General features: G+C 58.9%; 56 protein-coding genes and 1 tRNA gene (1 of these 57 running past the window's edge). 36 read left to right on the top strand and 21 right to left on the bottom strand.

The genetic code is table 11. The annotated features are described in order from the left end of the window. Positions 1 to 214, bottom strand: partial view of a DNA-3-methyladenine glycosylase I gene (locus GR198_RS31000; RefSeq protein ID WP_164070193.1) — the start only. 416 nt of this gene lie to the left of the window's left edge; only the first 214 of its 630 coding nucleotides appear in the window; it begins with the start codon at positions 212 to 214; its stop codon lies off the left edge, out of view. 248 nt (positions 215 to 462) lie between these two features. Between GR198_RS31000 and GR198_RS30995 the strand changes: the two genes are divergently transcribed. From GR198_RS30995 to GR198_RS30985, 3 genes are all read left to right on the top strand, one after another. Then, on the top strand, positions 463 to 1,212 hold the full coding sequence (locus tag GR198_RS30995) for a L,D-transpeptidase (RefSeq protein ID WP_164055480.1): 750 nt from the start codon (positions 463 to 465) through the stop codon (positions 1,210 to 1,212). 239 nt (positions 1,213 to 1,451) lie between these two features. Further along, positions 1,452 to 2,144: a L,D-transpeptidase gene (locus GR198_RS30990; RefSeq protein ID WP_164070191.1), complete on the top strand. Its 693-nt coding sequence runs from the start codon at positions 1,452 to 1,454 to the stop codon at positions 2,142 to 2,144. A 120-nt stretch (positions 2,145 to 2,264) separates the two neighbouring features. Next, a complete protein-coding gene (locus GR198_RS30985) occupies positions 2,265 to 2,939 on the top strand; it encodes an outer membrane protein (RefSeq protein ID WP_164070190.1) in 675 nt (224 codons plus the stop codon). Positions 2,940 to 2,957: 18 nt separating this feature from the next. Here the strand turns inward: GR198_RS30985 and GR198_RS30980 are convergent, their stop codons facing one another. The 4 genes from GR198_RS30980 to GR198_RS30965 all read right to left on the bottom strand — a co-directional run bounded on the left by GR198_RS30980 (position 2,958) and on the right by GR198_RS30965 (position 7,661). After that, a complete protein-coding gene (locus GR198_RS30980; protein ID WP_164070188.1) occupies positions 2,958 to 3,398 on the bottom strand; it encodes a hypothetical protein in 441 nt (146 codons plus the stop codon). Between the two features lie 65 nt (positions 3,399 to 3,463). Continuing rightward, positions 3,464 to 4,774: a glycolate oxidase subunit GlcF gene (glcF, locus tag GR198_RS30975; protein ID WP_164070186.1), complete on the bottom strand. Its 1,311-nt coding sequence runs from the start codon at positions 4,772 to 4,774 to the stop codon at positions 3,464 to 3,466. A 251-nt stretch (positions 4,775 to 5,025) separates the two neighbouring features. Continuing rightward, positions 5,026 to 6,225: a glycolate oxidase subunit GlcE gene (glcE, locus tag GR198_RS30970; RefSeq protein ID WP_164070184.1), complete on the bottom strand. Its 1,200-nt coding sequence runs from the start codon at positions 6,223 to 6,225 to the stop codon at positions 5,026 to 5,028. Then, the gene (locus GR198_RS30965) at positions 6,222 to 7,661 is read right to left on the bottom strand and encodes an FAD-linked oxidase C-terminal domain-containing protein (protein ID WP_164070182.1); all 1,440 of its coding nucleotides are present in this window, start codon (positions 7,659 to 7,661) and stop codon (positions 6,222 to 6,224) included. The genes glcE and GR198_RS30965 overlap by 4 nt, the downstream gene beginning before the upstream one ends. 161 nt (positions 7,662 to 7,822) lie before the next feature. Between GR198_RS30965 and GR198_RS30960 the strand changes: the two genes are divergently transcribed. Beyond that, on the top strand, positions 7,823 to 8,719 hold the full coding sequence (locus GR198_RS30960) for a LysR family transcriptional regulator (protein WP_029872573.1): 897 nt from the start codon (positions 7,823 to 7,825) through the stop codon (positions 8,717 to 8,719). A 13-nt stretch (positions 8,720 to 8,732) separates the two neighbouring features. Here GR198_RS30960 and GR198_RS30955 read toward each other — a convergent pair whose 3' ends face one another. Beyond that, the gene (locus tag GR198_RS30955; RefSeq protein ID WP_029872572.1) at positions 8,733 to 9,584 is read right to left on the bottom strand and encodes a LysR family transcriptional regulator; all 852 of its coding nucleotides are present in this window, start codon (positions 9,582 to 9,584) and stop codon (positions 8,733 to 8,735) included. Between the two features lie 143 nt (positions 9,585 to 9,727). Between GR198_RS30955 and GR198_RS30950 the strand changes: the two genes are divergently transcribed. After that, on the top strand, positions 9,728 to 10,723 hold the full coding sequence (locus tag GR198_RS30950) for a zinc-dependent alcohol dehydrogenase family protein (protein WP_029872571.1): 996 nt from the start codon (positions 9,728 to 9,730) through the stop codon (positions 10,721 to 10,723). Positions 10,724 to 10,757: 34 nt separating this feature from the next. On the opposite strand, the gene GR198_RS30945 is transcribed toward GR198_RS30950, so the two are convergent. Both GR198_RS30945 and GR198_RS30940 read right to left on the bottom strand, forming a co-directional pair. After that, positions 10,758 to 11,915, bottom strand: coding sequence for an adenosylhomocysteinase (locus GR198_RS30945; RefSeq protein ID WP_029872570.1), 1,158 nt, complete (start codon positions 11,913 to 11,915; stop codon positions 10,758 to 10,760). A gap of 100 nt (positions 11,916 to 12,015) precedes the next feature. Further along, positions 12,016 to 12,924 carry a LysR substrate-binding domain-containing protein gene (locus tag GR198_RS30940; protein ID WP_029872569.1) on the bottom strand — a complete coding sequence of 303 codons (909 nt, stop codon included), beginning with the start codon at positions 12,922 to 12,924 and terminating at the stop codon, positions 12,016 to 12,018. A 232-nt stretch (positions 12,925 to 13,156) separates the two neighbouring features. Between GR198_RS30940 and GR198_RS30935 the strand changes: the two genes are divergently transcribed. The 4 genes from GR198_RS30935 to GR198_RS30920 all read left to right on the top strand — a co-directional run bounded on the left by GR198_RS30935 (position 13,157) and on the right by GR198_RS30920 (position 17,524). Beyond that, the gene (locus GR198_RS30935; RefSeq protein WP_029872568.1) at positions 13,157 to 13,687 is read left to right on the top strand and encodes an NUDIX hydrolase; all 531 of its coding nucleotides are present in this window, start codon (positions 13,157 to 13,159) and stop codon (positions 13,685 to 13,687) included. A 62-nt stretch (positions 13,688 to 13,749) separates the two neighbouring features. Further along, positions 13,750 to 15,249, top strand: a complete 1,500-nt coding sequence (locus GR198_RS30930) for an inorganic phosphate transporter (RefSeq protein ID WP_029872567.1) — start codon at positions 13,750 to 13,752, stop codon at positions 15,247 to 15,249. 16 nt (positions 15,250 to 15,265) lie between these two features. Next, the gene (locus tag GR198_RS30925) at positions 15,266 to 16,003 is read left to right on the top strand and encodes a 16S rRNA (uracil(1498)-N(3))-methyltransferase (protein ID WP_164070181.1); all 738 of its coding nucleotides are present in this window, start codon (positions 15,266 to 15,268) and stop codon (positions 16,001 to 16,003) included. A gap of 147 nt (positions 16,004 to 16,150) precedes the next feature. Further along, positions 16,151 to 17,524, top strand: coding sequence for a glutamate--cysteine ligase (locus tag GR198_RS30920; protein ID WP_029872565.1), 1,374 nt, complete (start codon positions 16,151 to 16,153; stop codon positions 17,522 to 17,524). A 65-nt stretch (positions 17,525 to 17,589) separates the two neighbouring features. On the opposite strand, the gene GR198_RS30915 is transcribed toward GR198_RS30920, so the two are convergent. Then, positions 17,590 to 18,474, bottom strand: a complete 885-nt coding sequence (locus GR198_RS30915; protein WP_029872564.1) for a hypothetical protein — start codon at positions 18,472 to 18,474, stop codon at positions 17,590 to 17,592. 197 nt (positions 18,475 to 18,671) lie between these two features. Between GR198_RS30915 and GR198_RS30910 the strand changes: the two genes are divergently transcribed. Continuing rightward, the gene (locus tag GR198_RS30910; protein WP_164026713.1) at positions 18,672 to 19,538 is read left to right on the top strand and encodes a DUF937 domain-containing protein; all 867 of its coding nucleotides are present in this window, start codon (positions 18,672 to 18,674) and stop codon (positions 19,536 to 19,538) included. A 190-nt stretch (positions 19,539 to 19,728) separates the two neighbouring features. On the opposite strand, the gene GR198_RS30905 is transcribed toward GR198_RS30910, so the two are convergent. Next, positions 19,729 to 20,028: a DUF1127 domain-containing protein gene (locus GR198_RS30905; RefSeq protein WP_164070179.1), complete on the bottom strand. Its 300-nt coding sequence runs from the start codon at positions 20,026 to 20,028 to the stop codon at positions 19,729 to 19,731. A gap of 215 nt (positions 20,029 to 20,243) precedes the next feature. Here GR198_RS30905 and GR198_RS30900 point away from each other — a divergent pair, with 215 nt between their 5' ends. Continuing rightward, positions 20,244 to 21,200, top strand: a complete 957-nt coding sequence (locus GR198_RS30900) for a LysR substrate-binding domain-containing protein (protein WP_032986695.1) — start codon at positions 20,244 to 20,246, stop codon at positions 21,198 to 21,200. Between the two features lie 4 nt (positions 21,201 to 21,204). Here the strand turns inward: GR198_RS30900 and GR198_RS30895 are convergent, their stop codons facing one another. From GR198_RS30895 to GR198_RS30875, 5 genes are all read right to left on the bottom strand, one after another. Then, positions 21,205 to 21,846 carry a TetR family transcriptional regulator gene (locus tag GR198_RS30895; RefSeq protein ID WP_032986694.1) on the bottom strand — a complete coding sequence of 214 codons (642 nt, stop codon included), beginning with the start codon at positions 21,844 to 21,846 and terminating at the stop codon, positions 21,205 to 21,207. Positions 21,847 to 22,123: 277 nt separating this feature from the next. Further along, a complete protein-coding gene (locus GR198_RS30890; protein ID WP_164070177.1) occupies positions 22,124 to 22,540 on the bottom strand; it encodes an MAPEG family protein in 417 nt (138 codons plus the stop codon). A gap of 191 nt (positions 22,541 to 22,731) precedes the next feature. Further along, positions 22,732 to 23,286, bottom strand: coding sequence for a hypothetical protein (locus GR198_RS30885; protein WP_164051092.1), 555 nt, complete (start codon positions 23,284 to 23,286; stop codon positions 22,732 to 22,734). 2 nt (positions 23,287 to 23,288) lie between these two features. After that, positions 23,289 to 24,773 carry an IMP dehydrogenase gene (gene guaB / locus GR198_RS30880; RefSeq protein ID WP_012756170.1) on the bottom strand — a complete coding sequence of 495 codons (1,485 nt, stop codon included), beginning with the start codon at positions 24,771 to 24,773 and terminating at the stop codon, positions 23,289 to 23,291. 279 nt (positions 24,774 to 25,052) lie between these two features. Next, on the bottom strand, positions 25,053 to 26,045 hold the full coding sequence (locus GR198_RS30875) for an MBL fold metallo-hydrolase (RefSeq protein ID WP_164070175.1): 993 nt from the start codon (positions 26,043 to 26,045) through the stop codon (positions 25,053 to 25,055). A gap of 251 nt (positions 26,046 to 26,296) precedes the next feature. Between GR198_RS30875 and GR198_RS30870 the strand changes: the two genes are divergently transcribed. Further along, the gene (locus GR198_RS30870) at positions 26,297 to 27,721 is read left to right on the top strand and encodes a DHA2 family efflux MFS transporter permease subunit (protein WP_029872553.1); all 1,425 of its coding nucleotides are present in this window, start codon (positions 26,297 to 26,299) and stop codon (positions 27,719 to 27,721) included. Positions 27,722 to 27,831: 110 nt separating this feature from the next. Here the strand turns inward: GR198_RS30870 and GR198_RS30865 are convergent, their stop codons facing one another. The 3 genes from GR198_RS30865 to GR198_RS30855 form a co-directional block, all read right to left on the bottom strand. Then, a complete protein-coding gene (locus GR198_RS30865) occupies positions 27,832 to 28,215 on the bottom strand; it encodes a VOC family protein (protein WP_029872552.1) in 384 nt (127 codons plus the stop codon). Between the two features lie 159 nt (positions 28,216 to 28,374). Then, positions 28,375 to 29,094, bottom strand: coding sequence for an RlmE family RNA methyltransferase (locus GR198_RS30860; RefSeq protein WP_029872551.1), 720 nt, complete (start codon positions 29,092 to 29,094; stop codon positions 28,375 to 28,377). Between the two features lie 14 nt (positions 29,095 to 29,108). Further along, complete coding sequence (locus tag GR198_RS30855) at positions 29,109 to 30,680, bottom strand: Ppx/GppA phosphatase family protein (RefSeq protein ID WP_164070174.1); 1,572 nt, start codon at positions 30,678 to 30,680, stop codon at positions 29,109 to 29,111. Between the two features lie 242 nt (positions 30,681 to 30,922). Here GR198_RS30855 and GR198_RS30850 point away from each other — a divergent pair. Both GR198_RS30850 and GR198_RS30845 read left to right on the top strand, forming a co-directional pair. Next, positions 30,923 to 30,996, top strand: a tRNA-Gln gene (locus GR198_RS30850). Positions 30,997 to 31,495: 499 nt separating this feature from the next. After that, positions 31,496 to 33,472, top strand: coding sequence for an acyltransferase family protein (locus GR198_RS30845; protein WP_029872549.1), 1,977 nt, complete (start codon positions 31,496 to 31,498; stop codon positions 33,470 to 33,472). Between the two features lie 163 nt (positions 33,473 to 33,635). Here the strand turns inward: GR198_RS30845 and fcl are convergent, their stop codons facing one another. Then, positions 33,636 to 34,589: a GDP-L-fucose synthase gene (gene fcl / locus GR198_RS30840; protein ID WP_029872548.1), complete on the bottom strand. Its 954-nt coding sequence runs from the start codon at positions 34,587 to 34,589 to the stop codon at positions 33,636 to 33,638. Further along, complete coding sequence (gene gmd, locus GR198_RS30835; protein WP_029872547.1) at positions 34,590 to 35,651, bottom strand: GDP-mannose 4,6-dehydratase; 1,062 nt, start codon at positions 35,649 to 35,651, stop codon at positions 34,590 to 34,592. Between the two features lie 95 nt (positions 35,652 to 35,746). Between gmd and GR198_RS30830 the strand changes: the two genes are divergently transcribed. From GR198_RS30830 to GR198_RS30725, 22 genes are all read left to right on the top strand, one after another. After that, positions 35,747 to 35,932 (top strand): hypothetical protein, encoded by a 186-nt coding sequence (locus tag GR198_RS30830; RefSeq protein ID WP_131645418.1) that lies wholly within the window; start codon positions 35,747 to 35,749, stop codon positions 35,930 to 35,932. Between the two features lie 397 nt (positions 35,933 to 36,329). Further along, a complete protein-coding gene (locus GR198_RS30825; RefSeq protein WP_029872546.1) occupies positions 36,330 to 37,526 on the top strand; it encodes a glycosyltransferase family 4 protein in 1,197 nt (398 codons plus the stop codon). A 2-nt stretch (positions 37,527 to 37,528) separates the two neighbouring features. Then, positions 37,529 to 38,464, top strand: a complete 936-nt coding sequence (locus GR198_RS30820) for a glycosyl transferase (protein WP_029872545.1) — start codon at positions 37,529 to 37,531, stop codon at positions 38,462 to 38,464. A gap of 28 nt (positions 38,465 to 38,492) precedes the next feature. After that, entirely contained in the window at positions 38,493 to 38,927 is a 435-nt protein-coding gene (locus tag GR198_RS30815; RefSeq protein WP_017967130.1) for a hypothetical protein, read from the top strand. Then, positions 38,924 to 40,033: a DegT/DnrJ/EryC1/StrS family aminotransferase gene (locus GR198_RS30810; protein WP_029872544.1), complete on the top strand. Its 1,110-nt coding sequence runs from the start codon at positions 38,924 to 38,926 to the stop codon at positions 40,031 to 40,033. Before GR198_RS30815 ends, GR198_RS30810 begins: the two co-directional genes overlap by 4 nt. After that, positions 40,030 to 40,800, top strand: coding sequence for a class I SAM-dependent DNA methyltransferase (locus tag GR198_RS30805; RefSeq protein WP_029872543.1), 771 nt, complete (start codon positions 40,030 to 40,032; stop codon positions 40,798 to 40,800). The genes GR198_RS30810 and GR198_RS30805 overlap by 4 nt, the downstream gene beginning before the upstream one ends. Positions 40,801 to 40,815: 15 nt before the next feature. Next, on the top strand, positions 40,816 to 42,015 hold the full coding sequence (locus tag GR198_RS30800; protein WP_245279659.1) for a glycosyltransferase family 4 protein: 1,200 nt from the start codon (positions 40,816 to 40,818) through the stop codon (positions 42,013 to 42,015). Positions 42,016 to 42,100: 85 nt separating this feature from the next. Next, the gene (locus tag GR198_RS30795) at positions 42,101 to 42,979 is read left to right on the top strand and encodes an ABC transporter permease (RefSeq protein WP_029872541.1); all 879 of its coding nucleotides are present in this window, start codon (positions 42,101 to 42,103) and stop codon (positions 42,977 to 42,979) included. Then, positions 42,979 to 44,298: an ABC transporter ATP-binding protein gene (locus GR198_RS30790; RefSeq protein ID WP_164070172.1), complete on the top strand. Its 1,320-nt coding sequence runs from the start codon at positions 42,979 to 42,981 to the stop codon at positions 44,296 to 44,298. Before GR198_RS30795 ends, GR198_RS30790 begins: the two co-directional genes overlap by 1 nt. Continuing rightward, the gene (locus GR198_RS30785) at positions 44,295 to 45,275 is read left to right on the top strand and encodes an NAD-dependent 4,6-dehydratase LegB (protein ID WP_029872539.1); all 981 of its coding nucleotides are present in this window, start codon (positions 44,295 to 44,297) and stop codon (positions 45,273 to 45,275) included. Before GR198_RS30790 ends, GR198_RS30785 begins: the two co-directional genes overlap by 4 nt. Next, positions 45,268 to 45,981: a nucleotidyltransferase family protein gene (locus tag GR198_RS30780; RefSeq protein WP_018497436.1), complete on the top strand. Its 714-nt coding sequence runs from the start codon at positions 45,268 to 45,270 to the stop codon at positions 45,979 to 45,981. Before GR198_RS30785 ends, GR198_RS30780 begins: the two co-directional genes overlap by 8 nt. After that, a complete protein-coding gene (locus tag GR198_RS30775; RefSeq protein WP_029872538.1) occupies positions 45,974 to 46,819 on the top strand; it encodes an NAD-dependent epimerase/dehydratase family protein in 846 nt (281 codons plus the stop codon). Before GR198_RS30780 ends, GR198_RS30775 begins: the two co-directional genes overlap by 8 nt. A 1-nt stretch (position 46,820) precedes the next feature. Continuing rightward, positions 46,821 to 47,891 carry a radical SAM/SPASM domain-containing protein gene (locus GR198_RS30770; RefSeq protein WP_003545680.1) on the top strand — a complete coding sequence of 357 codons (1,071 nt, stop codon included), beginning with the start codon at positions 46,821 to 46,823 and terminating at the stop codon, positions 47,889 to 47,891. 97 nt (positions 47,892 to 47,988) lie between these two features. Next, on the top strand, positions 47,989 to 49,005 hold the full coding sequence (locus tag GR198_RS30765) for an N-acetylneuraminate synthase family protein (RefSeq protein WP_029872537.1): 1,017 nt from the start codon (positions 47,989 to 47,991) through the stop codon (positions 49,003 to 49,005). Then, entirely contained in the window at positions 49,002 to 49,679 is a 678-nt protein-coding gene (locus GR198_RS30760) for a cytidylyltransferase domain-containing protein (protein WP_029872536.1), read from the top strand. Before GR198_RS30765 ends, GR198_RS30760 begins: the two co-directional genes overlap by 4 nt. Beyond that, on the top strand, positions 49,661 to 50,626 hold the full coding sequence (locus GR198_RS30755) for a PseG/SpsG family protein (protein WP_029872535.1): 966 nt from the start codon (positions 49,661 to 49,663) through the stop codon (positions 50,624 to 50,626). The genes GR198_RS30760 and GR198_RS30755 overlap by 19 nt, the downstream gene beginning before the upstream one ends. Next, positions 50,623 to 51,324, top strand: coding sequence for a WbqC family protein (locus GR198_RS30750; RefSeq protein WP_029872534.1), 702 nt, complete (start codon positions 50,623 to 50,625; stop codon positions 51,322 to 51,324). Before GR198_RS30755 ends, GR198_RS30750 begins: the two co-directional genes overlap by 4 nt. Beyond that, positions 51,321 to 51,953, top strand: coding sequence for a PIG-L deacetylase family protein (locus GR198_RS30745; protein WP_029872533.1), 633 nt, complete (start codon positions 51,321 to 51,323; stop codon positions 51,951 to 51,953). The genes GR198_RS30750 and GR198_RS30745 overlap by 4 nt, the downstream gene beginning before the upstream one ends. Then, the gene (locus tag GR198_RS30740; protein WP_029872532.1) at positions 51,938 to 52,804 is read left to right on the top strand and encodes a hypothetical protein; all 867 of its coding nucleotides are present in this window, start codon (positions 51,938 to 51,940) and stop codon (positions 52,802 to 52,804) included. Before GR198_RS30745 ends, GR198_RS30740 begins: the two co-directional genes overlap by 16 nt. 121 nt (positions 52,805 to 52,925) lie before the next feature. Then, entirely contained in the window at positions 52,926 to 53,783 is an 858-nt protein-coding gene (locus GR198_RS30735) for a glycosyltransferase family 2 protein (RefSeq protein WP_029872531.1), read from the top strand. Further along, positions 53,780 to 54,802, top strand: coding sequence for a class I SAM-dependent methyltransferase (locus GR198_RS30730; RefSeq protein ID WP_050573676.1), 1,023 nt, complete (start codon positions 53,780 to 53,782; stop codon positions 54,800 to 54,802). The genes GR198_RS30735 and GR198_RS30730 overlap by 4 nt, the downstream gene beginning before the upstream one ends. Before the next feature lie 364 nt (positions 54,803 to 55,166). Next, complete coding sequence (locus GR198_RS30725) at positions 55,167 to 55,967, top strand: glycosyltransferase family 2 protein (RefSeq protein WP_164070170.1); 801 nt, start codon at positions 55,167 to 55,169, stop codon at positions 55,965 to 55,967. A 124-nt stretch (positions 55,968 to 56,091) separates the two neighbouring features. Here GR198_RS30725 and GR198_RS30720 read toward each other — a convergent pair. Beyond that, the coding region (locus tag GR198_RS30720; protein WP_164070169.1) for a calcium-binding protein at positions 56,092 to 57,101 on the bottom strand (1,010 nt) is incomplete at its 5' end.

The raw sequence follows: 57,101 nt of genomic DNA, 5'->3' as shown, positions 1-57,101 counted from the left end.
AGGCGGCGCGGAAATTCTCGCGTTTGCGCAGGATCGTCAGCCAGGAAAGACCGGACTGGAAGCCTTCGAGGCAGATCTTCTCGAAGAGGCGGATATCATCGGTGACAGGGCGGCCCCATTCCTCGTCATGATACCGGAGATAGTCGGGCAGATTGGCGTGCCAGTGGCAGCGGCTCCTGCCGTCCTCGCCGATGATGATGCCTGTCGCGCTCATGATCCTTCATTCTGCGGGGATCCGCTTCGTTCTCTGCTCATGATTCCGGCTTTACCATTTGCAAACCGTCTTTCCAAACCGAACGGTAACCCTGACGAAAAGTTTATCCGGTCGGTCGGCTTTTCATGAATCGATCTTTACCATTCGCTGGCGGATTGGGTGGCAGCGTCATTCCCGGGCGGAACATCTCCGCCCGGGCGGACATGTCCCGCCAGCGCATTTTCGGTCATTTGTAGAGAGTTCGTCCGATGATGAAACAGCTTGTTCTTGCCGCAGCCCTCTTCGGCATCTTCTCCACGGCGGCCCTTGCAGACGACCGCTATGCCACCCGCCCGCCCGTCGTGCTCAGCCCCGATCTGACCGCGCCCTGGATCAACCAGCTGGGCGGCGGCAGGGTTCGTCCCGTCGTCTATCAGCGGCCGGTCATTCGCCAGCAGCAGCGCGGCCTTTTCCAGCGCCGCGTGCTGCGCCAGGCGCCGCAGGCCGCACCGCAGACCGTTTCGGCGATCAATCCCGGCATCCCGTCAATCCGCCGTCCGATCGAGCCGCAATACCTGCCGCAGATGGTCGATTACGACACCACGGAAAAGCCCGGCACGATCGTCATCGATACCAACAACCGCTTCCTCTATCTGGTGATGCAAGGCGGCAAGGCGCGACGCTACGGCGTCGGCGTCGGCAAGCCGGGCTTCGAATGGGCAGGCGCCCACAAGATCACCCGCAAGACCGAATGGCCGGATTGGACGCCGCCTTCCGAGATGATCAGCCGCGAAGCCGCCAAGGGCCATTATCTGCCGGCGCGCATGGACGGCGGGGCGGAAAACCCACTCGGCGCCCGCGCCATGTATCTCGGCTCGACGCTTTACCGCATCCACGGCACCAACGCCCCCTGGTCGATCGGCAGCGCCGTTTCCTCCGGTTGTATCCGCCTGCGCAACGAAGACGTCGTCGACCTCTACGATCGCGTCAATGTCGGGACCCGCGTCATCGTCATGTAACGGCGGCGCAATACTTACAGCGCCGCGCGTCTTTTCTGATCCGCAAACAGCGCTGCAACCCTTTAAATTGCTGCATAATTTTTCCTTAAGTCGAGTCCGATTTGAGGATAAATTATGCAGTGGGAGCCGCAAGAACATCCGACTCTCCTTCTCCAAAAATGCTTTATCCGGCCACACCGATCTTGAATCGGGCAGAAGTTCATGTAGCTTCGAGCGGATTTGCTTGAGGGGAATCGATCATGATCAAACTAATGCCGGGTCTGGCTGCTGCCGGACTTGTTCTGTCCTTGATGTCCACATCCGCCTTTGCTGCACCCGCCGGCTCCGCTTCCGACAATGCACGGCGCCCGGCGCAGATCGTGCGCGTCGCGCAGATGCCGAAATATGTGAAGCCGCAGTTCAAGCGCAAGAAAGTGCGCCTGGTAACGACGGAGGCCGCCGGCACCGTCATCATCGATACCAACAACAAGTATCTCTACCTCGTTGAAGGCAACAATCGCGCCACCCGCTATGGCATCGGCGTTGGCCGCGACGGCTTCGGCTGGTCGGGGGTCGTCAAGATCGGCCGCAAGGCCGAATGGCCGAGCTGGACGCCGCCGGCCGAGATGCGCCGCCGCGAAGCCGCCAAAGGACATATTATTCCTGCATTCCAGGAAGGCGGCGAGGACAACCCGCTCGGCGCCCGCGCCATGTATCTCTACCAGGGCGGCCGCGACACGATCTTCCGCATCCACGGCACCAATCAGCCCTGGACGATCGGTCTCAACATGTCTTCCGGCTGCATCCGGATGATGAACGAGGATGTGTCGCATCTCTACGATCGCGCGCCCGTCGGCACCAAGGTGATCGTCATCGGCCCCGGCAACAGGCAGGGCAAGGTGGCATTCGAGGACAGGGGCATCGACGTGCTGCGTACGATGTTCGGCGGCTGAGCAACACTTAGCAAAAAAACGAAAGGCGCAGTCTGATGCGCCTTTCGTTTTGCTTAGACTTTGCGGCCAAAAGCTGGCACACGTGCCTAAGAGTCGACATATTTATTTCGGGGCTATTCAATGACATCTGCGCTGCGTTCTTCCGCTTCCCTGCTTGCGGGCATCGCGTTTTTGACAATCTGTTCGGCAGTTTCCGCCTCGGCGGAAGACTTGCAATTCTCCATCTACGGTGGCTACCAGACCGCCCCGCACAGCGGCGTCGATCTTTCCGACGGAACGAGTTTCACCGCCGGCTGGGAAGGCAAGTCCTTCGGCAGCCCGCCTTATTACGGTGCCCGCGTCACCTGGTGGCTCGAGAACTTCAACAAGCCGAACTGGGGTATCTCGCTCGATTATACCCATGACAAGGTCTATGCGGACGACGATACGCTCGCCAAGGCCGGCTGGTCGCATTTCGAATTCACCGACGGCCTGAACCTGATCACGGTGAACGGTCTCTATCGCTTCCAGGATCCGACCCGCCGCTGGACGCCCTATCTCGGCGCCGGCATCGGCGTGAACATTCCGCATGTCGAAGTGATTCGCCCTGAGGGCAAGACCTGGGCCTATGAATTCGGCGGCGTGACGCTGCAGGCCCAGGCCGGCGTCGACTTCAAGGTGACCGAGCGCTGGTCGACCTTCGTCGAATACAAGGGAACCTATTCGCGCATCGACGTTCCGATCGACAGCGGAGTGGACCTGAAGACCAACATCTTCACGAATGCCGTCAACGTCGGCGTATCGTTCCACTGGTAACAAATTTCAGCTGCGGTGCTATTTGGTGCCGCAGCTGACCTTGCCCTCGACGGCATAGGGTTTTTCACCGCCTTCGATCGTCAGGGAATAGCTGCCGCTGAAATTTGCTGCCGGCTTGCCGCGCTCGCCGGCGACGACCACCAGATCCAGCCTTGCGCCGCCAGTGTCATCTTCGCCGCCGTCGAAGACTTCCATGAGCAGTTCGCCGTCACGCGACCAATGGTTGCTCAGGTGCTGCGATTCGAAAACACGCTTTCCGAACACCGCCTCCTGAGCCGGATCCTTGACGATCAGCGCGCCGCGGAAATGGTTGAGCTTGTGGCCAGCAGCGCTTTCGAAACCGCTTTCCAGCGTGAAGCGCGCTTCCTTGTCATCGGCGGAACAGAAAAAACGACTGTCGGCATGGGCAGTGCCTGCCGCACCGAGCAGTCCCGCAAATACGATCATTCCACGCCACATTGCCCAACCTCCCGAGACAGCGTCCTTTGCGGCTCTCGAAAAGATGCGCGGCGCTGTCATAGGTCTCAGCCTAACGGCAAACCTGTTAATTTTTCCGGCACAGCGCCGCCATAGGCCCAATCGAGAAGCTCGACCGTATGCAGGATCGGCATGCCGGTGCCGGTGGCGATCTGGGTGATGCAGCCGATATTGCCGGTGGCGATGATATCTGCCTTGGTGGCCTCGATGTTCTTGACCTTGCGCGCCTTCAGCACAGCCGAGATCTCCGGCTGCATGATGTTGTAGGTGCCGGCGGAGCCGCAGCAGAGATGGCCTTCCGCCGGATCGCGCACCGTAAAGCCCGCCGCTTTCAGCAATTGCTTCGGCGCCAGCGTGATGCGCTGGCCGTGCTGCATGGAACAGGCGGAATGATAGGCAACCGTGATGCCCCTCGGTATGTGCGCCGGCAGGTCGAGGGTTGCGAGATATTCGGTGACGTCCTTGGCCAGCGCCGAGACCCTGGCCGCCTTTGCGGCATAGGCGGGATCGAGGCGCAGCATGTGGCCGTAATCCTTGATCGTCGTGCCGCAGCCCGAAGCGGTGATGATGATCGCGTCGAGGCCCTGCCCGTCGATCTCGCGCGTCCAGATATCGACATTGGCGCGCGCACTTTCGAGCGCCTGTTCGGCGCGGCCCATGTGATGGACCAGCGAGCCGCAGCAGACCTCGCCCTCCGGCATCACGACCTCGACGCCGAACCGCGTCAGCAGCCGGATCGCCGCCGCGTTGATGCCGGGATCGAGCACCGGCTGGGCGCAGCCGGAAAGGATCGCCACCCGGCCGCGCCTTTCCCTCTCGGGCCGATACGTGCCGGGTTTTGCGAAGTCCGAAGCGGCCGGGATGCGGCGCGGCGCAAGCGCCAGCATGGCAGCAAAGGGTTTCAGCGCGCCACCGAGCATCAGGCCAGCGAAGGGCCGGCCGAGGCGGGCGAGATTGAGCGCCAGGCGGAAACGGCCGGGATAGGGCAGCACGGCGGCAAGGATGGCGCGCGTCAGCCGGTTCATGAACGGGCGTTTATAGGTCTTTTCGATATGGGCGCGAGCGTGATCGACCAGATGCATGTAATCGACGCCGGAGGGACAGGTAGTGACGCAGGCAAGGCAGGAGAGACAGCGGTCGATATGGGTGACGACCTCAGCATCGGCGGGCCGGCCGTTTTCCAGCATGTCCTTGATCAGGTAGATGCGGCCGCGTGGGCTGTCGAGCTCGTTGCCGAGCGTCACATAGGTGGGACAGGTGGCGGTGCAGAATCCGCAATGGACACATTTGCGCAGAATCTGCTCGGATTCGGCGACATCGGGGTCGAGGAGCTGGGTCGGGGTGAAGTTGGTTTGCATCTAGCGGGACCTCGACATTGGGATGATGTCGGCGGTAGTGCGTGGGGTACCCCCCTCTGTCCTGCCGGACATCTCCCCCACACGGGGGGAGATTGGCTGGGGGCTATGACTTCCCCAAACAATTCGGGCACTGCGACTCCGACACGGCAGATAGGAAGCGATGATCCAACCTCTTGCCGATCTCCCCCCTTGTGGGGGAGATGTCCGGCAGGACAGAGGGGGGTACCCAGCGCGCAGACCCATCTTGTTCCTCACCCCATCTTTCCCGGATTAAATATCCCGGCCGGATCAAACTTCTCCTTCACCCGCCGGGACAACATCGCCACTGCCTCGGGCTCCGGATGGAAGGCTGATGTAACCGCCCTCGCCTGACCCGATGCACGGATCAGCGTTGCATGGCCGCCGCCGAGCGCCTTGATGTAGCGACGGACCAGTTCCGCTTCGGGGCCGGCCTCCATGCGCAGCCAGACGAGGCCGCCCTGCCAGTCGTAGAAGGCGTCGACGCCGGCTTCGAGGCGGAGGGCTGCGACCAGCTGATGGCCGGTGCCAGGGGCGACCGAGACGCGCCAGACCGGTCGCACGGTGCCGTCGGCATAGGGCAGCACGTCGCGGATGTCCTGCCAGAGCCTGGAGCTTTCCGGCTGTTCCAGCCGCGTGACCGTGGCGAGGCCCGACATTGCTGCGGCAAGCTTTTCGATGCGCACGTCGACCGAGCCGGCCAAGCCTTCGATGCGCAGAACGGTCGCCTCTCCCTCGGGCAATTTGCCGGCGAGGAATTTCCACGTCACCGTCAGCGGCAGGTGGGCGGCGCCTGAGACTTCGACCGGCAGAGCCATCGCCGCCGCCATGGCGTTTGCTGCCTCGGCGTCATTGAGGCCCGACAGCACCACCGTCCGCTCCGTCTTCGGGCGCGGCGGCACCCGGAAGGTGACTTCGGTGAGGAAGCCAAGCGTGCCATGCGAGCCGGCAATCAGCTTGGCGAGGTCGAGACCAGTGACATTCTTCATCACCCGGCCGCCGGCCTTGATGATCTCGCCCATTCCGTTGACGAAGCGCACACCAAGCAGGCTGTCGCGGGCGGCACCTGCGATCAGGCGGCGCGGACCGGACACATTGGCAGCGAAAACGCCGCCGATGGTCGGCTCGCCCGATGTGCCCATCACAGGGCGATGATCCATCGGCTCGAAGGCGAGCATCTGGCCGCTCTCCGAAAGGGCCGCCTCGACCTCGGCAAGCGGCGTGCCGGATCGGACGGTCATGACCATTTCGCCGGGATTATAGGCGACGATGCCGGAAAGGCCGGTCGAACGCAGCCGGTCTTCGGCGGCAACCGCATTGCCGAAGCCCGAGCGGCTATCGCCGCCGCAGATTGCGAGCGGCCGGCCGCTCTCCGCATGGGCGCGGACGATCGCCGACGCCTCTTCCTCGGTCTTCGGCATCCGATTGATCATGCGGCGGGACGCCCTTCGAGCGGGAAGACCTTCGACGGATTGAGGAGCCAGCCGGGATCGAAGGCGGCGCGCGCCGCCATTTGCTGGGCGAGATCCACCTCGGAATATTGGTGCCGCATCAGGTCGCGCTTCTCGATACCGACGCCATGTTCTCCGGTCAGGCAGCCGCCGGCATCGACACAGAGCCTCAGAATATCGTTGCCGGCCGCCTCGGCGCGGGCGGCATCCTCCGGATCATTGGCATTGAAGAGGATCAGCGGATGCATATTGCCGTCGCCGGCATGGAAGACGTTGGCGACGCGCAGGCCGTAATGATCGACGATCTCGGCGGTCCGCTTCAGCACGTAGGAGAGCTGGCTGAGCGGCACGGTGCCATCCATGCAGATATAGTCGGCGATGCGGCCGGTGGCGCCGAAGGCGGATTTGCGGCCCTTCCAGATCAGCGCCGCCTCGGTCGCCGACTGGCATTCGCGCACGGTCTTGACAGCGTGCCGGCGGGCGATCTCGACAATGTCCTTCAGCGCGGCGTCCATTTCCGCTTCCGATCCCTCGACCTCGACGATCAGTAGCGCCCCGACATCGAGCGGGTATCCGGCATGGGCAAAGGCCTCGCAGATCTCGATCGCCGGCTTGTCCATGAATTCGATCGCCACCGGGATGATGCCGGCGGCGATGACATCGGCAACACAGGCGCCGGCCTCCTCCGAACTTTCGAAGCCGAAGAGCACCGGGCGCGCGCCTTCCGGCTTGGCGATCAACCGCACCGTCGCCTCGGTGACGATGCCAAGCTGGCCTTCGTGGCCGCAGACGAGACCGAGCAGATCGTAGCCTGCCGCATCCAGCGCCTTGCCGCCAAGCTCGATCACCGTGCCGTCGACCAGCACCATCCTGACGCCGAGCAGGTTGTTGGTGGTGACGCCGTATTTCAGGCAGTGAGCGCCACCGGAATTCATGCCGATATTGCCGCCGATGGTACAGGCAAGCTGCGAACTCGGATCGGGCGCATAGAAAAAGCCGTCCGCGGAGACGGATTCGGAAATATTGAGATTGGTGACGCCGGCCTGGACCACGGCGACGCGGTTCGGCAGATCGATTTCGAGAATGCTGTTCATCTTCGACAGGCCGAGCACGACGGCATCCTCCTGCGGAATGGCGCCGCCGGAGAGCGAGGTGCCGGCGCCGCGCGGCACGACGGGAATGCCGTAGCGATTGCAATAACGCATGACCGCCGAAACCTCGGCCGTGGTGCGCGGCAGGGCGACGGCGAGCGGCAGGCGGCGGTAGGACACGAAGGCGTCGGTCTCGAACGGCACCAGCTCGCGCGCCTCATGCACCAGGCATTCCGGCGGCAGAAGATCGGTCAGATCGGCGACGATCTGGGCGCGGCGCGCCAGCACGTCGGCGCGCGGCTCGAGAAACGAAATGGCGTCGGACATGGCGTTCTCCCTGGCCCTGACGACGGGGAATGACAGCGGGAAGATGATAGCGGAAACCGGCCGCGAACCTCCCTGCCGCCGATAAACCGGCTTAGCACTTTCCCGAAAGTGGCGCAAATGCTAAGCACTTATGCCAAAAGGGGAAAAAGTCGCAAAACCTTATGACCAATCTGGGTGATCTCGAAATCTTTGCCAAGGTCGTTTCGACCGGAAGCATGTCGCTCGCCGGGCGGGCGCTCGGCTTTTCGCCGGCCGTCGTCTCCAAACGGATCAAGCGGCTGGAGGACCGGCTCGGCACCCGGCTTCTGCAGCGCACGACGCGGCAGATCTCGCTGACGGAGGCCGGACAGGGCTTCTACGACCGCGTTCTCGGCATTCTCGCCGGGCTCGAAGAGGCAGAATTCTATATTTCCGGCCGTTCGGCGCAGATGCACGGCACGCTGAAGATCTCGGCCCCGACCTCCTTCGGGCGCATGCATATCGCGCCGCATCTGAAGGATTTCATGGAGGCGCATCCGGAGCTTGCGATCAACCTGGTGCTGACAGACGAATTCAGCGACATCGTCGGCGGCGGCTTCGATCTGGCGATCCGCATCGCCGAACTCACCGATTCGAGCCTCGTTGCCCGAAGGCTGGCGCCGGTGCGCCGGCTGCTCTGCGCTTCGCCGGACTACCTTGCAGCGCATGGCGAGCCGAAGCACATCGACGAGCTGAAACACCATCGCTGCCTGCCGGCCCATAATAACGACACCTGGCGGCTGAATGGGCCGGACGGGGCGCTGAGTCTCAGGCCGGAAGGCTTGCTGATCACCAATTCCAGCGAGGTGATCCGCGAGGCTGTCATCGCCGGTCTCGGGATCGCGCTGCGCTCCACCTGGGATATCGGCGAAGAGCTCAAGAGTGGCCGCCTGGTGCAGGTGCTGCCGGCCTATGAGAGCTCGCACAATGTCGCGCTGTCGGCCGTCTATCCCAGCCGGCAGTTCCTGCCGGCCAAGGTGCGGCTGTTCATCGACTATCTGGCAGAGCTCTACGGGCCTGTCCCCTACTGGGAGCTCTGATGGCAGCGCCGGTTCAGCGCGCCAGCCTCTCGATGACGAGATCCAGCAGGGCGCGCAGCCGCGCCAAGCGCTTCATGTCGCGGTGATAGCCGACCCAGGTGTCGCGGCCGGGTGGCGGTTCACCGAGATCGACCAGTTCGATGGCCGCAAGGGAATCGCCGAGCGGCCGCGGCAGGACGGCGAGCCCGGCCCCATTGGCACAGAGCGCCGCCTGCACATCGCGGCTGTTGCTGCGCATAACGATGTCGGCCCGCGGCAACAGGCGCTGCAGCCAGCCGACATCCGGCATGTCGCCGAAAGCCTCGTCCATGGTGATGAGGCGGGCGCCCGCGCCGTCGCCGGCTTCGGGGTGCGGCGCGCCGCGGCTGATGTAAAGGCCGTATTCGATATGGATGAGCTTGCGCGATATGACCTCCGCTTCCACGAAGGGCTGAATGCGGAAGACGAGGTCGGCTTCACGTCGCGACAGACTGAGAAGCCGGCTGTCGGTCAACAATTCGACCACCACTTTCGGATGGACCTGCGAGAATTCCGCCAGCACCGGCGAAAGCACATGCGCGCCGAACCAGTCTGATGAGGACAGCCTGAGAAAACCATCGAGCTGACGGCTGCCGCCGGCAAGGACGCGCTCGACGGCGAGCGCCTCCTCCTCGATCCGTTCGGCGCCGGCGAACACGGCCGCACCTTCATCCGTCAGGACGAAGCCATCGGTCGTGCGCTGAAAAAGCGTCTGGCCGAGAGAGGTTTCAAGGGCACGCAGCCGCCTGCCCATCGTCGGCTGCGTCAGTCCGAGGCTGCGGGCTGCTGCCCCCAGCGTACCGAACCGCGCGATCGCCAGAAACAGCTTGAGGTCGCTCCATTCCATCGTTCGCATCCGCCAAACAAAAATGCATGGAATTCAGTCGTTATCTTTCATTTTCATTCACGTTTCAATGAACCATCTTCTTCCAGAACAAACTCATTGCGGAGGTCTCCACAGACCCCGCGTTGCGAACGAAGGAGAGTTCCATGTCTGCACCATCAACAATGAAAGCGTTGCTGGCGGAAGCGCCGAATTCGCGATTGCGCATCGCCGATATTGCAAAACCGATGCCCGGCGAAGGCCAGATTCTGGTGCGCATCAAGGCAAGCGGCGTCAATCCGCTCGACCTCAAGATCCGGGCCGGCAATGCGGCCCATGCCCGCCATCCGCTTCCCGCCATTGTCGGCATCGATATGGCCGGCATCGTTGAAGAGATCGGGGCCGGCGTCAGCGGTTTCCGCCAGGGCGACGCGGTCTACGGCATGACCGGCGGGGTCGGCGGCATTCAGGGATCGCTTGCCGATTTCGCAGCTGTCGACGCCGCGCTGCTGGCGCCAAAGCCGCAGAATCTGTCGATGCGCGAGGCAGCCGCGCTGCCGCTGATCTCGATCACCGCCTGGGAAGGGCTGGTCGACCGCGCCGGGGTCAAGGCCGGCCAGAAGGTTCTCGTGCTCGGCGGCGGCGGTGTCGGCCATATCGTCGTGCAGATCGCCAAGGCGGTCGGAGCCGAGGTCTATGTGGTCGACGGCGCGTCGAAAGCGGACTATCTCGCCGGCCTTGGCGCAACACCGATCGATCGTGACGCGGAAACGGTGGAAGGCTACGTCGCAAAACACGCTGGCGGCAGGGGGTTCGATCTGGTCTACGATACGGTCGGCGGCCAGGGGCTCGATACGGCATTCCGAGCCGTCAGCCGGTTCGGTCATGTCGTCAGCTGCCTCGGCTGGGGAAGCCACGCGCTGGCGCCGCTCTCCTTCAAGGCCGCCACCTATTCCGGCGTCTTCACGCTGTTGCCGCTTCTGACCGGCGAGGGACGCGCCCATCACGGTGAGATCATGCGAGAGATGACGAAGCTCGTCGAAGCTGGCAAGGTGATGCCGAAGCTCGACCCGCGCCGCTTCACCCTTGCCGATACAGATGAGGCGCATCGGCTGATCGAAGACCGGCAGGCGGACGGAAAGCTCGTCGTCGAGATCGACTGATCTCAATCCGTCGGCTCTTAATGCGTCGGCGGAATCAGCGCGCCAGATCGAGATAGGCGTTCGCCACCATCGCATCGATATCGGAGGGCACAGGCACGAGGCAGGATTGGGGACCGGCTTCGCCTCTGGCGATACGTTCCAGGCAGCGGGCCTGAAGGGTGAAGCCGAGATCCATCGATTCGACGGTATTGCCGAGCGGCCGCGGGCCGGCGAGATTGGCCATGTGACCGCCGCCGAGTACATGGAAGGAGCGGCCGTCGCTGAGATGGAACGTCTCGATATGATCGACCTCATAGCGGTCGGTGCCGACGACATCGGGATGGCGGCGGAAAGCCTCGACATCGATCTCATGCGGGAAATGGCCGCCATTCATCAGGATCGCGCCATCCTTGACCAGCGGCAGGTCGGCCGCCGTCACGATGCCGGCAAAACCGGTGACGGTGACGATTATATCTGCCGAGTGGATCGCTGCGTCGCGCAGCGGCGTGACGAAACCATCGAGATGAGCTTCGAGCGTCGTCACCGGATCGATATCGACGACGCTGACGGTGGAAAAGGCATTGCGGAAACAGGCGGCCGTGCCCTTGCCGCAGGCGCCGTAGCCAAAGACCGTCACGCGTTTGCCGTTGGTGGAGCGGTTGGTGAAGCGCAGGTAGCTTTCGAACAGGCTCTGGCCGACGGCATGCCTGTTTTCGGCGAACTGCTTGATGGGGCTGTCGTTGATGACGAGGATCGGCATGTTCAGGCGCTCGCGCAGCGGCAGCAGCCGGGTGCGGCCGGAGGTGGTTTCCTCGGTGCCGCCGCGGAGATTGGCGTAGGGTTTTTCCGCCGCGATGGCGAAAAGATCGCCGCCATTATCGAGCAGCAGATCCGGCTTTTCGGCGATCACTGCTTCGAGGCTCTGATGATGAGCGGCGGGATCGGTCGTCTGGGTGGCAAAGACCGTGATGCCTTGGGAACGCAGGAACTCGACCGTCGAAGGCTGGGTGCTGTTGAGATTGCCGGTGCAAACGAGACGCGCGCCGCCGGCGCGAAGCGTCATCAGCAGCGCAACCGTCTTCGGCTCGAGATGAATGCCGGTGCCGATCGACAGGCCCTCGAAAGGACGCGTCCGCTCGAATTCGGCCGCCGTCGCCTTAAGCAGCCGACAGCTGTTGCCGATCCAGTCGATGCGGGTTGCGCTCTTTTCCATCATCTCTTCCCTGTTTCCTGTTTTCGTGCCGTTTTCTAGCGGAGTAACGGGGCTGCGAATATGGAAGTAATTCTGGCAAAGGGGCAGAAAATCTGCCCTTTCAGCCTGATGTCCCGCAACGGAGCAACCAGCTGGCCAAGGCCGCAAAGGCCGGCCGTTTCGCATCCGGCGTACGGCAGCAGAGGCTGTAACCCGATGGCCGGGAGATGAAACCGTAGGGCGCGACCAGATGCCCGCGCTTGAGATCGTCCTCGATCGAGGCGCGTGGCGCAAGCGCGATGCCAAGCCCGGAGCGGGCAGCAGCCAGCGCCAGCAGCAGATCCTCGAATTCTTGGGCGCGGGAAAAGACGACCGGCGGTGTGCCGCTTTCGGCAAACCATTCGTCCCAGAGCTTCGGAACGCTGCGGCTGACAAGCATTGTCAGCGCGCCCATCGCCGCCGGGTCGCTCGATGGTGTCGCGGCAAGCGAAGGCGTCGCGACCGGGCCGAATTCGTCTGCCATGAACCGCAGGGCGGTGATGCCCGCGGCCGGCCGGTATTCGCCACCCATGATCACAGCGTCCAATTCGGGGTGCATCTGCAGCGGTTCGGCCACGGTCATCGGCACGATGTCGACGGTATCGCCGAGGCGCGCCTGCATGTCTGCTGCACGCGGCATCAGCCACCAGATCGCGAAGGCGGAGGGGACGCCAAGGCGGATGCGGCCCGGCACGGCGCCTTCGAGTTCCGAAGCGGCGCGGTGCAGAATGTCGAAAGCCACACTCGCGGCGGCTGCTAAAGCGCTGGCCTGCAAGGTCGGGACCAGCCTGCGGCCGTCACGCAGGAAGAGCTTGCTACCGAAGTGATTCTCCAGCGTGTCGATCTGCTGGCGCACGGCGCCGCGCACCACATTCAGCTCTTCGGCGGCCTTCAGAATGCTGCCGTGACGGCAGACGGCCTCGAAGGCGCGGATGGCATTGAGCGGTGGAAGACGCATGAGGACAACATTCACAAAATCATAGTGGATCACTAGATCTCGCCATTGAACGAAAGGCAAGATCACGCCATATTGTACAGCTGTGCAATGTGACGCATTCGAGACAGGATGTGACGGATTTTCCGAACCTGTCCCACCTCGATTTCCCTATGAACGGCGATCAAATCGCGTTTCGAATCGTCACGCCTATTTTGGATTGAGTAAGCTTTCCGTGATATACGTATATGAGTGATTCCTAACGACGACTGCGAAGGTGACCCGACCATTGACTCTTCTCGCCCGACTGGCCTCCGATGTGCAACTGATGTTCCGGCGTCCACCGCGACAGCAATATGGTGCGCTCTGCTATCGGGTAAAGAAGAAGAGTGGCGAGGCCGAGGCGCTGTTGATGACGAGCCGCGACACCGGCCGCTGGGTCATTCCCAAGGGCTGGCCGATGACGCGCAAATGCGCCCATGAGGTCGCGATGCAGGAAGCCTTCGAGGAAGCCGGCGTCCGCGGCGTCGTCGAAACGGAGACGCTCGGCGCCTACACTTATTCGAAGGTGCTGCGCGACGGGGTGCAGGTGATCTGCAAGGTGCAGGTCTATGCGCTCGAAGTCACCGACATGGCGAAGAACTTCAAGGAAAAGGGCGAGCGCACCATCGAATGGGTCTCGTTCGACGAGGCGGCCGGGCGCGTGCGCGAACCGGAGCTCCGCCACCTTTTTCTCGCCTTCAAGCAAAGGATGGCCGACAGGCCTTCGGCCAAGGCGGCAAAACAAATTCCGGCAGTGAAACAAATTCCAGCAGAATGAATCCTGCCATCTTGCGCTGCTAGGAAAGCAGCGTAGAAGCAGATTCATCCTCAGGAAAAAGAATGCCGCCACGTCCCGCAGTCCTCACGAAACGAACGCTCGACAAGGACCTCGACAAGATCACCCATGCCGAGGACGCGGCGAAGCATGTTTTGCGGCGGCTGGTGCCGCCTGGTCTCGGGCTGATCTTCGTCGGTCTGGCCATGCTCTTTGCCGGTGTCTACGTGTTCGACCGGCCAGGAGCGATGCTCGTCATCGCGGCGGCAGCCCTTGCCGGCTACATGGCGATGAACATCGGCGCCAATGACGTGACCAACAATGTCGGCGCCGCCGTCGGCGCGCGCGCCATGACGATGGGCCAGGCACTCATCATCGCCGCGATTTTCGAAGTTCTTGGCGCCACGATCGGCGGCGGCGAAGTCGTCAAGACGATTTCCGCAAACATTGTCGACGCCGTCCAGGTACCGCCGGCGCTGCTCGGCTGGATCATGATGGCGGCCCTGATGGCGGCGGCCCTCTGGATCAACCTCGCAACCTGGATGAACGCGCCGGTGTCCACCACCCATGCGATCGTCGGGGCGGTGATCGGCGCCGGCATCTCAGCCGTCGGGCCGGAGCCGGTGAACTGGCGGGTGATGCTGGAGATCACCTCGAGCTGGATCACCTCGCCGCTGATCGGCGGGCTGATCGCGGCCGGGCTGCTTTATCTCGTCAAGACCCTGATCATCTATCGCGACGACAAAATCGCGGCCGCACAGCGCTGGGTGCCAGTGCTGGTCGCGGTGATGGCCGGCGGCTTCATGGCCTATATGGTGCTGCAGCTGTCGCCCTCTGGCAAATTTCAGTCTTTCACCATCATCCTTATCGGGATCGGCATCGGGCTGGTGAGCTGGCTTGCCGCCCGGCCGCTCATTCTCGCCCAAGCGCGGGATCTCGAAAACCGCAACAGCTCGCTGCGGGTACTGTTTAAGCTGCCGCTCATCGGCTCCGCAGCGCTGCTGTCCTTCGCGCATGGCGCCAACGACGTTTCGAACGCGGTCGGGCCGCTTTCGGCGATCGTCCATTCGGTCGGCATCGGCGGAGACGGTGGCGTCGGGCATCCGCCGCTCTGGGTGATGCTGATCGGCGCCTTCGGCATCTCCGTCGGCCTGCTGCTCTTCGGGCCGCGCCTCATCCGGCTCGTCGGCGAGGAGATCACCAAGCTCAATCCGATGCGGGCCTATTGCGTCGCGCTGTCGACAGCCTTTACCGTCATCGTCGCCTCCTGGCTCGGCCTGCCGGTCAGCACCACGCATATCGCCGTCGGCGCCGTCTTCGGTGTCGGCTTCTTCCGCGAATGGTACACGCGCCATTCGAAGGCCCGCATCGCCTATATCAGGCGCAAGGCCGAGAGCTGGGACATCGACGAGCCGGAAGAGCCGAATATCCACGAGACCCGGCGGCGCTATCTCGTGCGCCGTTCGCATTTCATGACGATCATCGCCGCCTGGATCGTCACCGTGCCGGTTTCGGCAGCGCTTGCGGCAATGATTTATTGGGTTATGTTCGCGCTCTTCGTCTGAGATCCCGAGTTTTTAAATGCGCGCCAATTTCCGTATGCAACGGCTTTTCGTCGACGGGCCGCTTTCCAGCGGCGCCGTCGTGGAGGCGAATGCCGATCAGTTCAACTATCTCGGCAATGTGCTGAGGATGGAGGAAGGTGCGGAGATCCTGCTCTTCAACGGCCGCGACGGCGAGTGGAAGGCGACCCTTACCTTCCCCACGCGCAAACGCATCCTTTTGACGGCAACCGAAGAGACGCGGCCGCAGCCGCTGCCTTGCGATCTGCACTACCTCTTTGCGCCGCTCAAGGTCGGCCGGATGGACTACCTCGTGCAGAAGGCGGTCGAAATGGGAGCCGGCGTGCTGCAGCCGGTCATGACCCAGCACGTGCAGGGCAAGGTCACCAATCTCGACAAGCTGCGCGCCAATGTCGTCGAAGCGGCCGAGCAATGCGGCATCCTCGGCATCCCAGATGTGGCCGAGCCGGTGAGGCTTCTCGAGCTGCTCGACCGCTGGCCGAGCGAGCGCCGCATCATCTATTGCGACGAGGGCGATGCCGGACAAAACCCGCTGCCGGTGCTCTCGGCGATCAGGGAAAGACATCTCGCTCTGCTCGTCGGGCCGGAAGGCGGCTTTTCGGAAGAAGAACGGGCGCGGCTTCGAAGCCTCAATTTCGTCACCGCCATTCCGCTCGGACCGCGCATCCTGCGGGCCGATACGGCAGCCGTTGCGGCACTGGCGGTGGTGCAGGCGGCGATCGGCGACTGGAACTAAGGTCGAAAACGGGTTGACATGGAAATCACTGTTATTTTTTTGATGCGTCATTGAAAGAATTTCACTTGCAACATGGGTGGCTTGGGTCCAAATCACCCTTCCAATTGCCCGGCCCCCTGGGCGCCTTTTTGAATACAGGTATCCCGCATGGCCCGCGACACTACCGACCAGACACCGCTCTCTTCGGTCCAGGATCTGACCGATTATATCGCGGCGGGCAACAAGCCGCGGGAGCGCTTCCGGATCGGCACCGAACACGAGAAATTCGCCTTCTTTCGCGCCGACAACAGCCCGGTTCCCTATTTCGGCGATGCCAGTATTTCGGCCCTCCTGACCGGCCTGCAGAAAAAAAGCGGCTGGGAGCCGATCACCGACGGCGGCAACATCATCGGGCTTGCCGAGCAGAACGGCATGGGCGCGATCTCGATCGAGCCCGGCGGCCAGTTCGAACTCTCCGGCGCACCGCTGGAGACGATCCACGAGACCTGTCGGGAATCCAACCAGCATCTGGCGACGCTGCGCGAAATCGCCGAACCGATGGGCATCCGCTTCCTCGGCATCGGCGGCAGTCCGAAATGGACCTATGCGGAAACCCCGCAGATGCCGAAATCACGCTACGAGATCATGACCCGCTATATGCCGAAGGTCGGCACCCAGGGTCTCGACATGATGTACCGCACCTGCACGATCCAGGTGAATCTCGATTTCTCCTCGGAAGCCGACATGCGCAAGAAAATGCGCGTCTCGATGAAGCTGCAATCGCTGGCGACCGCGCTTTTCGCATCCTCGCCCTTTACCGAGGGCAAGCCGAACGGGCTGCTCTCCTGGCGCGGCGATATCTGGCGCGATGTCGATAACCGGCGCGCCGGCCTGCTCGATTTCACCTTCCGCGACGATTTCGGCTTCCGTGACTATGCCGAATGGGCGCTCGATGCGCCGATGTATTTCATCGTCCGTGACGGCCGTTATCACGACTGCACCCATGTCACTTTCCGCCAGTTCATGAACGGCGCATTGAAGGGTGAGGTCGCCGATCCGGCGCCGACGATGGGCGACTGGACGAACCATCTTTCGACACTCTTTCCCGACGTGCGGCTGAAGCGTTTCCTCGAAATGCGCGGCGCCGACGGCGGCCCATGGCGTCGCATCTGTGCGCTGCCAGCCTTCTGGGTCGGCCTGCTCTACGACGATGCGGCACTCGATGCTGCCGACGAACTGACCAAGGATTGGAGCTTTGCCGAGATCGGTGCGCTGCGCAACGCCGTTCCCGCCGAAGGCTTGAAGGCGCAATTCCGTGGGCACCTGCTCTTCGACATGGCGCGCGAGGTGATCGGCATATCAAGGGCCGGCCTCAAAGCGCGGGGCAGGCTCAACCGGGAAGGCCAGGACGAGAGCATCTTCCTGGCGCCACTCGAAGAAGTGCTCGCCAAGAAGGCGACGCTCGCCGAGGATCTGCTGTCGCTCTATCACGGCCGCTGGCAGGGCTCGGTCGAACCGGTGTTCGAGGACTATCAGTACTGAGCCTGAGCCACTGCACAATTCCTAAATCGGAACCGATTCAAGGAATATGCTGTGGCAAGCTGTGGTCACGGCGCCTGCGCGCGCTTCCTGGCTTCGCGCGATCTTGCCGTGCGGCGGGCGGGCCTCAGTTCCTCGATCGTCGGCAGCCACCACTCGCCCTCGTGAACTGGCGGCGTCTTCGCAGGCCAGGTGCGGACGAGTTCTTCCAATGTGGGGACCCGCCAATATCCCCAGACATGATCCTCGGTCACGCCGGCATAGAAGTCCGTAACGACGTTCGGGTCGACCAGTTCACCGGAGATTTCGGTAAAGACGACGATTCCATAGGCGGTAACCACCGGACGGCCTATCGGCGGCAAGTCGTCGCTCTGAAGCGGGTAGCGATGACGCTTTCGTTCCGCAGAGCGGAGCTTGCTGCGCACATCCTGTTCTGTTCCCTTCCGCTCCTCGGCTCGACGTCGTCTTTCTTCCGGCTCGTTTCTGCGCGCCGCCGCCTCGATCTCCGGCCACCGGCGTCTGAGTTCCTCATAGGACCGGAAGGGAACGTGCCATATTTTGAGATCACCGTCCCATCGCGAGAATGGCACCTCGCGCAATTCGTCGACGACGGTCGTCGAATACGGCGTGCGAATTCGAAAGCCTGCCTTGCCGAGTTCAAGGTAAGGACTGTCGATGGGATCGAAGGCGAAGGCGTCGCGGCCCTTCGCATCGGCATGGGCGTCGGCTTCGGCCTCCATCTCGGCAAGCCATCGCCCGATGCGGCGGGACGCCGTTCGCCCTGGAACGAACCAGGCCTTGCGGGCATCACTCCAGCGGGCACGGGGGAAACGTCTTCGGAATTGTTCGACGGTCATCCTGTCATAGGGGAAGGAAATGTCGGCGCCCGGCTTCGCACCGTCTTCACTCGGCGGCGCCTCGTCGTGACCAGTGGAGGATTTGGTTTCGGCCATGGAAGAAGAACGCCGGCGCGCAGGGATCGGTTTCCGGTGAGGATATCATATAGGCCGACGGAGGGTGACGGCCGGCCGTCGTTATGGCCGCATTCGCCTCATCAGGCTAAGTTCTTATGGCAAAAAGCCGTTTGCGCATTGCCATTTCCGGTTATAGTAGCGTTACAACACGTCACGACCGGGGGAAAGGGACTTCCATGCTGCCACTCTTCGACATGATGATGCAGGCGCAGAACGGCGCGGCGATGGAGGCGATCGCCCGGCAGTTCAACCTTGCGCAGGAACAGGCGACGAAGGCGATGGCGGCGCTGATGCCGGCCTTTTCCGCCGGGCTGAAACGCAGCACCAGCAATCCCTATGATTTCGTCGGGCTGATGCAGGCGGTCTCCTCCGGCAATTATGCGCGATATTTCGAGGATATGAACCGGGCCTTCACGCCGGAGGGCATTTCCGACGGCAACAACATCCTTGCGCAGCTTTTCGGTTCGAAGGAGGTTTCGCGCGCGGTCGCCGCCCAGGCCGCACAGATGACCGGGATCGGCCAGGATATCTACAAACGGATGCTGCCGGTGCTGGCCGATACGCTGATGGGCGGGCTCTTCAAACAGACGACCGGCCAGATGGCCTCGCCGGTCAACCCCTTCGTCAACACCGCGATGAACGAGACCATCCAGAAGTGGCTGGAAAGCACCGGCTTTGCGCCGAAGCCGAAGACGACCCCGGAACCCAGCATCTTCGACAATCCCTTCACCCAGGCGATGCAGCTGATGTTTTCGGTGCCGAAGCCGGAAGCGACATCCCAGCCGAACCCCTTCCTCGACAATCCCTTTGCCAAAGCCTTCCAGGAGATGATGGGCGGGCTCGGCCAGCAGCCGGCGGCCCCGACCAAGAGCAAGACGCCGGAGGCGCCGAAGGAAGAGGCGAAGGTCAATGCCGACAGCTATACCGAGATGCTGAACGCCATGTTCGACAGCGGACTGGAAGTGCAGAAGAACTACCAGCGGAACCTGGAAGCGATCTTCGAAACCTATCGGCCGAAGCCCTCCTCGGAAAAGAGCGAATAGCGCACTAAAGCGCGTCACGATCTTTCAGATTCGCTTGCCACGCTTTATGTCCCGTTGCCGCAAAACCGCGGCACACTTTTGCGCGACATGCTTTAGCGCATAAAAAAACCCGGAGATGGCTTGGGAAAGCCGATCACCGGGTCAAGCGGCAGGGCTATTGGCTATCACCCTGCGGGGAAACTCGACGCTCCTACTGTTCGTAGGAGCGGAAGAACGACAGGCGCCAGCGATTGCGCGCCGAGCGCGTCAGATGTTCCGACGGGTCCTCGAAGAAGGTCGACGCCAGGAACGCAGAGGTCAGGTCGGCCCTGCTAAGGCCGATATCCCTCAGCTGAGCGTCGTTCAGATCGTGCAGCGCGTTGATCTCCATGCGATTGCGGAACCCGCGAAAGAGGGAGGTCAACGGTGCGAGGCCTGCTGCCAGACGCTGGGAAAACGTCGGGGTGAGCTTGCCGCAGTCGAGTTCTATTGTTCTGTCTGTCATCCGCATGGGACTCTCCTTTCTTTCGATTTTCTTTTAGGCACGCAACAACCCACCCCTCCCACGAGGTCGCGCGGGAGGGAGCAAGGCTGAATTGGGCTCGGACAGGCAGGGTGTCTGTCCTTCACTTTGCTTGATTTGCATCCCGAAGATGCCAAAGACCTATTGATCAGTCCAACGAATGTTTCTAATGATTATCATCAGCTATCTTTATGGGTGACAACATGTCCGCGCCTCTTGATCTCGACCAATTGCAGACTTTCATCGCCATCGTCGATTCCGGCAGCTTCACCAAGGCCGCCGACAGGGTCTACAAGACCCAATCGGCTGTCTCCATGCAGATGCGCCGTCTCGAGGAGCGCATCGGCAAGCAGCTGTTCATCAAGGACGGCCGCGGCAACCGGCTGACGGTCGAGGGCGAAAAGCTGCTCAACTATGCCCGGCGCATCATCCGCCTCAACAATGAGGCGATCGCCGCCTTCGACGACAACAGGCTGGAGGGGACGCTGCGCATCGGCACGCCGGACGATTATGCCGACCGCTACATGCCCGAAATCATCGGCCGCTTCGCCAAGACGCATCCGAATGTCGAGCTTTATATCGTCTGCGAGCCCTCGGTGGATCTTGCCGAGCGCATGCATAAGGGCGAGCTCGACATCGCGCTCGTCACCCACAATCCGCGCGAGCGCATGTCCGATGTGGTCAGAACCGAGCCGCTCTGCTGGGTGGGCTCGGCCAACCATCCGATCCGCGACGACGCGCCGGTGCCGCTTGCCGTCGGCCGGCGCGATTGCCAGTGGCGCCAGCTCGCCTGCTCGGCGCTCGATGCTGTGGGACGCGAGCACCAGATCCTGTTCACCAGTTGGTCCTGCACCGTCGTTGCCGCTGCCGTGCTTGCGGGCATGGCGGTTTCGGTGATGCCGGAATCGGCGCTGCGGACGGGCATGAAGGTGTTGAGCCAGGCGGACGGCTTCCCGGCGCTGCCGCCGGTGCAGATCGGCATCATGAAGCGACCGGGCGTTTCGCTCTCGCTGATGAACGCTATCACGGCGCATATCACCGCCTGCCTCGACAATATCACGCCCACTGTCGTCGACGACAGCCTCGAGGCAGACGTCAAATCCGCCCAGGCGCGCCTTTATCCGCGGCTGAAGGCGGCCAATATGGTCCCAAGCTGGTAAGAGTTCAGGCGGCGCGCGGCACGGTCGCGGCGAAAAGGGAGGCGCGGATAACGCGCTTCCACTCATCGAGCATACGCCGCGCCAAGGCCTCTTCGCTGACGGCGGCAAGCCGGATGACGGCGCCGATCAGGTGGCTGAATAGGTAAGTGCGCGCATACATTTCTTCGTCGCAAAGGTCGGGAGCCAGCTGGCGCACGGCGTCACGGAAGATGCCGGCGACGTGACCGCTGTGCTCGATATTCAGCTGCAGCAGATCCTGATCGGTCTCCGTTCCCATCCAGACACCGAGATAGACGGGATCGTTGTGGTAGGAATCGTAATACCAGTCGATGGTGGCGCAGACGACGTCCAGCGCCTGGTCGAGTGACCGTACGTCGGCAAACATCGCCGCCATCTTCGCCTGGATCGCCGAAGCATGCTGGTCGAACAGGGCTTTGACGATCGCCGCCTTCTCCGGGAAATACTGGTAGACCGAACCGATCGGCACCTTGGCAGCGATGGCGAGTTCCGTCATCCGCATGGCGCTGACACCCTTTTCGGCGATGATCTTGGCGGCGGCGGCGAGAATAAGGTCCAGCCTCTGGATGCTGCGCTCCTGCTTCGGCTTCCTGCGCAAGCCGATCCGATCCATGCTTTCCGCGCCCATGTCGTTCCCATTCTTTTTGTCGCGGCGGAGGCATATACCAGCCAGCGCGTCGGGCGGGTATGACATGCAAGCCTTCACCTGCCGTAAATGGAACCGTTCGGATTTTAACGGTCGGCAAAAGCCTGTGAAATCAAGCCCTCACAGCATATCGCGGCGATTGACGGAACATCGAAAAGACCTCGACAGGTTGTGCCATCCTCCCGCAGAGAAGAGAGACAGTCATCGCGTTGTCGAGGACATAGAGCACGGCGTCCTATTGGCTGCGATCGACGCAGGTTCAGCCCATTGCCATCCAAACGGCGAGCCAGATCCACATAGCAGCGAGTACGACATAGCCTGCCGCAAAAAGCGGGCTGCGATAGCGCAATTCGTTGCTGCTGACGTGGATGGCGGCGTGGGCGTAGCGCAGGGCGACGAAGATCCAGGCAAGCCCGACGGTGACGATATTGTCGGCGTCCGCGATATAAAGAAGAATGCAGCAGACATGGAAGAGCACAGGCAGTTCGAACTGGTTGGCGAGGCAGTTCTTGACGGCAAGGCTCTCGGCCGGCTCGCCGCGGTTTTCGCGATAATCCGATTTCGCGATGCTGCCGACGCGGATCATTTTTGCGCGCCGAAGCCCAAGAAGCGCGTAAAGACCATAGACCAGGGCCACATGGGCAAGGAGTGGCCAGAAGATTTGATAGCCGGTCATATAGCCGTTTCCTTTCCGCTTCCGCATTCGTTGCGCGTATGACAGCGCCGCGCGTCTTTTCAGACGCGCAAAGGACGCAGTAACACTTTGAGTTGCTGCATAATTTTCACCTTAAATCGATTCCGATTTAAGGAATTCTGCAGTAGCCGAAAGGCGAACCGGACACCAGCGTCGGACAGGCTGAAACGGGCTCAATCCTGGCGCGACGAGAGCCAGCGCATAACGGCGAACCGGGCGATGAGGATGAAGCAGATGGCGAGGCTTGCGAATTTCAGTCGTGTCATCCACGGCAGCAGCTGCGTTGCAACAGTTGAGGGCGCACCGTTGCCGAAGGCGATGAGGCTCGAGATGTTCTCGCCGTAGTCGGCGATGCCGTAGATGAACGGCAGCAGGTAGACTGCCTTGCCGACGAGCGGATGCGCCGATCGGCCGAACCATGCACCGCCGGGACCGAGCTTGAGGAAGGCGAGGAACAGCAGCGCCGTCAGCAATGCCGGAAAGATCAGCTCCGGCCCGAAATACATGGCGCGCAGCAGCCTGGTCGCCGTCTCGTTCTCATCGAGCAGCTTCTGCATGTGGAAGACCGCCGATTCGTCGTAACCGGCGAAATAGGTATCGAGCACCGCCTGGCCGGTCTCGTGTTTGAAGGGAACGACGAAGCCGAAGGTCGTCCAGGCGAGCACGGCAAGGCAGAGGGCTGCGAGCAGCGCGACGATCCAGAGAGGAATCCCGCTGCCCGCCTTCATGATCAGAGGCCGGCGCCCGGATAGTTCGGGCTCTCGCGGGTGATCGTCACGTCATGGGCGTGGCTTTCGCGAAGACCGGCACCGGAGATGCGCACGAAAGTGGCTCGCTCCTGGAAATCTTTGAGGTCCTTGCCGCCGACATAACCCATGGCCGCCTTGAGGCCGCCGGCGAGCTGGTGGATGACACCCGAAACCGGCCCCTTGTACGGCACCTGACCTTCGATGCCCTCAGGCACGAGCTTCAGCGTGTCGCGCACCTCGGCCTGGAAGTAACGGTCGGCCGAGCCGCGGGCCATGGCGCCGACGGAGCCCATGCCGCGATAGGCCTTGAAGGAACGGCCCTGGTAGAGATAGACCTCGCCCGGGCTCTCATCAGTGCCGGCAAGCAGCGAGCCGATCATGACGGCGGAAGCGCCGGCGGCGATCGCCTTGGCAAGATCGCCGGAGAACTTGATGCCGCCATCGGCGATGACGGGCACGTCCTGATCATTCGCAGCCTGCACCGCCGACATGATCGCGGCGAGCTGCGGAACGCCGACGCCGGCAACGATGCGCGTCGTGCAGATCGAACCCGGACCGATGCCGACCTTGACCGCATCCGCGCCGGCATCGATCAGCGCCCTGGTGCCGTCATAAGTGGCGACGTTGCCGGCCATGATGCGCACCGAGTTGGAAAGCTTCTTGACGCGGCTAACGGCATCGAGGACGCGCTGCGAATGGCCGTGGGCGGTATCGACGACCAGAAGGTCGACGCCGGCCTCGATCAGCCGCTCGGCGCGCTCGAAGCCGTCGTCACCGACGCTGATGGCGGCGGCGGCGCGAAGCCTGCCCTGCGCATCCTTGGAAGCGTTCGGGTTCAGCTGCGACTTCTCGATATCCTTGACGGTGATGAGACCGACGCAGCGGCCTTCCGTATCGACCACCAGCAGCTTCTCAATGCGATGCGAATGCAGCAGCCGCTTGGCCTCCTGCTGATCGACGTTTTCCTTGACCGTGACCAGTTTGTCCTTGGTCATCAGCTCATGGATCTTCTGTTCCTGATCGGTAGCGAAACGGACGTCGCGGTTGGTCAGGATCCCGACGAGGCGGCCGGACTTCTCCACGACAGGGATGCCGGAAATGCTGTAGGACTTCATGAGCCCGAGCGCATCGGCAAGTGTTTCATCCGGGCCGATCGTCACAGGATTGACGACCATGCCGCTTTCAAACTTCTTCACTTGCCGGACCTGCTCGGCCTGTTCGATCGGCGTCAGGTTGCGATGAATGACCCCGAGGCCGCCGGCCTGGGCCATGGCGATCGCCAGACGGCTTTCGGTGACGGTATCCATGGCGGATGAAATGATCGGGATGTTGAGTTCGAAATCCCGGGCGATGCGGGTGGAGATATTCGTTTGGCCGGGCATGACCTCGGAATGTCCGGGCTGCAGCAGCACGTCGTCGAAGGTAAGCGCGTCTGCGCCGGTTGCCGTTTCAATGATACGTGCCATGGCCAAATTCCCTCATTTAATAAAAATGCGACCCTGTCCGGAAACGAATCGTCCGCCCCGGCGGTCTGCATGGGTTGCTTGGAAGTTGGCGAGGGCTGGTAACACGTCTATGACAGGAAGGAAATAGCAAAAAGCCCGGCATGTCCGCCAGGCTCGTCATGGGTGCCATGCGCCAGGAGCATTGCGGGAAAAGCACTCAGCACTTTTCCGTCCGGAATTGCATAAAAACAAGAAGTTAGAGCGGCCCAGCGCTTCCGTGAAAGGCTGACCCGCTCCAGATCAGATGTCGAACTGATAGGTCTTCGGCACGAAGCGATAACCGCCATCCTGCCGCTCGACGAAGCCGACCGCGGGGAACGGCATGTGGTAGCCAAGGAAGGCGATCTTCTCGCTCGCGATCATCTCGAAAACCTTGCGGCGGGTGGCGGCTGCCTGCGTCTTGTCCATGTCGAAGCGCACCTCCCAATCCGGCCGCAGCAGCGACAGGATATAATGGTTGGCCGTATCGCCGGTGAGCACAAGGCGTTTGCCCTCGGATTCGACGTGGAACACCATATGTCCCGGCGAGTGGCCGGCCGCCAGCACCGCCGTTATGCCGGGTGCGACGCTGTCACCGTCCTTGATAAAAGTGGTCTTCTCGGCGAGCGGCACGACATTGGCGAGCACCGCCTTGTGGCCGCCCTCGGCAGGTGTGCCCTCACGCGCCTTGTCCGACCAGAAATCATATTCCGCCTGGCCGACGACATAGCGGGCATTCTTGAAGGCCGCCGCGCCGTCTTCCATCAGGCCGCCGATATGATCGCCGTGCAGATGGGTCAACGCCACCAGCGTGACGTCGTCGGCCGAATATCCTGCCGCCTTCAGGCCTTCTGCAAGCTGGCCGGCGCCGCGTGCACGGCCGGCCGCACCGAAGCCGGTATCGACGAGGATGACATCCGAACCGGTATCGATGAGAGCCGGCGTATAGCCGTTCAAGAACTTGTCGGCCGGCAGGAAGTTTGCGGTCAGCAATGCCTTGACCGTTTCGGGATCCTGATTGGTGCCGAAGGTTTCATAGGGCTTTTCGACAATGCTGGTGCCGTCGCGGACGACGGTGAACTTATAGGAACCGAGCTTGAATTGATTGATCTCAGGCAAAGGCGCTCCATCCATATGATTGCGTTCTCCAGTTGCGGCCGCTTCGGCCTTCTCTCTTAAAATGACCGGCGCCGCCAGCAGGCCAAGACCTGCGGCAAAAAGGGTGCGCCGCTTTATTCCCGATGAATTTGCCATATGTCCATCCTCCTTTGACGTGCGGTGCGTCGCCGCACGGCCCCCGATGATGTTTCCGGCCGGATTTCTTGCCTCGGCCGAGTAAACATATGTCAATCTTGACAGGCGGCGTTGATGCGCAAGCCGTCTCACGCAGACGTGAAGCAAACGTGTCATCGACCCGGATTTGGGGATTGGCAGAACCTGAAGCTGGGACTAAACAGCACGGGCCTTCCCAGCTCCAATCCGCTGCCCCATCAAGGCTCCCGCCTATGAATCGCATCGTCCCGCTGATCCTTGCCGTCGCCCTCTTCATGGAACAGATGGACTCGACCGTCATTGCGACGGCGCTGCCGGCGATCGCGGCGGATCTCAATGTCGGGCCGATCACGCTGAAGCTGGCGCTGACCTCCTACATGGTGGCGCTCGCGGTGTTCATCCCGGTCAGCGGCTGGATGGCCGACAGGTTCGGCGCCAAGAAAATCTTCCGCCTTGCCATCTCGGTCTTCGTCATCGGCTCGATCTTCTGCGCAATTTCGTCCAACCTCGTCGAATTCGTATTTGCCCGCTTCCTGCAGGGTATGGGCGGTGCGATGATGACGCCGGTCGGCCGCCTCGTGCTGGTGCGCACGACGCAGCGCAGCGATCTGGTCTCGGCCATGGCGCTGCTCACCATACCCGCACTTGTCGGCCCGCTCACCGGCCCGCCGCTCGGCGGCTTCATCACCACCTATTTCAGCTGGCACTGGATCTTCCTGATCAACGTGCCGGTCGGCATCATCGGCATCTGGCTTGCGACGATCTTTCTGCCGGAGGTGGAAGCGACGGCGCCGCCGCGGCTCGATTTCACCGGTTTCGTGCTGACCTCGCTTTCGGCTGCGGGCGTCGTCTTCGGCCTGTCGGTGGTCAGTCTGCCGGCCCTGCCCCCGATCATCGGCGTCACCGCCACCTTGATCGGTCTCATCTGCGGCGTCCTCTACGTGCGCCATGCCAAGCGGCATCCGGCGCCGATCCTCAACCTCAACCTGTTCAAGAATCCGACGTTTCGAACCTCCACCCTCGGCGGCACGCTCTTCCGTATCTGCGTCGGCGCCATGCCCTTCCTGACGCCGCTGATGCTGCAGCTCGGCTTCGGGCTGACGCCCTTCCAATCCGGCCTCATCACCTTTGCAGGCGCGATCGGGGCGATCACCACCAAGTTCATGGCGAAGCGCGTCTTCGCCGCCGCCGGCTTCCGCACGACGCTTCTCGGCGCAGCCATGGTGACGACCCTGGTGACTGTCGTCACCGGCCTGTTCACGCCGTCGACGCCGCATCTGGTCATCATCGGCGTGCTGCTGCTCGGCGGCTTCTCCCGCTCCTTCATGTTCACCGGCGTCAATGCGCTTGCCTTCGCCGATATCGAAGATGCCGAAGCCAGCCAGGCGACATCGATGAGTTCGGTGATGCAGCAGGTCAGCCTGGCGCTCGGCGTTGCGGTCGCCGCCGCGATCCTGGAGAGCTCGATCTATTTCCGCGGCGAAGCGCTGCAGGTCGCCGATTTCCACCTTGCCTTCTACATCATCGCCGGACTGACCGTCATTGCGACCATTCCCTTCATCCGGATGGACCGCAATGCCGGCGCACTCGTTTCCGGCCACCGCTCCAAGGCAATAACGGCAGCAACTGTTGAAGCCGAACAGCATGCAGTGAAATAAAGCATGTCGCGTAAAAGTGTGCAGCGGTTTTGCGACAACGGCATGCGTAAAAACAAAGACCAAAGCGCGAGGAGCAAATCTGAAAGATTGCGACGCGCTTTTGGCAGCCGCTACTGCGGGTTTTCGCAGACGGCAGAGAGCTTGTTGCCGTCGAGATCACGCACATAGGCGGCGTAGAAATGGGCATGGTAGGAGCGCAGGCCGGGTTCGCCCTCATCCACGGCGCCTGCCGCGATCGCCGCCGCATGGAAGGCATCGACATCCGCCCGCGTTTCGGCCGCAAGCGCGATCATCGCGCCATTGCCTGAGGTCGCCCGGCGGTGATTGAACGGCGTCACCACCCAGAAACGGCAGCGCGTATCGCCGTCGGCGGCATAGCCGATTTCCTCCTCCGAAGAGCGCTGGCGGCGATAACCGAGCACAGGCAGCACGGCATCATAAAAATGCCCTGCGCGATACAGATCGTTAGTTCCGATCGTGACGTAAAGAAGCATTGGGATCAGCGGTTCAAATCCTTGCAGCGCCGCGCCTCCTTTGAGACGCGCAAAGGAGGCTGTGGCGCTTTCAATTGCTGCATAATTTATCCCTACATCGATTCCGATTTAAGGAATTAGGCAGTCGATCGCCATCATCGGACAGGACCAGCCCAAAGATCAAGCTTCCTCTGCTTCACCTTCGGCCTTGCGCCCCTTGAACCCCTTGGCCAGCAGGAACATCTCGACCGATTCGGCACGTGACGAGTTTGGTTTGACATGGACGACCTGGCGGAAGTTCTGCTTGAGCATGGCGAGCAGTTCGCGCTCGGTGCCGCCCTGAAAGGTCTTGGTGAGGAAGTGCCCGCCTTCCCCTAGCACTTCGACGGCGAAATGGGCCGCGACTTCGCACAGATGCATGGTGCGCAGATGGTCGGTGCGGTGGTGACCGGTGGTGGGCGCCGCCATGTCCGATATGACAAGGTCGGGTGTGCCGCCGACGGCCTCCAACAGCTTGTCCGGCGCACTGGGATCGAGGAAATCGAGCTGCAGGATTTTGACCCCCGGCAGCTGGGTCATTTCAAGGAAATCGATCGCAGCCACACGAATATCATCATCCGTCGAGCCGGTGACTTTGGCGGCGATCTGCGACCAGCTGCCGGGGGCAGCGCCGAGATCGATAATGCGCCTGGCGCCGCGCAGGATATGATGTTTCTCGTCGATCTCCAGCAGCTTGAAGGCGGCCCGGGCGCGATAGCCTTCGAGCTGGGCGCGCTGCACATAGGGATCGTTGATGTGGCGCTCCAGCCATTGGCGGGAGGAGGCCTTCATCTTCTTGTTCTTGACGCGCTGGCCGAGCTTGCGGCCGGTGCGGTTTCCCGCGATCGGTGCCTTGGTCATGCCTATTCCTTATCTCACGATCTCAAGCGCTGGCCGCGGCGGTTGCGGTTGCGCCGCCACACGCCGTCATCGGCCATCATGTCGGTGAGCAAGCCTTCCCTCAAGCCGCGATCGGCAACGCGCATGCGCGGGCTCGGCCAGCGGCGGCGGATCGCCTCGAGAATGGCGCAGCCGGCGAGCACCAGATCGGCCCGGTCGGGCCCGATGCAGGGATTGGCGGCGCGGCTTGCGAAATCCCAGGAGAGAAGCTTTGCCTGCATGGCGGAGACCTCATCGTCGGACAGCCAGATGCCATCGACCTTGCGCCGGTCATAACGCGGCAGGTCGAGATGCACGCCGGCAAGCGTCGTCACCGTGCCCGATGTGCCGATCAGGTGAAAGTCGCCGGTCTGGGCGACCTCGATCTCCGGGCAATCGAAGCTTCCAAGCATGCCTTCGACTTCACGCACCATGCCTTCGAAGGCCTCCGGCGTGACGTCGTGCCCGCCATGGCGCTCCGACAGCGTCACGACGCCGACCGGAAGCGAGGTCCAGTGGGTGATGTGATTGGCAAGGCGGCTGAAGCGATTGTCGCCGATGCGGATGACGGCGATCTCCGACGAGCCGCCGCCGATATCGAAGAGCACGACGGAGCGCGTCTCGCGACCGACCAGCGAGGAGCAGCCGGAGACGGCAAGCCGCGCCTCTGTCTCTCGATCGATGATCTCGAGCGCGAGGCCGGTTTCGGCAACGACCCGGCTGAGGAATTCCTCGCCATTGACGGCCTGGCGGCAGGCTTCGGTGGCGATCAGCCGCATGCGGCGGATCTGCCGGTTCCTGAGCTTGGAGGCGCAGATCCTCAGCGCCTCGATCGCCCTCTCCATCGCCTCATCCGACAGACGGCCGCTGGCCGCAAGGCCCTCGCCGAGGCGCACGATGCGGGAAAAAGCATCGACGACACGGAATTGACCCGGACGGGTCGGCTGGGCAATGAGGAGACGGCAATTGTTGGTGCCGAGATCGAGGGCGGCGTAGAGTTCCTCCGGCCACACATGCTCGCTGGCGGCCTGACGATCCCCCTGATGCCCGGAATGGGAATGGCTTTCCTGGCGGCCCCTGCGGTTGGCACTTGCGCCATTCAGTGTTTCACGCAGTTCGGCCCTGAGCACCGTTTCTTCTGCGCGGCTTTCCTGCTGCTGGGCGCCTGATGGTTTTGCCGGTGTCAGCGGCCGGCCCTGTAGACCGCGCTTGCCGCGGTGTTTGCGGCGGTTGCGACGGCTCGGCGCTGAATCGCTATCAGAGCGGACAGCATTGCCTGCCGCTGCCGTCTGTTCCATTGCCTGGGGGATAGATGAACCATCCTGCACGGCACCGTGGCCACCACGACGGCGACGCTTGCGCTTGCGAGCCGGATTGCCGACTGCATCTTCCATCGGGCGCGCAGGCTGTCCGGCACCGCCGGAAGGCTCATGCGAAGCGGGATGAGCCGCGTTGCGGGATTGCCCGCCACGCTTGCCCTTGCGGCGCCTGGACTTCTTGCCGTCCTTGCGCCCTGCCGCCGACGCCCCGTCAAATTGCGGCATTGCGCCGCCTTCGGGGTCTTCCACGTTGTTTTTCCATCGCGCCGCGCAAGTCTTGAGATATGCAGCAGGCGCTCATTCGATTTTTGCGTTGCGGCAAGAATATCAGCGCCCGCCGAAATCGCCAAATTCTTTTTTGGACAGGGGATTTGCAGCGGTTTCACCTTTCCGCGGCAGCACCGATTTTTTTCAAAACAGCTATTTGCAATTCTCCGGCTTTTGGTTATAAGCGCCGCACACCAGCCGACCGCCCGCCGGTTCGCTTATGCTGGGGAATAGTTCAATGGTAGAACGACGGACTCTGACTCCGTTAATCTTGGTTCGAATCCAGGTTCCCCAGCCAATATTTCACTAAGCGATTGATTTTACGGCAAAACGGGTTTGCTTTTATCTGCTCTCCCCGTCCCCTCCTCCAATGCCTGCTTCCTTTTCGCTGCCCTGATCACTTGGATCGATGGGCGCAGCATGTCGGCGAATCCGACATCGTGGCTTGGGCGAGCATCTTGCAGCATCTACGCATTACACGCGCCCATTTCGATTTTTGTTGATTTCGGGCGCGCCGTGATGAGCAGCGACGGTAGGCGCTATTGGCGTCGGCCTGACGTCTTCTCGCTTCTGGAGCGGCCGATAGACAAAATTGGTCAGCGACTGGGAAAATAAATGAGGGTTCCGGAATGCTGATTTACAACAGCACTGAAAATAAAGATTGAAATCGGCCGCGTCCGCAAATCTTTTATCAGGCCACACTGTTCTCCTCCAAGATCTCTGTGTTAGGCAGCCCACAAGCGCCAATCTTGCGCGCGACAAAGTTACGCTCTCGATATCGAAGGCAGGCGTTAGCATTGAAGGTTTACAGACCAGAGATCGATGGCTTAAGGGCCATATCGGTGATCGCGGTTATTCTGTATCACGCCGAGTTCACGGTTGCCGGCCACACGTTGCTGCGGGGCGGATACATCGGCGTCGATGTGTTTTTTGTGATCAGCGGCTTTCTGATCTCCCAAATTCTGCTGACAGAAATCGAAGCAACGGGGCGTATTGATTTCCTTAAATTCTATGCTCGGCGCGCGCGAAGAATCCTACCTGCGTTGTTTGCAGTAGTTTTCGCGACAATACCCTTCGCATATTACCTTTTATTACCATCGGAACTCCTGGATTACGCGAATTCCATAGGTTCGTCGCTTCTATTTGGATCGAATATCTATTTCTATTTTACTGCGGCCCAGTATGGGGAGCCCAACACCCTTCTCAAGCCTTTTCTTCACACCTGGTCGTTGAGCGTCGAAGAGCAATTTTATATCGGGTTTCCGCTCTTATTGCTGTTCACGCGCCGATACTTGAAATCAAGGTTTCTGCCATGCGTGTTGCTCGTGGCGTCCTTCAGCTTTGTATTGTGTGTGGTGACGGTACGGTATGATCAGCAGCAGGCCTTCTACTCGCCATTCACCCGGGCCTGGGAACTGCTGGCCGGAACACTTCTCGCCTATCACGAGATGAGGCGCGGACGAACTCGCCCTCAGCCGTTACTCGCGGCGGCCGGGGTTGTCCTTGTTCTTGGTTCACTGATTTTGTTCAGAAAGGACACGGTTCATCCTGGCCTGTTAACTGTGATCCCAGTCATTGGGACCTGTCTGGTGCTCGCATTTGCCGGTCATCAGGACGCAGTCGGGCGCCTGTTGGCTTCTCGACCGGCGGCGCTCACCGGACTGGTATCCTACTCTTTATATTTGTGGCATTACCCGGTCTTCGCCTTCTTGCGGCTGACAAGCTTGAATCTCAACAATGGCGATAAGTTTCTTGCGATCGCAGCGACGGTCTTGGTCGCGGTCGTCAGCTTTGTCGTTATTGAAAAGCCCCTTCGCCACACCAGGAAAAGCCGCGCTCTCTGGATCTACCTGGGCTCATCAGTTGCAACCATCACGGCTGCAGTTGTGTCAGCAATCTCTATGGCCGGTTTTCCTCACAGGTTGGATCAAATTTATCCACCTCTCGCGCAGGCGAACGAAGCACGGCTCGAAAGCACTTTTCTAAGCTTGAACAACAACATTCAAGCTGGGAAGCCCATTATCTTCATAATTGGGGACTCGCACGCCAGAAACTGGTCGATCGCGCTGAAAAATTACATCGATTCCGACCGATATCAAGTCGTGGCAATCAGCTACTTAAACTGCATGGTGGAGATCAAGAACGATATTGTTAGGGCCCCCTCTCGCGCCAGCATTTACGATAAATACTGCATTCCCTTTGAAAAATATATCAACGACAAGTCATTGCTCAGCCGAACGAAAGCGATTTTCCTCACGAGCCTTCGGCCTTTTGAGTACACCGTCAACCCCTTCAGGTTTGAGCTTCTTTCCTGGATGAAAAGCCACTCGGATGACGCGCGAATTTTCGTTTTCGGAAATTATTTCCAGCTCGACGATTTACACTCGTGCCTAGGGCTCATGTTTCAGAGAAAATCCGATGCCTCCATATGCCTGCGGGAAGCGACCTATCCGCCGGCCAACCAGCCTTTAGAGCAACTGCCATTTTTCCCATCCGATCTAGCGTTCACCTACGTCGATATCGTCAAGCTTCACTGCGATTACGACAAGGAGAAATGCCTCACGAGCAGCAGGGGTGTTCCGTTCATCACAGACTGGAACCATCTGACAGCAGAATTTCTGACGACCCTGATTGGTGACATTCTGGAAAAGAGAACCGCCGACCTACGGGGCGACGGTCTCCTCGATTTCCTGGTACCGCCGCACGCCAGACAATCCGAACGAACTGCAAGTTCTCAGCCGAACGCTGGTCGAACGTCTTCCGCTTCTCCATGAGATTACACGGACGGACGCCGGGAATGACGGTGAACTTGGTGTTCAAGTCCTGACTTTCGGCATACCCCGTCGTCTCGATCAAGGGTAGCAGCCACGTCGCCTAAAGCTGACGGCTCACACGTCACGCCAATCGCCGCCCTTTGGAGTTCTGGATGCCCGACAGCTATTGTCGCGCCACGGCGGCATTGCCTTCGAACTGCAGAAACCAATCATACACTGCGCGGATACCTTCCTCCAGCGAGATGCGTGGCTTCCAGCCCATGTTCCTCAGCTTGTCGGTGCTCATGAGCTTACGCGGCGTCCCGTCAGGCTTGGATAGGTCGTGGGCAATTTTTCCTTCGTAACCGACAACACGGCAAACCAACCGCGCGAGCTCGATGATTTCAATGTCCTCTCCCGAACCGACATTGACGTGCTGCGCGTCCGAATAGTTATTCAACAGGAAAACCAGCGCATCCGCGCAATCGTCAACGTGGAGGAATTCCCGTCGTGGCTTTCCGGTTCCCCAGATGGCAATTTCGGATGCCCCCGTCACCTTTGCGAGGTGCGCTTTGTGAATTAGCGCCGGCAGAACGTGACTGGATTGCAGATCGAAATTATCGCCCGGACCATAGAGGTTGGTGGGCATGGCAGAAATATAATCGCGTCCGTGCTGCTTGCGGTAGGCGTCGGCCAGCTTGATCCCGGCAATCTTGGCGACAGCATACCACTCGTTGGTCGGCTCAAGCGGTCCGGTCAGAAGCGCATCTTCAGAAATCGGCTGCGGCGCGAATTTAGGATAAATGCAGCTTGAGCCCAGAAACAGAAGCCTGTCGACGCCGTTACGATGCGCGGCTTCGAAAATATTGGCCTCAATAATCAGGTTATCGTAGAGGAAATCGGCCGGGAAGGTATCGTTCGCAAGAATACCGCCAACCTTTGCAGCAGCAAGGATGATCGCATCCGGTCTGTTCGTCTGGACGAATCTCTCGACCTCGTCCTGCCGTTTGAGATCAAGCTCCTGTCGCGTTGCCGTGATGACAGTGCAGTTTTCTGAGTGAAGCCTGCGCACAAGCGCGCTGCCGACCATGCCGCGATGACCGGCGACCCAGATTTTCTTGTTGGACAGGTCGGACACTCAGATCTCTCTTCGGCTGTTTTGAGCCTTCCAGTGCTTGACATCCTCCCGCACCATTTCGGCGGCGAGTTCGCGGACCGGGGTCTTGTGGTGCCAGCCCAATTTCTGACGTGCCTTGGTCGGGTCGCCAAGCAAAAGGTCGACCTCCGTCGGGCGGAAATACCGCTGGTCGATTTCCACAAGGCAGGCACCGGACGCGGAGTCATAACCCTTTTCGTCGACGCCGGACCCCTTCCATTCCAAAGCAATGCCCACGTCGGCAAAAGCCCACTCCACAAACTGGCGGACACTCGTCGTCTCACCGGTCGCCAAGACGTAGTCATCCGGCTTGTCCTGCTGCAGCATGCGCCACATGCCCTCGACATATTCACGCGCGTGGCCCCAGTCACGTTTGGCGTCGAGATTGCCGAGGAAAAGCTTATCCTGCCGCCCCAGATGGATGGCAGCCACCGCCATCGTGATCTTGCGCGTGACGAAGGTTTCGCCGCGAAGCGGGCTTTCGTGATTGAAAAGAATGCCGTTCGACGCATGCATGCCGTAGGCCTCGCGATAATTCACGACGATCCAGTAGGCATAGAGCTTGGCTGCGGCATAGGGAGAACGCGGGTAAAAGGGCGTCTTCTCGTTCTGCGGCACTTCCTGCACAAGACCGTAGAGTTCCGAGGTCGATGCCTGGTAGAATCGGGTCTTTTCCTCGAGCCCCAGGATACGGATCGCTTCGAGCAACCTCAACGTCCCGATGCCATCGGCATCCGCCGTATATTCAGGCGTTTCGAAGCTGACACCCACATGGCTTTGTGCGGCAAGATTGTAGATTTCATCGGGCTGCGTCTGCTGCACGATCCGCAGCAGGTTGGTCGAGTCGATCATATCGCCATAGTGGAGAATGAAGCGAGGATGTGTCTCATGCGGATCCTGATAGATATGTTCGATGCGGCCGGTATTAAAAGACGAGGACCGCCGCTTGATACCGTGCACCGTATAGCCCTTGCTCAGAAGCAATTCGGCCAAATAGGCACCATCCTGACCAGTCACCCCAGTAATAAGCGCGGTTTTTGTCATTTTTTCACATCGTCTTTCGATACAATCTTCGGGTCGTGTTTATGGAAACGGCCGAACGAGTGCAACCCCCATGTAACTGCGGCCAGGCCGGCGAGATGAGCATCGTCGATCTCTTCGGTTGCCGCGAGACTGGCACGATGAGACTAGAGCTTTCCATTAAAGGCCGTGTCGCCCGTCGTGCAAAAAGCGTAACGGCTTCCTCGGATGGTTCTTCCTTGACGGTCCTCATCGGGCAAGAGGTCATTTTGCCCTTCAGTTTGCTTTCCCGTTCCATGTTTTGATGGCCATCCAAGCACCATAGAAGAAATTGTCGATCACCGTCTCAAGATTGCAACGACACCCTTCACACAGGTCCAACTTTGCTTGTGACCGGGCCGTTGTGGGTGTTGTCGTGATCGCAGGATATGCTAAGGCAAATACCAGGAATTAATTAGGTGCAGCTGAATGGATGACGCGGATGACCCCTCGCGCCAATTGGTGAGAGCGCCCTTTTGCGGATCTCCCTGACGATCAATTCGTGACAGCATCCGCTGGCTGTGACGCTTGTACAAAGGGGACGAGAAATTGAGGAGCGAGATCCGCTGTGTCAGATTATCTGTGAAAAACGACGCGGTTCTCCGGCCTGATCGAAATGTGAAGTAGCCGTCTGCTGGCGCGGAGGCTGAGGTTAGTCAAAGCATGAAAATTGGCATCTTGTTAGAAAACCCGATTCAGGTCGGTGGCGGATTCAATCAAGCAATCAATGCGATCGTACAACTCCAGCGTATCATCGGAAAACAGCATGAAGTCGTGGCTTTCACGACGATCAAAGCCAATCTGCAGCATCTCAAGCGGCTTGGAGTTCCCGCAGAATACCTGCCTGCCGCCGGAAGGCTATCTCGAATTACACTCGCCGTGTTGCGCCGCTTAAGCCGCAAGGAAATTGGCAAAGCGTGGATGGCAAAAAAAATCGAAAATGCGCTGCTGAAAGCAGGCATGGATCTGGCGTATTTCGTTACCCATTCCTCAACTCCGAACTATTTCCGCAAGCTCAACTACGTCACGACCGTCCTTGATCTCTGTCATCGGGACGATCTCGAATTTCCGGAAGTGAGCTCCGATGGCAGATTCGAAGAACGCGAGCGGCACTTTTCCACATGCCTGCCACGTGCCGTCGCCGTCATGGTGGCATCACATCAGCTCCTGAAGAGGATTGTCGTTCGCTACGGAGTTGACGAAGAGCGCATGATTGCGATGCCGTTCGAGCCCTCTCCGTTCTTAGGTGAAGCGCATTCGATCGATCGCACAGCCGTGCTCGGCAATTACGGGCTGAGGGATGGCTATTATTTCTATCCGGCGCAATTCTGGCCTCATAAGAACCATATACGCATTCTTGAAGCGGTCTCGTTGTTAAAGCAAAAGACGGCCGTTAATTCCGACATACACGTGGTCTTTTCGGGTGCGGACCGCGGTAATTTGGCCCGGATCAAGCAGCAAGCGCAGCGGTTAGGCGTCTCTGACAATGTGACGTTTCTCGGCTTTGTGCCGGTCGATCACATGCGCGCGCTTTACGAAGGCGCACTGGCCGTCGTGATGTCGACTTATTTTGGCCCGACCAATCTACCGCCGTTGGAAGCCTGGGCAGTCGGCCGCCCGTTGATCTATTCGGCGCACCTCAATGAACAGGTCGGCGATGCGGCGTTGTTTGCCGACGCTAATGACGCAGAGCAGTGGGCCGACGCAATGTTGCGCATTCGGGATCCTGCGGTGGCAGTTGATCTGATCGAAAAAGGGCGTAAGCAGCTAAAAGCGATCGACACGGAGCGGCTCGAAGCCGAGACCCTATTCGTACATAGACTCGAGCAATTTGCGCAACGTAGGAAATGCTGGGAATAATCATGGAATGCGCACCAGTCATACTTTTTGTCTTCAATCGTCCCATGCATATGGCACGGACCGTTGCTGCATTGCAGGTAAACGAATTGGCGGAACAGACACCGCTGTTCATTTTTTGCGACGGTCAGCGCAATGAAAAAGAAGCGGAGCGCGTGCGCCAGGTCCGTGAACAGGCAAAGACGATAACGGGTTTCAAGTCGGTCACTATCGTCGAACGTGAAAGAAACTATGGCCTTGCAGGTTCTATCATCGATGGCGTGGGCCGCCTGTGCGAACAGTATGGCCGCGTCATCGTCGTCGAGGATGACCTGATAACCTCGCCTGACTTCTTGCGCTATATGAACCAAGGGCTGGATCTTTATGCAGATGAGGAGCGCGTCGCCAGCATTCACGGTTACGCCTATCCAGTCCCCAATGACGATGCTCCCGAGAGCTATTTCCTACGTGGGGCGGACTGTTGGGGATGGGCCACGTGGGCCCGGGCATGGAAACATTTCGAACCCAATGGGACTAAGCTTCTGATGGGCCTGAAAGAGAAAGGCCTTGCCAAAGCTTTCGACTACGGTGGGAACGCCTTTTTCCTGGCGATGCTGCGCAATCAAGTCAAAGGCAAGAATCAATCTTGGGCGATCAGGTGGCATGCCAGCGCTTATCTGGACAATATGCTGACCCTCTACCCTCGCCAGAGCCTTGTGGAGAACTCAGGGTTTGACGACAGCGGAGTCCACTGCAGCGATGTCGATTATTACGCCGGCAACCTCGGGCATGCGCCGGGGAAATTGCAAAAGATCCCCGTTGAAGTTAACGAACAAATGCGACTGCGCGTGTTGGGCTTTTTCGCAAAGATGCGCCGCCAGCGGATGAATGATTTCTACAAACTCGTATTCTCGGCCGGGGTCAAGCGCATACGCAAAGTAGTCGGTTTGGCGGCATCCTGACGCATCGGTCGATTTGGGAAAGAGAAACATGATAGAAAAGATCACGAACGGTGGCGAACTGCAGGCCATGATATTGCGGTCGAACTACACGTTCGATGGTATCCAATTTTTCACGCCGGACGAATTTTCGCAGCAACTCGCCTATATGAAGCGACCGACTGGCTATGTCATCCAACCCCACGTTCACAACGCCGTTGCGCGCGAGGTCCTCTATACGAAGGAAGTCCTGCTTATAAAGTCGGGCGTTGTCCGCGTGGACTTCTATTCCGACGCGCAGGAATACTACGAAAGCGCGATCCTGCGCGCAGGCGACGTCATACTGCTCGCCTTCGGCGGACATGGTTTTGAAATTATCGAAGAAGCTGAAATCATCGAAGTTAAGCAGGGGCCTTACGCCGGGGAATCCGACAAGACGCGATTTGTACCGTCAGTACGGGAACTGAAGATAAAGGGCGCCGAATGATTCCGGTTAATGAACCGCTGCTGAATGGTAACGAGAGTAAGTATCTGCTGGAATGCATCGAGACCGGCTGGATTTCCTCCGAAGGCCCCTTCATCACACGTTTTGAGCGTGAGTTTGCCGCGACTGTCGGCCGCAAGCACGCAATCGCCGTTGCGAATGGTTCGATGGCTCTCGACGCTGGCATGATGGCGCTTGGTCTGGAGGAAGGCGCCGAGGTCATCATGCCGTCCTTCACGATCATTTCCTGCGCCGCAGCCATCGTGAGAGCGGGTTGTGTGCCGGTTGCGGTGGACTCGGATCCTCTCACCTGGAATATCGATCCGACGAAGATCGAAGCAGCGATCACACCGAAGACGGGCGCTATCATGGTGGTGCATATCTATGGCCTGCCCTGCGATATGGCCGCGATCAACGAGATCGCCCGCCGCCACAACCTCAAGATCATCGAAGACGCTGCAGAAATGCATGGCCAGACATATAACGGCCAGCCTTGCGGCAGTTTCGGCGATGTCAGCATTTTCAGCTTCTATCCCAATAAGCACATTACCACAGGCGAAGGTGGCATGATCGTCACCGATTCCGACGCCCTTGCCGACAGATCTCGGAGCCTACGAAATCTCTGCTTCCTGCCCGCCCGCCGCTTCGTTCACGAGGAACTGGGCTGGAATATGCGTATGACGAATATGCAGGCGGCTCTGGGTTGCGCGCAGCTTGAGCGCCTTCCGGAATTCGTCGAGCGCAAACGTGCGATGGGCAGACTATATACCGAGCTGCTTCAGGATCTGCCCGGCATTCAACTGCCGTTGCCCGAGACAAGCTATGCCCGGAATATCTATTGGGTCTATGGCATCGTGCTGAAGGACGAGATCGATTTCGACGCAGCCGAAGCGATGAAACGATTGGCGGCGAAAGGCGTGGGCTGCCGTCCGTTTTTCTGGCCGATGCACGAGCAGCCCGTTCTGCAGAAGATGGGCTTCTTCAAGGATGCAGATCTTCCCATTGCCGCGAAGCTCGCGCGCCGCGGTTTCTATATTCCAAGCGGTATGGCGCTAAGGGAAGATCAAATTCGCGAAGTCGCGGGTATCGTAGCGGAGGTCATCCGTTGACGACCAGTTTCGGATTGTACTCCCAGTATTACGATCTTCTCTATAAGGACAAGGATTACGAGGGCGAAACAGCTTATGTGAAAGCTCTGCTGGAGCGTTATGCCACCGGCCCAATCTCACAGATTATGGAGCTAGGCTCCGGCACCGGCATTCACGCGGAGAAGATCGCAGAAGCCGGATATGGGGTGCTGGGGGTAGAGCTGTCGGAAACCATGCTTGCGGCGGCCATGCCGAAGGCAACACAGTCGGGCGGCAAACTTGATTTCAAGCTGGGCGATGCACGCACATTCCGGACGGATCGGCAATTCCAGGCGGTCATCTCCCTTTTTCATGTTTTGAGCTATCAGACGTCTGATGCCGATCTCGACGCGATGATGGAGACTGTCTCCCATCATCTCGAAGACGGCGGAATATTCATATTCGACTTCTGGTACGGACCAGCAGTGCTTTGGCAGCGCCCGAGTACCCGCGTCAAGCGCTTGGAAAACGATGAGATTTCCGTCGTTCGCGTCGCAGAGTCGGTCGTGCATGACGCCGAGAACATCGTGGATGTCAATTACACGATCTTCGCGACGGAGAAGCTGAGCGCCAAGACCGAAATGGTTTGCGAAACCCACCGGATGCGCTACCTCTTCCTGAACGAGATAGACCGCCTCCTGACCAATGCGGGGATGAGCCGTGTGATTGCCGAAGAGTGGATGTCCAGTTCGACGCCGGGGACTGAAACCTGGGGCGTCTGTGTCGTAGCGCGCAAGAACGCGGGCTGACTGTTGGCGATAGATTTGGACAGCCGAATTACCTTGCGTCGGAAGAGGATTGGTTTCTATCTCGGAGTAGGCCGCCATGCCGGTGGTATGTTCCAGTACGCGCAAAGCCTCGTGCAGGCCTTGTCTTCAATCGACGGCACGGACGTGGAGGTCATCGTTGCCTATGGGGACGAAGCCTGGCGCTCTGAACTTAACGCCAGCCCGCTGAAGGCCGTCCCGCTGCAGCGCTGGAAGCGGGGCGAGACACTTGCCAAGCTGTTCATGGTTCTGCCCGGCTCGGTAGCGCGTGTCGTCGCGAGATGGGTGAACCCACTCGTGCGGGAAATGGCATCTCTCCAATGTGATCTGTGGATCTTTCCGGCTCAAGACGCCCTGACCTGGCAGATCAAGGAGCCCTCGATCGCAACCATTCACGATTTGATGCACAGATATGAACGCAGCTTCCCAGAAGCCGGAAGCTGGTTGCGCTTTCAACTGAGAGAAAGCCGGTTCCGTCACCTTGCGAACCAGAGCGCTGCCGTGCTCGTCGATTCCGAAACCGGGCGGCGGCATGTCATGGAAAGCTACGGCACGCCAGAAGATCACATATATCCGCTGCCTTATATCGCTCCGAACTATCTGACAGATTCGGTTGAGGCGCCCGCCTTCGCCGAACGCTACCGGCTTCCGGAAAAATTCTATTTTTATCCGGCGCAATTCTGGCCTCACAAGAATCACTTGCGGCTCATACAAGCGCTGGCAGCCGCGCGCAGGACTCATCCGGACATGGAACTGGTCTTGGCGGGCAACACAAAGCGCGAATATGCGGCCGTCAAAGCGATGGCAAGCGAGCTTGGGCTATCCCAAGCGGTTCACTTCGTCGGTTATGTGCCGGATTCGGATCTGGCTGGGTTTTATCGTCGTGCCAGAGGGTTGGTCATGCCGACTTTTTTCGGCCCGACAAACATTCCTCCGCTTGAAGCGATGGTGTGTGGTTGTCCCGTCTTGATATCGGACAAGTATGGCATGCGGGAGCAGTGCGGTGACGCAGCGCTTTACTTCTCGCCCCAATCCGTCGAGGAGATACAAGGGGCAATGAGCCGCCTGTGGGAAGATGAAGACCTACGTTCCTCTTTGATCAAAAAGGGGCTTGAAAGAGCCTCCTTGTGGAAGCAAGAAGATTTCGACCACCGTCTGAGAGAAATTTTGGGGCGTGTCCTCGATCGAGTCGCATGATACATGGCGTTGGTCCATGCAGTCCCCTGAGGCCGTAGAAAATATGGCACGAGCAACGGCTAACGGAGAGTTTGAGCGCATTAATATGACAGGTCACGTGACAAAACAGGAAAGGGAAAGCGGCACCGAACCCTGGGATATAATCATTAAGCCGTCCGGCACCATCAGCGTCGGGCTGACGACCGCCTGGAAATATCGTGAACTTATCTGGATGTTCTTCAAAAGGGATTTCACGACATTCTACAAGCAAACCGTGCTTGGACCGGTTTGGTATCTCATACAACCGATACTAACGACGATCACCTATTACATCGTCTTCGGAAAGATTGCCAATCTCTCCACCGATGGAATTTCCCCGCTTGTCTTTTATATGTCCGGCACCATTATCTGGAATTATTTCTCAGCTTGCCTCACCAACAACTCAGAAACATTTTCGAAAAACTCGAACTTGTTTGGAAAAGTGTATTTCCCCCGGCTAGTCGTACCACTTGCAGTCGCGATGAGCGGCCTGGTCGCATTTGCCATCCAATTCACGCTTCTGCTTACGATCTCTTTTGTTCTCTGGCTTAGCCAGGATGATATAGTGATCAGCTTGCGTTTCGTTTTCGCGACACCATTGATTTTGCTCTATGTTGCAACACTTGGTGTGGGAATGGGACTCTTGGTTTCCGCGCTGACAGTTCGATATCGTGATCTGGTTTATGCCGTCGGTTTCGTTACGCAGCTTTGGATGTATGCGACACCCGTCGTCTATGCTTTCAGCCAGGTTCCCGAACGATATCAATGGTTTTACTACCTCAATCCGATGACGACTCCGGTTCAGGTATTCCGTTGGGCACTTTTCGACGCGTCGCCGCTTCCTCTGAGCATTTGCCTGGCGAATGTCGCGGCCACTCTGATTATTATAATTGGCGGCTTGATACTTTTTGCGCGGGCTGAGGCAACCGCTATGGATACCGTTTGATGAATGATATCGTTATACGCGCCGAGAATGTCAGCAAACACTATCGCCTGGGTATCATCAATCACGGCACCTTGTACCGTGACCTCCAAAGCTGGTGGGCGCGGTTCCGCAATCTGCCGGACCCCAATGCCTCCGTGTCGGATTACGCTTCCGACAGACAGAACAAGGCTCGGCTTAAGAACGATATTTTTCACGCCCTGGATGATGTCTCCTTCGAGATTTCCCGCGGCGATATCGTTGGCGTAATCGGTCGCAATGGGGCAGGCAAGTCGACCCTTCTGAAGCTGATGTCTCGCATAACGCGTCCAACCTCGGGTTATATTGGCATTCGAGGCAGGATTGCGAGCCTCTTGGAAGTCGGAACCGGCTTCCACCCCGAGCTCACGGGCCGCGAAAACGTTTACTTAAACGGTGCCATTCTTGGAATGACACACTCCGAAGTTCGCGCGAAGTTCGATGAAATCGTCGAGTTTGCAGAAATCGGCGATTTCATCGACACCCCAGTCAAACGTTACTCTTCAGGCATGTATGTTCGACTTGCCTTTTCCGTTGCGGCACATCTGGAACCCGAAATACTTCTTGTCGATGAGGTTCTGGCAGTTGGCGACGTCAACTTCCAGAACAAATGTATGGGCCGAATGCGGGAGGTGACCAAGGCGGGCCGAACAATCATGTTCGTCAGCCATAATATGACGGCTGTAAGCAGTCTTTGCCCTCGATCCATTCTGTTGTCAGACGGTCGCGTGGCTGCCGTGGGCAGTACGTCCGATGTCATTCGCGCCTATCTCGACCGGCCTGAACTGAGCGGGAAGATAGATTTTGAAATCGACCCGCAGGATGTCGAGGGCAAGGCGGTGATCTCTCGCCTTTCCATCCGAAACGAAGATGGCGAGCTAGCACAAACTGTTGAACTCACGAAGAATTTTATCATCGAGATGGAGTATGAACTGCGCGAACCACTGACAGGGCTTTCCGTCGGGCTGCAGATCATGATGGAGGATGGTTATTCCCCGATCATCAGCCTGTCTGATCCGGAACTCGACGTAAGCCGCCTCGACACCCGGTCTCCAGGTTATTATCGGGCGCGAGTAGTCATTCCGGCTGGCTTGTTGAACACCGGAACCTTTTATCTCCGCGCGGGCATCTCCAGCCGTTTTTCGATTTATTCTGTGGTTGAAGGCATACGGTTCGAAGTCGAAGACAATGTCGGGATCATCCAGATGCTGGGCCAACAACGAAAACCATCAATTTCGGCGATCCAGCTCCCCTGGGATGTAATGATGCTCTACCTCCGCGATTCTAAGGGCTTATTGAAATGAAGAAAGTACTTGTGACCGGCGCGGACGGCTTCATCGGTTCTCACCTCGTTGAAACCTTGGTCAAGGCAGGCGTGGAAGTCCGCGCCCTTTGCCAGTACAACTCGTTTTCCAGCTGGGGCTGGCTGGACCAGTCTGAATACCGCGGCAAGTTCGAGGTCATTCTCGGAGACGTTCGCGACCCGGCGCAAATGCGTGCCGTCGCTAAAGGCGTTGACACGATATTTCATCTGGCCGCGCTCATCGCTATTCCCTATTCCTATCAGGCGCCGTCCAGCTATGTGGACACCAACATTAATGGCACGTTGAATGTGCTTCAGGGCGCTCTCGATGCCAGCGTTGGCCGCGTCATTCAGACCTCGACCAGCGAGGTCTACGGAACGGCTCGCTTTGTCCCAATCAGCGAAAGTCATCCGCTGCAGGCACAGTCGCCCTATTCGGCGTCAAAAATCGGTGCTGACGCGATGGCATACAGTTATCATTCGAGTTTTGACCTACCGGTGACGATCGCACGGCCTTTCAACACTTTCGGCCCGCGACAATCTGCAAGGGCGGTTATTCCGACTGTGATTTCACAGCTTCTGAGTGGACGAACGACGCTGAAGCTTGGTGCGCTCTCGCCCACTCGGGATTTCAATTTCGTCCAGGATACATGCGACGGCTTTCTGGCACTCGCGGCCTGCGACGAAGCCATCGGACAGACGGTCAATATCGGCTCGGGCAGCGAGATATCGATCGGCGATACCGTCCAGTTGATCGCCGACATCATCGGCGTCAGCGTGGAGATCGAATGCGACGAACAGCGTTTGCGTCCGGCAAACAGTGAAGTGGAGCGTCTGTGCTGCGACAACAGCCTGATCAAGTCTCTGACAGGATTTTCGCCGCGTTATAGCTTGGAAGATGGTCTGAAAGCGACGATCGACTGGCTGCGTCAACCGCAGAATCTGGCGAGATACAAGGCGGATATCTTCAATGTCTAGGCGCGCAGTCATTCTGGCGGGCGGAATGGGAACGCGGTTGCGGCCCTATACTGTCGTGCTCCCCAAGCCACTGATGCCGATCGGCGACTATCCTATTCTTGAGGTGATCATACGTCAGCTGATATCAGGCGGATTTCAGCATATAACACTTGCCGTCAACCACCAGGCCGAGCTGATCAAGGCTTTCTTCCAGGATGGCGACAAGTGGGGTGTACGCATCGACTATTCGCTCGAGGACGAGCCTCTTGGCACCATGGGGCCGCTGCGGCTGATAAAGGATCTACCGGAGAATTTCCTGGTGATGAACGGCGACATCCTGACGGATCTCAACTATGCCGATTTTCATGATGCTCACGTCCGCGACGGAAATATATTCACGATCTCGTCCAAGACGCGTCAGCATCGCATAGACTATGGCGTTCTCGACACCGGCGAGGCCGGGCTGCTGACCGGTTTTCGAGAAAAACCGACGGCCGAATACAAAGTCAGCATGGGCGTCTACATGGTGTCTTCGAGGGCCGTGGAGCACATACCACAAGGTGGTGCCTACGGCTTCGATCAGTTGATGCTTGATCTTCTTGCGGCCGGCAAGCCGGCCACGGTTCGAGATTTTGCGGGTTATTGGCTCGATATCGGACGGCCTGACGATTATGCCTTGGCGATCGAGCAGTTTGAATCCATGCAGTCCAGGTTCTTGAATGGTTGATGCCATCGTCACCGGTGCTGGCGGTTTTCTCGGGAGCCGTCTGGTCAGACGGCTCAAGGAGGCCGGTTTTGACGTGCTTGCGCTTGACCGAACACATGGAGATATAAGCGAAGAGCAGGTTTGGCAGGAGCTTCCCGCGGCGCGCACGCTGTTTCACCTTGCCGGCAGGACATTCGTTCCGGATAGCTGGAGCCAAGGCCCGAGTTTCATGGCCGCCAACGTCCTCGGAACGCAACACGCTTTGAACTGGTGCAAGCGACACAAGGCCAAACTCGTGTTCGCAAGCGCCTATGTTTACGGAGTGCCCGAGCGGCTGCCGATCCATGAAAGCGATCCGGTCAGGCCGAACAACCCTTACGCTCTCTCCAAACATCTTGCCGAACAGCTTTGTGAGTTCGCCGCCACGCACGAGCAGATACCGGTGGTGGTATTGCGTCTTTTCAATATATACGGCTCAGGGCAGCGCCCCGAATTCCTGATACCGACGCTTCTGAACCGGATACGGACGAAGCAGGAAATACAGGTCCTGGATCTCAGTCCCCGGCGTGACTATATCTTCGTTGAAGATGTCCTGAGCGCCTTTGCCAAGGCCATGGACGTCGCGGAAGGCTACCATTGCATCAATATCGGCTCCGGAATGTCGTATTCGGTGCAGGAAATAATCGACATCTTGCAAGAAGCTGCCGGCACTGATCTACCTGTAGTGTCATCTTGCACAGTTCGGCGGAATGAAATACCTGACGTGCGGGCCGATATCACGCGGGCTCGCACCGTTCTCGGATGGCGGCCGGAATGGGATCTGCCGGCCGGGATGCGCGCGATGATGAAGGAGTCGTAAATTGAACGAACGTTACGTTCCGATCAACAAGGGCAACTACTCGATGGACACGGTCGAGCGCGAAGCGGCGTTCGACAAATTCCGGGGCGAAGGGTGGGAAGCCGAATACGCAGATTACCGTCGCAAGTGGTCAGAATATGCCCTGAACCAGCAAGTTTCGGATTATCCGCTGCTGGTCGATCTCGAGCTGGCATCGATCTGCAATCTGCGCTGCCCGATGTGCTATACGATCAGCGACGAGTTCAAGAAAAGTGTGAACACGACGCGGATGGACTGGGATCTCTACTGCCGTATCATCGATGAGATCGGCGGCAAGGTTCCTGCGATCCGTCTGTCGCTGCGGGGCGAGGCCACACTGCACAAGCGCTTCGCTGACTGCGTGCGCTATGCCAAGGACCATGGGATCAAGGAAGTCTCGACCCTCACCCACGGCTTCAAGCTCAACAGAGACTATTTCGCTCAGCTCGTCGATGCCGGCATCGACTGGATCACCGTATCGATCGACGGCACCGGTGAGACCTACGAAAAGATCCGCAAGCCGATCAAGTTCGAGGCGCTACTCGACAAGATCAAGGACATCAAGAAGTACAAAGACGAGCGCGGGCTCCACCGTCCTGTTATCAAGGTGCAGGGCATCTGGCCGGCAATCAGGGAAAATCCGGATCTTTATTATGAAACCTTTGCGCCTCACGTGGATCTTGTCGCCTTCAATCCGCTGATCGATTATCTCGGCAACGATTCTGACGTTCAATATCTGGATAACTTCACCTGCCCTCAGCAATATCAGCGCCTCGTTATCGGCGCCGACGGGCTTGTGATGAAGTGCTCGAACGACGAGGAAAATCGCGAAGTCATTGGTGACGCGACGACGGAGACGGTACACCAGATTTGGCACGGCGAAAAAATGAATGCAGTGCGTGCTTTGCACAAGGAACCGCAGGGCTTCTTGAAAAGCGAAGTATGCCGCCGATGCTATCTGCCTCGCCTGACGGATGACGAGCCGACCGAAATCTGCGGCAGGAAAGTGATCGTCCGAAATTACGTGGATCGGGCTCAGGAAATCGGAAAATAGGAAAGCAGCCGGAGTTGCATACCGGTCGTGTGCGGATGACATCGCTGTGCTACCGCTATTGGAACGCCGGCTGTATAGTGAATTGCAGGAGTAGCAGATGTTCCGGAACTACCGACCCGACCGGTGTTATATTATCGCCGAAATCGGCGGGAATTTTACGACTTTTGACCAGGCAAGACGGCTGATCGACGAGGCAAAGGCGGCCGGCGTGGACGCTGTCAAGCTCCAGACTTATCGCGCAGAGACCCTGTCGAGCCGCAATGCCATGTTCGATATGGAAAACACCGGCGTTACCTCGCAATTCGAGCTTTTCCGTAAATATGAAATCGGTCACGAGCTTCACGAAGCGGTTTTCCGCTATGCCGAGGAGCATGAGCTGGACTGGTTTTCGTCGCCCTCACACGAAACGGACGTCGACCTGCTCGAGCAGTGTGGAGTTGGCGCCCACAAGGTAGGTTCGGACGACGCAGTCAACATTCCCTTTCTTCGCTATCTGGCAAAAACGGGCAAGCCGATAATCCTGTCGACGGGAATGTCGACGCTCGACGAAGTTCGGGAATCCGTTGCCGCAATCAAGGAGGCGGGCAATCAGAAGCTCATCCTGCTACACGCCATCACAAGCTACCCGACGCATCCGGAAAATGTGAACCTGCGCGCTATGCAAACGATGATGGAGGCGTTTCCGGATCTCGACGTTGGCTATTCCGACCATACGTTGACCCCGGTCGCCAGCCTTTGTGCGGCCGCGATGGGCGCACGGGTTATAGAGCGGCATTTCACCTACGATAAAGCCGCCGACGGTCCCGACCACATGCTCTCGGCCGATCCAGCAGAAATGAAATGGCTTGTGGATGCGATACGTGCTTTCGAGGTCATGAAAGGCAGTGGTCGCAAGGAACCGGCAGCCAGTGAAGCGACGACAAGATTGAACAACCGCAAGAGCATTGTCGTCAATCGGCCGCTCAAAGCCGGCCATGTCATCTCCGCCGGCGACATCTCGGTCAAACGACCTGGGACAGGGATTGAACCTAAGCATCTCGAAACTCTTGCGGAGCGACGGCTCGTAAAGGATCTTGATGCGGACGCCGTTCTCCAGTGGAGCGATCTGGCGTGACGCTTGGCATCATTATCCAGGCGCGGATGGGATCGACCCGATTGCCGGGAAAGGTGCTTCGCGACATTTCCGGCAAGCCGCTTCTCGGACATGTCCTGGGTAGGCTTCAGATGTTGAAGCGGCCTGCCAGGATTGTCGTTGCGACCTCATCGGCCAGCGAGAACGATGTTGTCGAAGCCTGGTGCCTTGAGCGCGGCGTAAGCTGCTTTCGTGGCGATGAAACCGATGTTCTCGATCGTTATTTTCAATGCGCAAAATCGCTCGAAATGTCCGACATTGTTCGATTGACTGCAGATAATCCTTTCACTGACATCGAAGAGCTTGAGAGGCTGATCGATCTGCACCACAAGCAGGGATTCGACTATACGCATGCGTTCGGCCAGTTGCCGATTGGCGTTGGCGCCGAGATATTTACCTTCGAAGCTCTATCGCGCAGTCATCGCGAGGGAAAGCTCCCGCACCATCGCGAGCACGTGAATGAATACTTCACCGATCGGCCGGAACTGTTCAAGATCGGCCAACTTGAGGTGCCGCCGGCCAAAATATCCCCCGGACTGCGCCTGACGGTAGATACTGAAGAAGACTGGAGACGTGCTTGTGCTCTTGCAGCGCGCGGGGGTGGGAACTGGCTCGGGACAGAAGAAGCGATCAGGCTATGTTCGTCTTCTGCATAGAAAGTTCGCATGCACGCGGCATGGGGCATCTGTTTCGGTCGTTGACACTCGCCGCCGAACTGCGTTCGCGCGGACATCCGGTCCGATTTTTAGCAAACGATCATCCGAATTCGTTGAGGATCATCCGGGAGCGCGGCTTTGACGTGGCGCTTTATGATCTCGCCTCCGTGACCGGATGGGAGAATGGCTTTATCGAACCCAATGCATCATCTTCAGTCTGGATTAATGACCGCCTGAACACGCAGCGATCCCACAGCGAGGCGATCAAGCGTTTGGGCGCCAAGCTCGTTACCTTTGATGATCGTGGTGATGGCGCGGGACTTGCCGACATCAATATCTGCGCGCTCCTGTTCGAAACGACTGAGAGTCTCAAGGGCAAGGATGTTCGGTTAGGGATGGAGTACATGATACTCAATCCTGAAATCGCGGCGTTTCGCAGACTTCGGCAAAGCCTTGCATCGATCCTTGTCACGCTCGGCGGCGCCGATACCTACGGCGTGACCGTCCGCGTTGCCAAATGGCTGAGCGACAGGCCTTTTCCTGTTACTATCGTTACGGGCCCGAGCTTCCAACACATGGCGGAGCTTGAAGAGATCGTCGCGACCGCTGCACCCGATCGGTTCAAACTGCTCAACCAAGTGCCGTCGCTTGCGGCAGAGATGCATGGCCACGATCTGGCGATTACCGGCGGCGGTGTCACCCCATTCGAAGCCTGCGCGGCCGGTTTGCCGTGCGTGGTGATCGCCAACGAACCTTTTGAAATCCCGGTCGGGCGTGCGCTCGAGGAGCTTGGAGCAGCGTTCTTCGCCGGGCATCACTCGGCATTCGATCTCGGCATCCTGGAAAAGCCGATCCCCATCAGGACCATGAGCGAGACTGCCATGGCCAAGGTCGACCTTGGCGGGGTCGGCCGCGTTGCCGATCTGCTGGAAAGATTGGCTGCATGACCCTGACAGCGGTGATCCATCAGCCGGACTTTGCATCCTATCTCGGCTTTTTTCAGCGTTTTTTGAACGCCGACCTCTACATCGTTCTGGATCATGTTCAGTTCGTCCATGGCACGAGCAAAAGCTGGACGCACCGTGACAAGATTAAGACGGCACAAGGCGACCGCTGGCTCACCGTCGGAATTAGAAAGCCAAGCTTCGGTACACCGATCAATGCGGTGGAACTGGCACCCGGCACAGGATGGATAGACCAGAACCTTTCCCTGCTTCGGGAAAACTATCGCAGATCTGACGGTTGGAGTGAGGTCTTTCCCCGTATAGAGGCTCTCTACGGCAAGCGGTTCGATCTGCTGGCCGATTTCAACATGCATTTCCTCGAAGGTATCCTGGATATGCTTGAAGTCACGATGCCGATGGTACGATCAAGCGCTCTAAGCCCCGAGGGTCATAGGAACGAATTGCTTGTCGAACTGCTGCGCAAAGTGGGAGCAACACGTTATCTCTCGGGTCTCGGCGCGCGCGACTATATGCGGCCGGAAGTGTTTGAGGCAGCCGGAATCGAAATCGAATGGCAGCATTTCGTCCATCCGGTTTATCCACAGCCATTTGGGGCATTCATCCCCTATCTCAGCATTCTCGACACACTGCTGAATTGTGGTATTGCAGGCACGCGTGACCTGCTCTGGAGTTGCAAATGAATATTCTCGCGATCGGTGCCCATTTTGACGACGTGGAACTGGGCTGTGGCGGTGCACTGGCACGCCATGCTGCAAACGGCGACACGGTGTATGTCTATGTCGCGACCGTATCCGGCTTTTCAAACCAGTATGATCAGTCCGTGCGCAGCAGCCAGGTCGCCAGAGCGGAAGCGGATGCTGCGATGGAAATTCTCGGCGTCCACAAGATGTTTTGCGGCGAGTTCAAAACGCTCCAGATCGAATTCGTCGATCCGCTGAATATCGAGATCCTTAAGCTCGTGCAGGATCTGAAGATCGATATGGTCTACACCCACTGGGTCGGAGACATCCACCATGACCATCTGGCCTTATCGCGCGCATCGCTGCACAGCTGCCGCCATGTGCCCCGCCTCCTGATGTATCGCAGCAACTGGTACCATTCGACGGTGGATTTCAGGGGCAATTTCTACGTCGACATCACCTCCCATTGGGACCAGAAGGAAAAGGCGATCCTTGCCCATGAATCCGAGATGGAGCGCACGGGGCGGAAATGGGTGAGCTTCTTCCGCAATGAAGCCGAGAACGCCGGCCAGCGCATCGGTGTAAAATACGCGGAGGTTTTTGAGGTGGTAAAGTGGCTGCAGCTTTGAGAAAGATATTGACCTTTGGCTCCATGCTGCTCCCCTATGGTGTGCATGAGCTGAAGCGCAGGCTAAAAAATCGTCACAAACTCTCTGCTGATGTCGCGAGATCGCTGGCAGAAAATAGACAGCTTGCTGGTCTGCACGCGGGGCAGCGCTGTTTTATTTTAGGCAATGGCCCGAGCGTCAAGGGCTTGGATCTGTCGCGACTTCAGGGCGAAACCGTTATAACCGTTTCCAATGGTTACCTGCACTCCGATTTCGACAAGTTCCAGTCCCGTTATCATTGTGTTCCGCAAATTACCTACGGATTGATGACGCCGGAGGACGTGGTCCGCTGGTTTGACGAGATGCATTCGCACCTGGGCGGCGCGGAACTGTTCCTCAGTTCCACTGAAGCGGAGCTGGTTCGAAAACACAATCTGTTTTCAGGGCGAACGGTTCGGTATCTCGTGCTCGGCGAAAGCTTTGACGAAAGAGCATCTGTGGAAATCGTCGATATCTCTAAACCGGTGCCGGGTGTCGAGTCGGTGCCGGTGATGACCTTGATGATAGCAATGTATCTTGGTTTCAAAGAGATCATCCTGCTCGGCATCGACCATGATCGTTTCCTGTCAACAAGTTACGAATACGCGTTTGACCTCAAGGTGCAAAAAGGAAAAGATTTCACCGTAAATGCGGACGGCACCCCGGCCACGACCCGTCATGACGACTTTCAGCGGGCGGCGCGGCTGTGGCGACAATATCGAGCCATCGCAAATATCGCGAGAGCGAATGATATCCGCATCGTCAATTCCACACCCGGCGGAGCACTGGACGAATTTGAGAGGCGGCCATTTCAAGCTTGGTTCGAAGAATGAAGCGCCTTCATCCTGCGTCAATACTGGTTGATAGAACAAACCCGCGGTTCGCTGTCGCCGATGTGTCTTTTGTACAACGGCCAGATTTCTGTTGGTTCGTAAGGAAAGACGACAATATTTGATGCGCGTAAACGTCCTAATTCCGGTCTTCAACCGACTTGAGCACACTCGCAAAGTTATCGCGGCCTTGAGGGCCCAAACCGTTGTCGACAATATTCGAATTGTTATCATCGATGACGGCTCCACCGATGAAACGGCTGAGTTCCTCGCGGCGCAGCCTGACGTGACGAGCATAAGAGGCGACGGCAATCTATGGTGGGGCGGAGCCATAGAGGTCGGTCTGAAGCGGGTTCTGCCCGACTGCGGCCCCGAAGACTACATCCTGTTCGTCAACAATGACACGTGGTTTGGCCAGACCTATGTCGAGACATTGATACGGTGTTCACGCGAAAATGGGGGTGCCATTGTCGGCAGCGTCGTTCATGAGGAGGAGAGCGACCCGCCTTTGACGGGCGTGGGACCGCGTTTGAACATAAATCGTATTGCTGTATGGGACATTCTCGCCGAGTTGAGTGAAGTGGAGCGCCGGAATCCTAAGCCGCTCTATAAGGCGGACGCACTCAGCGGTCGCGGAACGTTGTTTCCCGCGGAACTGTTCAAACGGCATGGAACCATGCGTCCGCATCTCCTGCCGCATTATATGGCCGATTACGAAATATCCATGCGCTTCGCACGAACGGGCGTACAACTCCTTGTTTCCAGCGAAGCCATAGTTTATTCACCGCCAGTCTACGGCGCTCACGTGTCGAATACGTCTTCGTGGAAGAAACATTTTGGCCGGCGCTCGCCCCATAATGTATTTCAGCGGGTCGCGTTCTTTTCTTTGATCGGCACGCCTTTGCAACGGCTGACAGCGCCATTGCGCATGGCGGCCTTCATGATTATCCGGACGGCCCATACTCTGCGAGCGAAGAAATGAAAAAGGACAATAACGACGCGATGAAGAGCGATCATCAGATGCACTGTATTGCCTGCGGTTCGAATATGGAAACATTTATCGAGCGCATATCCGACGATCGATACGGCTGCCCCGGTGTATATTCGATCGAGAGGTGCGTGTCTTGCGGTCATATGACGACGACACCGCCGCTCACGGAAGAAGACCTGCCTGGGCTTTACAGTACGTATTATCCACGCAGGGAAGTTGATTTCTCCGCCATAGAGCGAGAAGCTGCGCTGGTAAACAAGCCTTTCGCCGCTTTCAATCGTTGGATGGCCGGCACCGATCATCAAGGCCACTATCTGGCGCAGCCTGGTGAGAAAGTACTGGATGTCGGTTGCGGCTCATGCATTTCACTCCTTGAAATGCGTAACAAGGGTATTGAAAGCTGGGGGATCGAGGCGGATCCGAATGTGCGGACTATCGCTGATCATTTCGGTCTGCAGGTCCATATAGGCAACATTTACGATCTGCCTTTTCCCGACATGAAGTTCGACCTGATTGTATTGAATCAGGTGCTCGAACATGTGCCGGATCCCTCGGCCATGCTGCAGGCGGTAAGAGAACGTCTCACCCCCCAGGGTCGCGTGATCATGGCGTTCCCCAATACGGGCTCGTTTCATCACAAGATCTGGAAAGACCGCTGGATCAATTGGCACATTCCCTATCACCAAAATCATTTCAACCGCACCTCTTTTACCAAGCTCGCCGGCAAGTTTGGTTACAAGGTCGAAAACGTCAGAACGGTTACGCCTAATCTCTGGTCGGTCCTGCAATTACGCACTGCACGCGAGCGGAAGCAGGAGGGCAAGTCATCATCCACCTGGATGCACAATGCTGATGCAATCCAAGGCAGGCCACCGTTCTTCACTCGACTGAAGAACGTAGCCCTATCGCGTGGCGCACGTGGGGCCGGGATGGTGATGGGATTGGGCAATCGAATTCTGGATGCCGCAGGCAAGGGCGACAGCCTTCTCTTCGTGCTGAGGCCGATCTAGAAATTCCACCCCGCTCTCCCGCAAGGTCAGGCGGTCGCACGCAGGAGAATTCAACAGAACGCTCCGACTGCATAGGAGCGGATATGCAGGCATGGGTGCAGTTCAAGCTCACGCCGCGAGGCCTGGATACAATGAGCATGGCGTGTCAAGAACCGGAAGAAGTTGCTTCGAAATGGCGAGGGGCGCAGGATGGAGCCGAGTGCTCGAGGCCCCGGCTAGAAAGATGGCCTTGCGCGGCTTTTTCTTCGGGATCTCCTGCATTGATCAAGGATAATCTGCAGTACTGGATTGCGACGCCGCCTTTCCGTCTGCTACGGGTTGGCCAGATTTCGCCCCTTAGAATGTAAGCAAGACACCCGTCAAGATGGCTGCAGACACTGCCGATCCACGTATTCCCCGGATAAGCCTCATCACCGTTTGCTGGAACGCCGAGCGGACCATTGCCGATACGTTGCGGTCCATCGACACGCAAACCTACCGCGATTTCGAGCACATCATCATTGACGGGGGCTCAAGCGATTCCACGCTCGCCATCATCGCTTTGACGCCGGCGGACAACCGCCGCGTACTTTCGGGACGGGACGGAGGTATCTATGAGGCGATGAACAAAGGGATTGGCCTTGCGAGCGGCAACATCATCGGCTTTTTGAATGCGGACGACACTTTCGAGAGCAGCGACTCCCTCGAAACCGTGGCGGCCGCGCTGGAAGATGCAGCGTATGATGGCTGCTACGGCGATCTCGTCTATGTTTCCAACCGGCATATCGATCGCAAGATCCGCTACTGGAAATCGCGTACGTTCAGATCCGGTTCGTTCGCCCGTGGCTGGTGTCCACCGCATCCGACATTTTATGTTCGACGTAGCATTTATGAACAGTTCGGGCGGTTTGATCTGCGTTATCGGCTTGCAGCCGACGTCGAGCTTATGATGCGATTTTTGGAAGTCGCGCGGATCAGAACAATCTATATCCCGCGAGTCCTGGTCAGGATGCGCTTAGGGGGCGCCACGAACAAGAACGTTCAAAATATATCGCGTCAGAACAAGGAGGTGCTGTGCGCCCTTGCTGACCACGGCCTGAAGGTCTCAACATCGATGTTCTGGGTCTTTAAGATCGTGAACCGGTTGGGCCAGTTCCTGATGCGCAATCGATCGCAGGATTTATAAGCGTAAATCCACGCCACCGTCGATAGCCGGTTTCACACCGCCACCCTCCCCGAACCCGTCCGCAATCGCCGTAATCCGCTCCGCCGCAGCATGCCCCCCGGGGTACCAGGAGGTCCGATTGGGTTCACGCAAAAAGGAAATCCCCCGAGTCTAGGCTCGTCAAGGCTACGTTCCTCAACACTATGGTGTTGTCGATATCGGCTGTAACGATTGTATCGTTGCCATACTGACTGGATGCAGCAAAAAGCGATTCCCAGTCGGCGAAAATGTTGTGATCGATTCTAATCGTGTCGTGCGCCGCGCCGGTTGCCACGAAGTTTGTGATCGTATCATGGCCCCAGTTCAGCAAATAGACGAAGACGTCGGCTGCTGCACCACCAGTGAGGGTATCGTTGCCGGCGCCACCCGTCAGCGTATTGGAACCACTGCCGCCGACGATAACGTTGTTCAGCGCATTCCCTGTTCCGGCAAACGGCCCTATGCCGGCAAAGCTCAGGTTCTCGACATTGCCGGCAAGCGTATAACTCGCCAGGTTCGTGCGAACCGTGTCGATCCCCTCATTGGCAGCTTCGTTGACGAGGTCGCCGGCATTGTCGACGATATAGGTGTCGTTGCCCGCTCCGCCGATCAAGGTGTCCGCACCGACCCCGCCATTCAGGATATCGTTGCCGGCGCCGCCGGTGATCGTGTTGGCGAGCGCATTGCCGGCGCCGGCGAAGCTGGCCGATCCCGTATAGGTCAGGTTCTCGACATTGTTGCCGAGCGTATAGCTTGAAAGTGCCGTCTGGACCGTGTCCGTCCCTTCGTTCACATTCTCGATCACGATGTCAGTCGCAATATCAACGACGTAAACGTCGTCGCCCATCCCGCCCGACATCTTGTCTGCACCAGACCCGCCGATCAAAGTGTCGTTGCCCGCAGCCCCTGCGAGGCTGTCAGCGCCAACACCACCTGTAATAACGTTGTCGAGCAGATTCCCTGTTCCGACAAAGGTTGCCGTTCCGATGTAGGTGAGGTTCTCGACATTAGCACCCAATGTGTAGGCGGCCAGGGCCGTGCGAACCGTGTCGGTTCCCGCGGCGGCGTTCTCGGCAACGCTGTCGCCGGCATTGTCGACGATATAGGTGTCGTCGC

This window comes from Rhizobium leguminosarum (genome assembly GCF_010668065.1).
GTDB lineage: Bacteria > Pseudomonadota > Alphaproteobacteria > Rhizobiales > Rhizobiaceae > Rhizobium > Rhizobium leguminosarum_S.
This window is presented reverse-complemented; position numbering and strand designations above follow the sequence as displayed.

Excerpts from the sequence above, each read along its gene's own strand:
- GR198_RS30795 (WP_029872541.1), top strand. The coding sequence starts at position 42,101 with ATGACAGGTCACGTGACAAAACAGGAAAGGGAAAGCGGCACCGAACCC.
- GR198_RS30990 (WP_164070191.1), top strand. The coding sequence starts at position 1,452 with ATGATCAAACTAATGCCGGGTCTGGCTGCTGCCGGACTTGTTCTGTCC.
- GR198_RS30810 (WP_029872544.1), top strand. The coding sequence starts at position 38,924 with ATGATTCCGGTTAATGAACCGCTGCTGAATGGTAACGAGAGTAAGTAT.
- GR198_RS30860 (WP_029872551.1), bottom strand. The coding sequence starts at position 29,094 with ATGACCAAGGCACCGATCGCGGGAAACCGCACCGGCCGCAAGCTCGGC.
- GR198_RS30870 (WP_029872553.1), top strand. The coding sequence starts at position 26,297 with ATGAATCGCATCGTCCCGCTGATCCTTGCCGTCGCCCTCTTCATGGAA.
- GR198_RS30775 (WP_029872538.1), top strand. The coding sequence starts at position 45,974 with ATGGTTGATGCCATCGTCACCGGTGCTGGCGGTTTTCTCGGGAGCCGT.
- GR198_RS30885 (WP_164051092.1), bottom strand. The coding sequence starts at position 23,286 with ATGAAGGCGGGCAGCGGGATTCCTCTCTGGATCGTCGCGCTGCTCGCA.
- GR198_RS30735 (WP_029872531.1), top strand. The coding sequence starts at position 52,926 with ATGCGCGTAAACGTCCTAATTCCGGTCTTCAACCGACTTGAGCACACT.
- GR198_RS30755 (WP_029872535.1), top strand. The coding sequence starts at position 49,661 with ATGTTCGTCTTCTGCATAGAAAGTTCGCATGCACGCGGCATGGGGCAT.
- GR198_RS30945 (WP_029872570.1), bottom strand. The coding sequence starts at position 11,915 with ATGGAAAAGAGCGCAACCCGCATCGACTGGATCGGCAACAGCTGTCGG.
- GR198_RS30730 (WP_050573676.1), top strand. The coding sequence starts at position 53,780 with ATGAAAAAGGACAATAACGACGCGATGAAGAGCGATCATCAGATGCAC.
- GR198_RS30955 (WP_029872572.1), bottom strand. The coding sequence starts at position 9,584 with ATGGAATGGAGCGACCTCAAGCTGTTTCTGGCGATCGCGCGGTTCGGT.
- GR198_RS30910 (WP_164026713.1), top strand. The coding sequence starts at position 18,672 with ATGCTGCCACTCTTCGACATGATGATGCAGGCGCAGAACGGCGCGGCG.
- glcE (WP_164070184.1), bottom strand. The coding sequence starts at position 6,225 with ATGATCAATCGGATGCCGAAGACCGAGGAAGAGGCGTCGGCGATCGTC.
- GR198_RS30825 (WP_029872546.1), top strand. The coding sequence starts at position 36,330 with ATGAAAATTGGCATCTTGTTAGAAAACCCGATTCAGGTCGGTGGCGGA.
- GR198_RS30920 (WP_029872565.1), top strand. The coding sequence starts at position 16,151 with ATGGCCCGCGACACTACCGACCAGACACCGCTCTCTTCGGTCCAGGAT.
- GR198_RS30980 (WP_164070188.1), bottom strand. The coding sequence starts at position 3,398 with ATGTGGCGTGGAATGATCGTATTTGCGGGACTGCTCGGTGCGGCAGGC.
- GR198_RS30900 (WP_032986695.1), top strand. The coding sequence starts at position 20,244 with ATGTCCGCGCCTCTTGATCTCGACCAATTGCAGACTTTCATCGCCATC.
- GR198_RS30745 (WP_029872533.1), top strand. The coding sequence starts at position 51,321 with ATGAATATTCTCGCGATCGGTGCCCATTTTGACGACGTGGAACTGGGC.
- GR198_RS30895 (WP_032986694.1), bottom strand. The coding sequence starts at position 21,846 with ATGGGCGCGGAAAGCATGGATCGGATCGGCTTGCGCAGGAAGCCGAAG.
- GR198_RS30950 (WP_029872571.1), top strand. The coding sequence starts at position 9,728 with ATGTCTGCACCATCAACAATGAAAGCGTTGCTGGCGGAAGCGCCGAAT.
- GR198_RS30830 (WP_131645418.1), top strand. The coding sequence starts at position 35,747 with ATGAGCATCGTCGATCTCTTCGGTTGCCGCGAGACTGGCACGATGAGA.
- GR198_RS30780 (WP_018497436.1), top strand. The coding sequence starts at position 45,268 with ATGTCTAGGCGCGCAGTCATTCTGGCGGGCGGAATGGGAACGCGGTTG.
- GR198_RS30930 (WP_029872567.1), top strand. The coding sequence starts at position 13,750 with ATGCCGCCACGTCCCGCAGTCCTCACGAAACGAACGCTCGACAAGGAC.
- GR198_RS30790 (WP_164070172.1), top strand. The coding sequence starts at position 42,979 with ATGAATGATATCGTTATACGCGCCGAGAATGTCAGCAAACACTATCGC.
- GR198_RS30925 (WP_164070181.1), top strand. The coding sequence starts at position 15,266 with ATGCGCGCCAATTTCCGTATGCAACGGCTTTTCGTCGACGGGCCGCTT.
- GR198_RS30865 (WP_029872552.1), bottom strand. The coding sequence starts at position 28,215 with ATGCTTCTTTACGTCACGATCGGAACTAACGATCTGTATCGCGCAGGG.
- GR198_RS30725 (WP_164070170.1), top strand. The coding sequence starts at position 55,167 with ATGGCTGCAGACACTGCCGATCCACGTATTCCCCGGATAAGCCTCATC.
- GR198_RS30785 (WP_029872539.1), top strand. The coding sequence starts at position 44,295 with ATGAAGAAAGTACTTGTGACCGGCGCGGACGGCTTCATCGGTTCTCAC.
- guaB (WP_012756170.1), bottom strand. The coding sequence starts at position 24,773 with ATGGCACGTATCATTGAAACGGCAACCGGCGCAGACGCGCTTACCTTC.
- GR198_RS30965 (WP_164070182.1), bottom strand. The coding sequence starts at position 7,661 with ATGTCCGACGCCATTTCGTTTCTCGAGCCGCGCGCCGACGTGCTGGCG.
- GR198_RS30985 (WP_164070190.1), top strand. The coding sequence starts at position 2,265 with ATGACATCTGCGCTGCGTTCTTCCGCTTCCCTGCTTGCGGGCATCGCG.
- GR198_RS30815 (WP_017967130.1), top strand. The coding sequence starts at position 38,493 with ATGATAGAAAAGATCACGAACGGTGGCGAACTGCAGGCCATGATATTG.
- GR198_RS30875 (WP_164070175.1), bottom strand. The coding sequence starts at position 26,045 with ATGGCAAATTCATCGGGAATAAAGCGGCGCACCCTTTTTGCCGCAGGT.
- GR198_RS30960 (WP_029872573.1), top strand. The coding sequence starts at position 7,823 with ATGACCAATCTGGGTGATCTCGAAATCTTTGCCAAGGTCGTTTCGACC.
- GR198_RS30890 (WP_164070177.1), bottom strand. The coding sequence starts at position 22,540 with ATGACCGGCTATCAAATCTTCTGGCCACTCCTTGCCCATGTGGCCCTG.
- GR198_RS30905 (WP_164070179.1), bottom strand. The coding sequence starts at position 20,028 with ATGCGGATGACAGACAGAACAATAGAACTCGACTGCGGCAAGCTCACC.
- GR198_RS30750 (WP_029872534.1), top strand. The coding sequence starts at position 50,623 with ATGACCCTGACAGCGGTGATCCATCAGCCGGACTTTGCATCCTATCTC.
- GR198_RS30995 (WP_164055480.1), top strand. The coding sequence starts at position 463 with ATGATGAAACAGCTTGTTCTTGCCGCAGCCCTCTTCGGCATCTTCTCC.
- glcF (WP_164070186.1), bottom strand. The coding sequence starts at position 4,774 with ATGCAAACCAACTTCACCCCGACCCAGCTCCTCGACCCCGATGTCGCC.
- GR198_RS30915 (WP_029872564.1), bottom strand. The coding sequence starts at position 18,474 with ATGGCCGAAACCAAATCCTCCACTGGTCACGACGAGGCGCCGCCGAGT.
- GR198_RS30820 (WP_029872545.1), top strand. The coding sequence starts at position 37,529 with ATGGAATGCGCACCAGTCATACTTTTTGTCTTCAATCGTCCCATGCAT.
- gmd (WP_029872547.1), bottom strand. The coding sequence starts at position 35,651 with ATGACAAAAACCGCGCTTATTACTGGGGTGACTGGTCAGGATGGTGCC.
- GR198_RS30765 (WP_029872537.1), top strand. The coding sequence starts at position 47,989 with ATGTTCCGGAACTACCGACCCGACCGGTGTTATATTATCGCCGAAATC.